This window comes from Bradyrhizobium sp. AUGA SZCCT0160 (assembly GCF_018130105.1).
GTDB lineage: Bacteria > Pseudomonadota > Alphaproteobacteria > Rhizobiales > Xanthobacteraceae > Bradyrhizobium.
This window is the reverse complement of record NZ_JAFCMD010000001.1, coordinates 56,333-114,003: the sequence shown is the minus strand read 5'-3', so window position 1 is coordinate 114,003 and position 57,671 is coordinate 56,333. Positions and strand designations below refer to the sequence as shown.

General features: G+C 58.8%; 44 protein-coding genes and 4 pseudogenes (2 of these 48 running past the window's edge). 25 read left to right on the top strand and 23 right to left on the bottom strand.

The features are described 5' to 3' along the window. On the top strand, positions 1-188 hold the 3' portion of the coding sequence (locus JQ558_RS00525; protein WP_212292517.1) for a putative quinol monooxygenase. Its footprint begins 118 nt before the window's first position; 188 of the gene's 306 nt are visible here — the last part of the coding sequence; its start codon lies off the left edge, out of view; it ends in the stop codon at positions 186-188. 5 nt (positions 189-193) lie between these two features. Here the strand turns inward: JQ558_RS00525 and JQ558_RS00520 are convergent, their stop codons facing one another. Both JQ558_RS00520 and JQ558_RS00515 read right to left on the bottom strand, forming a co-directional pair. Continuing rightward, positions 194-781: an ANTAR domain-containing response regulator gene (locus tag JQ558_RS00520; RefSeq protein ID WP_212292516.1), complete on the bottom strand. Its 588-nt coding sequence runs from the start codon at positions 779-781 to the stop codon at positions 194-196. Beyond that, the gene (locus JQ558_RS00515) at positions 778-1,953 is read right to left on the bottom strand and encodes a transporter substrate-binding domain-containing protein (RefSeq protein WP_212292515.1); all 1,176 of its coding nucleotides are present in this window, start codon (positions 1,951-1,953) and stop codon (positions 778-780) included. The genes JQ558_RS00520 and JQ558_RS00515 overlap by 4 nt, the downstream gene beginning before the upstream one ends. Before the next feature lie 421 nt (positions 1,954-2,374). On the opposite strand from JQ558_RS00515, the gene JQ558_RS00510 reads away from it, so the two are divergent. From JQ558_RS00510 to JQ558_RS00465, 10 genes and pseudogenes are all read left to right on the top strand, one after another. Next, positions 2,375-3,775 carry an amidase gene (locus JQ558_RS00510; protein WP_212292514.1) on the top strand — a complete coding sequence of 467 codons (1,401 nt, stop codon included), beginning with the start codon at positions 2,375-2,377 and terminating at the stop codon, positions 3,773-3,775. 17 nt (positions 3,776-3,792) lie between these two features. Further along, positions 3,793-4,791: an acetamidase/formamidase family protein gene (locus JQ558_RS00505; protein WP_212292513.1), complete on the top strand. Its 999-nt coding sequence runs from the start codon at positions 3,793-3,795 to the stop codon at positions 4,789-4,791. Between the two features lie 33 nt (positions 4,792-4,824). Continuing rightward, positions 4,825-6,063, top strand: a complete 1,239-nt coding sequence (locus tag JQ558_RS00500; protein ID WP_212292512.1) for an urea ABC transporter substrate-binding protein — start codon at positions 4,825-4,827, stop codon at positions 6,061-6,063. A 110-nt stretch (positions 6,064-6,173) separates the two neighbouring features. Continuing rightward, the gene (locus JQ558_RS00495) at positions 6,174-7,040 is read left to right on the top strand and encodes an ABC transporter permease subunit (protein WP_212292511.1); all 867 of its coding nucleotides are present in this window, start codon (positions 6,174-6,176) and stop codon (positions 7,038-7,040) included. 12 nt (positions 7,041-7,052) lie between these two features. Continuing rightward, the gene (locus JQ558_RS00490; RefSeq protein WP_212292510.1) at positions 7,053-8,126 is read left to right on the top strand and encodes a branched-chain amino acid ABC transporter permease; all 1,074 of its coding nucleotides are present in this window, start codon (positions 7,053-7,055) and stop codon (positions 8,124-8,126) included. A 2-nt stretch (positions 8,127-8,128) separates the two neighbouring features. Next, entirely contained in the window at positions 8,129-8,848 is a 720-nt protein-coding gene (locus JQ558_RS00485) for an ABC transporter ATP-binding protein (RefSeq protein ID WP_212292862.1), read from the top strand. Beyond that, positions 8,838-9,548, top strand: a complete 711-nt coding sequence (locus JQ558_RS00480) for an ABC transporter ATP-binding protein (protein WP_212292509.1) — start codon at positions 8,838-8,840, stop codon at positions 9,546-9,548. Before JQ558_RS00485 ends, JQ558_RS00480 begins: the two co-directional genes overlap by 11 nt. Before the next feature lie 75 nt (positions 9,549-9,623). Continuing rightward, complete coding sequence (locus tag JQ558_RS00475; protein ID WP_212292508.1) at positions 9,624-10,385, top strand: SDR family NAD(P)-dependent oxidoreductase; 762 nt, start codon at positions 9,624-9,626, stop codon at positions 10,383-10,385. Positions 10,386-10,402: 17 nt separating this feature from the next. Then, positions 10,403-11,806, top strand: a complete 1,404-nt coding sequence (locus tag JQ558_RS00470) for an amidase (protein ID WP_212292507.1) — start codon at positions 10,403-10,405, stop codon at positions 11,804-11,806. A gap of 1,022 nt (positions 11,807-12,828) precedes the next feature. Continuing rightward, a pseudogene (locus JQ558_RS00465) lies at positions 12,829-14,012 on the top strand (cytochrome P450). A 1,021-nt stretch (positions 14,013-15,033) separates the two neighbouring features. On the opposite strand, the gene JQ558_RS00460 reads toward JQ558_RS00465, so the two are convergent. The 6 genes and pseudogenes from JQ558_RS00460 to JQ558_RS00435 all read right to left on the bottom strand — a co-directional run bounded on the left by JQ558_RS00460 (position 15,034) and on the right by JQ558_RS00435 (position 21,060). Then, positions 15,034-15,288, bottom strand: coding sequence for a hypothetical protein (locus JQ558_RS00460; RefSeq protein WP_212292506.1), 255 nt, complete (start codon positions 15,286-15,288; stop codon positions 15,034-15,036). A 2,596-nt stretch (positions 15,289-17,884) separates the two neighbouring features. Beyond that, entirely contained in the window at positions 17,885-18,103 is a 219-nt protein-coding gene (locus tag JQ558_RS00455) for a hypothetical protein (protein WP_212292505.1), read from the bottom strand. A 307-nt stretch (positions 18,104-18,410) separates the two neighbouring features. Then, positions 18,411-19,174, bottom strand: a pseudogene (locus tag JQ558_RS00450) (DNA ligase); the annotation flags it as partial. A 1,203-nt stretch (positions 19,175-20,377) separates the two neighbouring features. Beyond that, positions 20,378-20,619: pseudogene (locus JQ558_RS00445) on the bottom strand (kinase/pyrophosphorylase); the annotation flags it as partial. A gap of 61 nt (positions 20,620-20,680) precedes the next feature. Then, positions 20,681-20,866, bottom strand: coding sequence for a hypothetical protein (locus JQ558_RS00440; protein WP_212209480.1), 186 nt, complete (start codon positions 20,864-20,866; stop codon positions 20,681-20,683). A gap of 23 nt (positions 20,867-20,889) precedes the next feature. Further along, positions 20,890-21,060, bottom strand: coding sequence for a hypothetical protein (locus JQ558_RS00435; RefSeq protein ID WP_212209481.1), 171 nt, complete (start codon positions 21,058-21,060; stop codon positions 20,890-20,892). A gap of 384 nt (positions 21,061-21,444) precedes the next feature. Here JQ558_RS00435 and JQ558_RS38245 point away from each other — a divergent pair, with 384 nt between their 5' ends. Next, on the top strand, positions 21,445-21,603 hold the full coding sequence (locus JQ558_RS38245) for a DUF3606 domain-containing protein (protein WP_409363410.1): 159 nt from the start codon (positions 21,445-21,447) through the stop codon (positions 21,601-21,603). 276 nt (positions 21,604-21,879) lie between these two features. Here the strand turns inward: JQ558_RS38245 and JQ558_RS00425 are convergent, their stop codons facing one another. Continuing rightward, complete coding sequence (locus tag JQ558_RS00425) at positions 21,880-22,356, bottom strand: Phasin protein (protein WP_212209483.1); 477 nt, start codon at positions 22,354-22,356, stop codon at positions 21,880-21,882. A gap of 1,538 nt (positions 22,357-23,894) precedes the next feature. Here JQ558_RS00425 and JQ558_RS00420 point away from each other — a divergent pair. The 3 genes from JQ558_RS00420 (at position 23,895) to JQ558_RS00410 (ending at position 26,756) form a co-directional block, all read left to right on the top strand. Further along, positions 23,895-24,074, top strand: coding sequence for a hypothetical protein (locus JQ558_RS00420; protein ID WP_212292504.1), 180 nt, complete (start codon positions 23,895-23,897; stop codon positions 24,072-24,074). Positions 24,075-24,433: 359 nt separating this feature from the next. Then, a complete protein-coding gene (locus JQ558_RS00415; protein WP_212292503.1) occupies positions 24,434-24,658 on the top strand; it encodes a hypothetical protein in 225 nt (74 codons plus the stop codon). Between the two features lie 1,855 nt (positions 24,659-26,513). Continuing rightward, entirely contained in the window at positions 26,514-26,756 is a 243-nt protein-coding gene (locus JQ558_RS00410; RefSeq protein WP_212035540.1) for a hypothetical protein, read from the top strand. 1,685 nt (positions 26,757-28,441) lie between these two features. Here JQ558_RS00410 and JQ558_RS00405 read toward each other — a convergent pair. The 3 genes from JQ558_RS00405 to JQ558_RS00395 form a co-directional block, all read right to left on the bottom strand. Further along, positions 28,442-29,563, bottom strand: a complete 1,122-nt coding sequence (locus JQ558_RS00405) for a glycosyltransferase family 4 protein (protein ID WP_212292502.1) — start codon at positions 29,561-29,563, stop codon at positions 28,442-28,444. A gap of 23 nt (positions 29,564-29,586) precedes the next feature. Further along, complete coding sequence (locus JQ558_RS00400; RefSeq protein ID WP_212275292.1) at positions 29,587-29,745, bottom strand: hypothetical protein; 159 nt, start codon at positions 29,743-29,745, stop codon at positions 29,587-29,589. Between the two features lie 1,014 nt (positions 29,746-30,759). Then, complete coding sequence (locus JQ558_RS00395) at positions 30,760-31,212, bottom strand: hypothetical protein (protein ID WP_212292501.1); 453 nt, start codon at positions 31,210-31,212, stop codon at positions 30,760-30,762. A 490-nt stretch (positions 31,213-31,702) separates the two neighbouring features. On the opposite strand from JQ558_RS00395, the gene JQ558_RS00390 reads away from it, so the two are divergent. Then, entirely contained in the window at positions 31,703-32,044 is a 342-nt protein-coding gene (locus JQ558_RS00390; RefSeq protein WP_212275288.1) for a DUF1236 domain-containing protein, read from the top strand. A gap of 1,944 nt (positions 32,045-33,988) precedes the next feature. Here the strand turns inward: JQ558_RS00390 and JQ558_RS00385 are convergent. The 7 genes from JQ558_RS00385 to JQ558_RS00355 all read right to left on the bottom strand — a co-directional run bounded on the left by JQ558_RS00385 (position 33,989) and on the right by JQ558_RS00355 (position 39,138). Next, a complete protein-coding gene (locus JQ558_RS00385; RefSeq protein ID WP_212292500.1) occupies positions 33,989-34,348 on the bottom strand; it encodes a hypothetical protein in 360 nt (119 codons plus the stop codon). Positions 34,349-34,479: 131 nt separating this feature from the next. Beyond that, on the bottom strand, positions 34,480-34,671 hold the full coding sequence (locus JQ558_RS00380) for a CsbD family protein (protein WP_212275285.1): 192 nt from the start codon (positions 34,669-34,671) through the stop codon (positions 34,480-34,482). A gap of 1,201 nt (positions 34,672-35,872) precedes the next feature. Further along, positions 35,873-36,118: a hypothetical protein gene (locus tag JQ558_RS00375; protein ID WP_212275283.1), complete on the bottom strand. Its 246-nt coding sequence runs from the start codon at positions 36,116-36,118 to the stop codon at positions 35,873-35,875. A 314-nt stretch (positions 36,119-36,432) separates the two neighbouring features. Further along, complete coding sequence (locus tag JQ558_RS00370; protein WP_249128358.1) at positions 36,433-36,633, bottom strand: hypothetical protein; 201 nt, start codon at positions 36,631-36,633, stop codon at positions 36,433-36,435. 61 nt (positions 36,634-36,694) lie between these two features. Further along, entirely contained in the window at positions 36,695-36,946 is a 252-nt protein-coding gene (locus JQ558_RS00365; protein WP_212275281.1) for a chemotaxis protein, read from the bottom strand. 363 nt (positions 36,947-37,309) lie between these two features. Further along, entirely contained in the window at positions 37,310-38,464 is a 1,155-nt protein-coding gene (xerC, locus tag JQ558_RS00360) for a tyrosine recombinase XerC (RefSeq protein ID WP_212292499.1), read from the bottom strand. Continuing rightward, a complete protein-coding gene (locus JQ558_RS00355) occupies positions 38,461-39,138 on the bottom strand; it encodes a hypothetical protein (RefSeq protein WP_212292498.1) in 678 nt (225 codons plus the stop codon). Before JQ558_RS00355 ends, xerC begins: the two co-directional genes overlap by 4 nt. Positions 39,139-39,263: 125 nt before the next feature. Between JQ558_RS00355 and JQ558_RS00350 the strand changes: the two genes are divergently transcribed. From JQ558_RS00350 to JQ558_RS38235, 8 genes and pseudogenes are all read left to right on the top strand, one after another. Then, positions 39,264-39,494 (top strand): helix-turn-helix domain-containing protein, encoded by a 231-nt coding sequence (locus JQ558_RS00350; protein ID WP_212292497.1) that lies wholly within the window; start codon positions 39,264-39,266, stop codon positions 39,492-39,494. A gap of 28 nt (positions 39,495-39,522) precedes the next feature. Beyond that, positions 39,523-39,768, top strand: a complete 246-nt coding sequence (locus tag JQ558_RS00345; protein WP_212292496.1) for a hypothetical protein — start codon at positions 39,523-39,525, stop codon at positions 39,766-39,768. Then, a pseudogene (locus tag JQ558_RS38240) lies at positions 39,702-40,279 on the top strand (bifunctional DNA primase/polymerase); the annotation flags it as partial. The gene JQ558_RS00345 and the pseudogene JQ558_RS38240, both read left to right, overlap by 67 nt. Next, positions 40,253-41,398 (top strand): PriCT-2 domain-containing protein, encoded by a 1,146-nt coding sequence (locus tag JQ558_RS00340; protein ID WP_409410484.1) that lies wholly within the window; start codon positions 40,253-40,255, stop codon positions 41,396-41,398. The pseudogene JQ558_RS38240 and the gene JQ558_RS00340, both read left to right, overlap by 27 nt. After that, complete coding sequence (locus tag JQ558_RS00335) at positions 41,395-43,779, top strand: DEAD/DEAH box helicase family protein (protein ID WP_212292494.1); 2,385 nt, start codon at positions 41,395-41,397, stop codon at positions 43,777-43,779. Before JQ558_RS00340 ends, JQ558_RS00335 begins: the two co-directional genes overlap by 4 nt. 227 nt (positions 43,780-44,006) lie before the next feature. Continuing rightward, on the top strand, positions 44,007-44,537 hold the full coding sequence (locus JQ558_RS00330) for a hypothetical protein (RefSeq protein ID WP_212292493.1): 531 nt from the start codon (positions 44,007-44,009) through the stop codon (positions 44,535-44,537). A 192-nt stretch (positions 44,538-44,729) separates the two neighbouring features. After that, positions 44,730-45,263, top strand: coding sequence for a hypothetical protein (locus tag JQ558_RS00325; RefSeq protein ID WP_212292492.1), 534 nt, complete (start codon positions 44,730-44,732; stop codon positions 45,261-45,263). Positions 45,264-45,523: 260 nt separating this feature from the next. Continuing rightward, positions 45,524-45,967 carry a lipocalin-like domain-containing protein gene (locus tag JQ558_RS38235; protein ID WP_409410471.1) on the top strand — a complete coding sequence of 148 codons (444 nt, stop codon included), beginning with the start codon at positions 45,524-45,526 and terminating at the stop codon, positions 45,965-45,967. A gap of 1,636 nt (positions 45,968-47,603) precedes the next feature. Here JQ558_RS38235 and JQ558_RS00315 read toward each other — a convergent pair. From JQ558_RS00315 to JQ558_RS00300, 4 genes are all read right to left on the bottom strand, one after another. Further along, positions 47,604-48,902, bottom strand: a complete 1,299-nt coding sequence (locus JQ558_RS00315) for a hypothetical protein (RefSeq protein WP_212292490.1) — start codon at positions 48,900-48,902, stop codon at positions 47,604-47,606. 641 nt (positions 48,903-49,543) lie between these two features. Next, positions 49,544-50,236, bottom strand: coding sequence for a response regulator transcription factor (locus tag JQ558_RS00310; RefSeq protein ID WP_212292489.1), 693 nt, complete (start codon positions 50,234-50,236; stop codon positions 49,544-49,546). A gap of 192 nt (positions 50,237-50,428) precedes the next feature. Further along, positions 50,429-51,838, bottom strand: a complete 1,410-nt coding sequence (locus JQ558_RS00305) for a sensor histidine kinase (RefSeq protein ID WP_212292488.1) — start codon at positions 51,836-51,838, stop codon at positions 50,429-50,431. Positions 51,839-52,136: 298 nt separating this feature from the next. Then, the gene (locus JQ558_RS00300) at positions 52,137-52,412 is read right to left on the bottom strand and encodes a hypothetical protein (protein ID WP_212292487.1); all 276 of its coding nucleotides are present in this window, start codon (positions 52,410-52,412) and stop codon (positions 52,137-52,139) included. 16 nt (positions 52,413-52,428) lie between these two features. Here JQ558_RS00300 and JQ558_RS36975 point away from each other — a divergent pair, with 16 nt between their 5' ends. Then, positions 52,429-57,671, top strand: the 5' portion of a protein-coding gene (locus JQ558_RS36975; RefSeq protein ID WP_283814137.1) for a peroxidase family protein. It continues 3,130 nt past the right edge of the window; 5,243 of the gene's 8,373 nt are visible here — the first part of the coding sequence; the start codon lies at positions 52,429-52,431; the stop codon falls past the right edge of the window.

Genomic DNA, 57,671 nt, shown 5'->3' with positions numbered 1-57,671 from the left:
ACGTGTCGCAGGATGCGACGGACCCGTGCGTGTTCACGACCTACGAGCGCTATCTGGATCGACCGGCAATGGATCGGCACAACAATTCCGAGGCTGTCGCGCGCTTCTTCGGAATAGCCAAGCCCATGATCGACGGTGACGTCACGCTCGTGACGGGTATGGAACGTTCCGCGAAGTCCAACGACTGATGAACCTATCCGGTCGCGCGGGGCAAGCTGCCGTTTGCCGCGATCTCGGCGGACATCTGCTCGATTGTCTTGCGCTGCTCCATGGCGGCCCGCCGGATCAGCGCAAAAGCGGCGGGTTCGGCGACGGCGTGCGAATGCATCACCTGAAGCACGGCAGCAAGTACGACTCGACGCGAGCGAAGGCGCTCTTCCAACTTGACGACTTGTTGCTTCAGCTCGTTAGTGCGTTCGGCCCGCTCGAACGCCAGGACCAGCGCGGCATAGATGCCTGCGGACCGCAGCGGTTTGACGAGAAACGACGCCGGGTCGAGTTCCAGCACCAGTTTCAGCCGGCTTGGCGTCTCCGTGCCTAGCAGGGCGATGACGGGGCATTGTCCGGGCAAGGCCCGTTGCGCGGGCGAGGCGAGCGGCAGGAATTCATCGTCGATCAGCGCCACGTCCGGGCGGCATTCGAGGGCGTCACCCGTTTCCCATGTGAAGATGTCGATACCCAGGCGTTCGAACTGTCGCTTGACGATCGACAGGTCACGTTCGTCCTTGACGGCGACCAGCGCTCTGCGCCCGCGGAGGGAGAATGAAGAAGGCTTGCTCATTTCACCACCCGCAAATGAGACGCAATCGGCGAAGCTTCGGCCCTTGATGTTTCGCGAGCAGGTCCGGCGGCGACATCGAGCTGCGTCAAATAGGGATCCGGCTTGACCGGCGCGTCTGCTTCCCAGAAGAGATCAAATTGTCCTTGCGCGTTGGAGACGGCCAGTCGCGGCGTAAGGACGCAATGGTTGTTGTCACCGTCGATCCAGACCGGCCCTTGCGGTGAGTTATAACGATAGCCTGCGGCCGCACGCCGCACTTCACCGATGCTGGAGGTGCCAGCCCGACTGAGCGCGCGCGCCAGCAGGTAGACCGCGACATAGGCGGATTGCCCGTCGACGGAAGGGCTGCTGGCTTCACCATGGCGCGACTTCCAGCGCTCGACGAAAGCACGGTTCTCGGGCAGTTGGATGCTCTCGAAATAGGCTGATGAGGTGATGCATCCGGCAGATGCGGGTCCAACGATCTTGAGTTCCGGTTCGCAGAGGCTGCAGCTCAGCATCGGAATGTCGAGACCGGCTGCCGTGGTGGCGGCATGAAAAGCGCGGATGAAATCGTAGCTCGAACTTCCCACCAGCGTATTGAAGACGACCGGCGGCTTGCGGCGGATGATTTCGTCGACGATATGCCCCACCGCGCTCTCGCCCAGCTCGAGCAGCCGTTCAGCAAGGATGCATCCTTGCGCCGCCGTTACCAGTTCGCGTGTGACGCGATTGGTTTCCCATGTCCAGACATAGTTGGACCCGACGCAGAAAACCTGACGCGATATATTGTCGAGCATATACCGCACGAGCGGCAGGACGTTGTGGTTGGGTGACGCGCCGACATAGATGACATTGTCGGAACATTCGAACCCTTCGTAACGCGCCGGATACCAGAGCAGGCGATCGGTGCGTTCAACGATCGGCAGCACTTGCTTGCGCGATGCCGAGGTGTAGCAGCCGATGATGTGCTCGACGCCCGCATTGCGAATGAGATCGTCACAAACCGTGTGATATTCCGAAATGACGCCGTGGGGGTCGCGAACATGCGCCGTGAGTGAGAAGTCGAAATCAGGATGACTGTTGATCTCGTCGACTGCCATCAAGGCGCTCTTGAGAATCTCACGCCCCATGGCGTGATAGGGCCCGGACTGCGAACATATGATGCCAACTGGAACCGATGGCTTTGTCATTGATGCCTTTCGACAGCGCGACGCCTTGGGAGTTCATCATGGCCGATGCCAGTGCAGGAAGTCTTGCACAATTGCTGCGCATGAGGCCTGCGAAATTTGTGCATCCTCTCTCGTTGACAATGTGTAGGGCAGGAACTTAGACTTTCTCCCACAGGGCTTCCTGTCGAACCTTGCTTGCTTCGATCGGGCCGATGACGTCCCGATCCCTGCTTTCGATGCTCCGTTCGATCCAGGGTCCATGCGATAGATCATAGCTGCGGCATCAGAGCCATTCGTCACCTCATTCTGAGGGGCGGGTGGCTTTTTTCTTTTGCCGCAACAGAAGGTTGGCGATGCAAGCGTGTCGCCAAGCCGGTGGTGCTTGCGCGGTGACAGAGCCGCGGACGCACTTGGGAACACGACGGCGGGGGGACGACAGGCCATGGCAGCGACAGATATTTCTTACCTCGGATTAGTCGAGGTCGGGCAGCAGATACACGCGAAGAAGCTGTCACCGGTTGAGGTGACGAAGGCGATGCTCGACCGGATCGAACGGCTCGATGGCAAGCTCAAGAGCTACGCCCATGTCATGGCGGATTCCGCGCTTGCGGAGGCGGCCGTTGCCGAAAAGGAAATTGCGGCCGGGAAGGTCAGGGGGTCACTGCACGGCGTGCCGGTAGCGATCAAGGATCTGTGTTGGGTCAAGGGTGCGCCGGCCGCGCATGGCATGACCATCCATCGCGGCTTCCGCCCCGACGAGGATGCTACGGTCGTCGCGCGTCTGAAGGATGCCGGCGCGGTTATCCTCGGCAAGCTGCAGCAGACCGAAGGCGCCTATGCTGATCACCACCCGAAAATCGATCCGCCGAAGAATCCGTGGAACGCGGAATTGTGGACGGGCGCATCCTCGAGCGGCTCTGGTTCCGCGACAGCGGCCGGCCTTTGTTTCGGATCTCTTGGAACCGACACCGGTGGATCGATCAGGTTTCCTTCGGCGGCCAACGGCGTCACAGGGCTGAAGCCGACCTGGGGGCGGGTCAGCCGCTACGGCGCATTCGAACTCGCGGCTACGCTGGATCACATAGGACCGATGGCGCGCAATGCAGTCGATTGCGGTGCGATGCTGGGTGTGATCGCAGGCCAGGATGCCAAGGATACCACGGCGGTGCCGTTGCCCGTGCCGGATTATCTCGCGGGCCTGCCGGGCAATCTGCGGGGCGTTACGATCGGCGTCGATCGGCGTTGGACCAGCGAAGGAACCGATGAGGCCGCAAGCAAGGTTCTGAGCGAGGGTCTGCGGGCCGCGGCAGAATTAGGCGCGAAGATCAGCGAGATCAATTTCCCGGACGCCAAGGCGGTTGTCGATGACTGGTTTCCGCTTTGCGGCGTCGAGGCGGCGGTGGCGCACGAGGCGACCTATCCGTCGCGCAAGGACGAATATGGCCCCGGACTTGCGGGACTGCTCGACCTTGGCCTTGCGCAATCCGGCGCCGATTATCAGAAGATCGTGCTGCGGCGCGAAGCGTTTCGCGGCGCGGTGCGGCTGCTCTTTGAATCGGTCGATCTCATCGCCGTACCGGCCCAGGCCTTCGCCGCGCCCACGCTCGCCAAGATGGCCGCGCTCGGCGAAGACGCGTCGCTGATTGCCGGGTTGCTGCGCTTTACCTGCCCGTTCGACATGACCGGAAGTCCGACCGTTACGCTTCCGGGCGGCTTCGCCCAAAGCGGCGGGCCTGTCGCCTTCCAGTTCGTCGGCCGCCACTTCGATGAAGCGGGTCTCGTTCGTGCCGGCGACGCGTTCCAGCGCGTCACCGATTGGCACACACGCCATCCTGCTCTCTGATCAAAGGAATCGTTCGCATGACAGTTGAAGATTGGTTGACGAGTTCCATCATGGCGAAGCGAGCCGTCGCCAAGGGTGTGGCTGGCGCACGGCATAGCCTGACGATCGAGGAGCAGGGAGGCTTTCACTACGTCTACGGGCCCTATGCAAAGCCGACCTTGTCGATCGATCCCGGGGGCGTCGTCGTGGTCGAAACCGAGGATGCGTTCGGCGGTGCGCTCACGAGCGAGAGCGACAGCCCGACCGCGAAGTTGAACTTTCCATACCTCAATCCGCAATGCGGTCCGATTGCGGTCAAGGGCGCCAAAAAGGGCGATTGCCTCGCGGTTTATATCCGCGACGTCGAGACGCGCGGCGAGCAACCGGCCGGAACAACCTGCATCATCCCCGAGTTCGGCGGGCTGGTCGGGACCAGTTCCACGGCGATGCTGAATCCACCGCTGCCCGAACGTGTACGCAAGCTGCATGTCGACAGGAACGGCGTGCGATGGAGCGACAAGATCACGCTGCCCTACGAGCCGTTCATCGGCACGATTGGGGTGTCGCCCGAGATCGAGGCGATCTCCTCCCTGCAGCCGGACTATCACGGCGGCAACATGGACCTGCCCGACGTCGGCCCCGGAGCCGTTCTTTATCTGCCCGTGCATACCGAGGGCGGGCTTCTCTACGTCGGTGACTGCCATGCAACACAGGGGGACGGCGAACTCTCCGGTGTGGCGCTTGAGCAGCGTGCGACGGTCACACTCCAGGTCGATCTGATCAAGAACTGGAGCTTCGCCTGGCCGCGTCTGGAGACCCGCGACTTCATCATGACGATCGGCAGCGCACGCCCGCTCGAGGATGCGGCGCGCATCGCCTATCGCGAACTCACGCGATGGATGAGCGCGGACTACGGCTTCGACGAGATCGGCGCGTACATGTTGCTCAGCCAGGCCGGGCGAATGCGGCTCGGCAACATGGTCGACCCGAAATACACGATGGGTGCGTCGATCCTGAAAAATTATCTCAAGGCGTGACCTCCACCAGCTTTCAACGAAGGGGATACTTTTATGAAGTCAGGACACCTGCTCAGATCTGCGCTTCTTGGTGCCATACTCGGGGTAGCGACATGCGGTGCCGCCCAAGCAGCCGAACCTCCCTTGAAGGTCGGCCTGCTCGAAGACGTCTCCGGCGATCTTGCATTCATGGGAATGCCGAAACTCCGCGGTTCGCAGCTTGCCGTCGAAGAAATCAACAAGAAGGGCGGCATTCTCGGACGACAGATCGAGCTCATCCATCTCGATCCGCAGGGCGACAACGCCCGCTATCAGGAATTTGCGCGGCGTCTTCTCAGCCGCGACAAGGTCGACGTTCTGATCGGAGGCATCACGTCTGCTTCTCGCGAGGCCATCCGGCCGATCATCGACCGAACGACCACGCCGTACTTCTATACCAACCAGTATGAAGGCGGCGTGTGCGACGCCAGCATGATCAGCATGGGGGCGGTGCCCGAGCAGCAGTTCTCGACGCTGATCCCCTGGATGGTCGAAAAGTTCGGCAAGAAGGTCTACGTCATCGCCGCCGACTACAATTTCGGTCAGATCTCGGCGGAGTGGAACCGGAAGATCATGAAGGACCTCGGCGGCGAGGTCGCCGGAGAAGAATTCATTCCGCTTGGCGTTTCACAGTTCGCGCAGACGATCCAGAACATACAGAAGGCAAAGCCGGACTGGATCCTGACGATCAATGTCGGCGCAGCCCAGGACTCGTTCTTCGAGCAGGCCGCCGCAGCCAAGCTCAACCTGCCGATGGGGTCGTCGATCAAGGTCATGCTCGGCTTCGAGCACAAGCGGTTCAAGCCGCCGGCGCTCAACAATATGCATGCGACCGCGAACTGGTTCGAGGAGATCGATACGCCTGAAGCCAACGATTTCAAAAAGCGCTGGCGCGCGAAATTCGCCGATGAACTCTACATCAACGACATGGGCTACAACGCCTACAACACCCTCTATATGTACAAGATGCTGGTCGAGAAGGCGAAGTCGATCAAGCTGGAGGATATGCGCAAGGTGATCGCCACGGGCGAAGCCTGCATCGAAGCGCCCGAAGGCCAGGTTTGCATCGACCCGAAGAGCCAGCATACGTCTCACCGCATGCGTTTGATCTCGGTTGGGCCCCAGCATGAGGTCAAGGTCGAGAAGGACTACGGAACGATCAAGCCGTATTGGCTCGGTGAGATCGGCTGCGACCTCACCAAGAAGAATGACAAGGATCAGTACACGCCGAGTCATCTTCCCAAGAAGTCGTGACACGTTGATGGGCACGAATCTTGCTCCTGCAATCGTGCCCATTCGCGTCATGATGTGGAACTACATGGGCGCCGCAACGATGCGGCGCCATGAAGGGGCAGGAGGACAGGATGTCGGCTGAACTATTCTCGGTATTCTATCAGTTCGCTGACGTCTTTGCGTTTCTGATCCTGTCTGCGGCGGGCCTTGCCATCGTGTTCGGCATGATGGGCGTCATCAACATGGCGCATGGCGAATTCATCATGTGCGGCGCCTATGTAACGGTCGGACTGGTGAAGCTCGGCGTGCCGCTCCCGATCGCGCAAGCGCTTGCCGCGTTGACGGCGGGGTTGATCGGCGTTGCCGTCGAATACCTCGTGGTGCGGCGCTTCTACAAAAGGCCGCTGGATTCCCTGCTCGCGACCTGGGGCCTCAGCTTGATCGTCACGCAATCGATGCTGCTGATCGTGGGATCGTCGATCACCGGCATCGGCACGCCGGAGGGCAGCTTTGCGATCGGCGGCTATACCTTCTCGACGTATCGCCTTGTGCTGTTTGCCTGCGCGATCGCCGTGCTGGTCGGTCTCTACGTGACCTTCATGAAGACGCGTTTTGGGGTGATGGCCCGGGCGACGATGCAGAACGCCGCAATGGCAAGGGCGCTTGGTGCGCGCACGGGACGTATCTATGCGATTAGTTTCGGCATCGGCGCGGGGCTCGCGGGTCTTTGTGGCGCGCTTTACGCACCGACCATGACGTTGATCCCGACGATGGGTGCTACGTTTGTGGTGGAGAGCTTCGTCACTGTCGTCGTCGGCGGGGCAAATGTCCTGCTCGGAACGGCGCCGGCCGCCGTGTTCCTGGCGATCATTCGAATGGCGCTGAATGCAACCTATGGGCAGATCATCGGCCAGATCGGCATGCTGTTTGCCGTCATCCTGATCATTCGCGTCCTGCCCGAAGGCATTTCCAGTGTGTTGGTCCGTCGTGGCCGCTAATCGGGAGAATTGATGTTCAAGTTGCTTGATGGTTCGCAGACCCTGGGAAGGGGACCGACGTTCTGGTCCTGTTTCCTCGTCGTGCTGGCAGCCGCGCTGATCTATCCGGTCTTTGCGGACGCCTATGATGTCGGCAACTTCTCCTATTTCTTCATCTGGATCTTCATGGCGCTCGGTCTCTGCCTGATGTGGGGATATGGCGGCATGCTGTCGTTCGGCCAGACGCTCTTCTTCGGCATCTCAGGTTACGCCTATGGCGTGCTGGCCATCAATATGGGAGGTGGATCGACGACGATCGTTGCGCTCGTCCTGTCGATAGTCATTGCGATGATCGCGGCAGGTATACTCGGCTACTTCATGATCTGGGGCGGCATCAGCGGAATCTTCTTTGGTATCGTGACCCTGTCGGCGACGCTGGTGCTGGCGTTCTTCCTTGGGCAGACGGCCGGGCCGGAATGGCGTATCGGCTCCGCACGGCTGAACGGCTTCAACGGCATGAAGGGCATGGATCCGCTCGCCATCGGCGATTTCTACATCGAGGGGGTTGCGCTTTACTACGTGATGGTGGCGCTGATCGTGATCGTTTACCTCGCGCTGCGTATGCTGGTCAATTCGCGTATCGGCAACGTGATCGTCGCCACGCGTGAGAATCCGCAGCGCGCTGAAATGCTCGGTTACGATGTCCGCAAATATCAATTGCTCACATTCATAATTGGAAGCGGGCTCGCGGGCCTGAGCGGTGCCCTCTATACGGCTTGGGGTCAGTTCATTACCCCATCGAGCATCGGGTTGCCGGCAGCGGCCATGCCGATCGTGTGGGTCGCATTTTCCGGACGCAGCGATCTGACCGCGACGCTGGTGGGCTCGTTCCTGCTGCTGTTCGGCTTCCAGACCATCACGGTTTATAGCCAGCAGGCCGCGCTGGTGCTGATGGGAGGCCTTCTGCTCGCCACCGTGATGCTGGCGCCGCAGGGCTTTGTGCTCGGTGTCGGCAAGTTTGTCGCGGATCGATGGAGCGCGCGCCGGCGGCGCGGCTCAAAACTCGTCCTGGCGGACACCAGCCGCCTGCAACCGGAAGAGAGCTGATCATGGCGCTGGTTGATGTGAAAGGGGTGACAAAGCGCTTCGGTGGATTGACCGCCGTTTCCGATGTCGATCTGACCGTGAATGTCGGCGAGGTACACTGTCTGATCGGTCCCAACGGGGCCGGGAAGAGCACATTGTTCAAGCTGATTGTTGGTCTTTATCCGCCAACCAGGGGCACGATCCTGTTCGACTCCATCGATATCACCGAAGAGCGCCCCTTTGCGCGGGTGCAGCGGGGCATGAGCATCAAGATGCAAGGGCCGAGCGTCTTCAAGGAGTTGCCGGTCCGGCAGAATATCCAGATCGCGCTTCAGAAGCGCTTTTCAGGCGCCAAGCGCGTCGTTGAGGAAGACCGGCTGCTCGAGCTTCTCAATCTGGCGCCGGACAGCAGCAAGCTCGCCGGAGCTCTCTCGCACGGCCAGCAGCAATGGCTCGAGATCGGGATGGCGCTGGCATTGCAGCCGCAGCTTCTGCTTCTGGACGAGCCGACCGCCGGCATGTCGCCGGAGGAAACGTTCAGGACCGGCGAACTGATCAAATCGCTCAATGCCGAAGGCATGACGGTTCTGGTCGTCGAGCACGATATGGCGTTTGTACGCCAGATTGCCCAACGCGTAACTGTGTTGCATCTCGGCAAGATCTTCGCGCGTGGAAGTCTGGAGGCGATCATTCAGGACGAGAAGGTGGCCGAAATTTACCTTGGTAAGACACATGTCCACTGAACGAATTCTCGAACTGTCGGAGCTCTGGGCGGGTTACGGCGCTACGCCGATCCTCCAGGGCGTGAGCATGACGATCTCCCGCGGCGAAATCGTTGGCGTGATCGGCCGCAACGGCGTGGGCAAGTCGACGTTGATGCGGTGCTTGATCGGGCTCCTTGAAACGTGGCGAGGTACGATCACGTTCATGGACCAGGATGTCACGCAGCTGCCGGCCGACGCCCGCGCCCGCGCCGGCTTCGGCTATATCCCGCAGGGACGGGACGTGTTTCCGCAGATGAGCGTCGAGGAAAATTTGCACGTTGGAGAGTTGATCGGCGGGCCGAAGGGCAAGAAGCTGCCGGAATTGGTCTACGAATACTTTCCGCGGTTGAAGGAGCGCCGGCGGCAGATCGCGGGCACCATGTCGGGGGGCGAGCAACAGCAACTTGCCATCGGGCGCGCGCTGATCGGAAACCCGAGCCTGATGATTCTCGACGAACCGTCGGAGGGCGTGCAGCCATCGATCGTGCAGCACATTTGCGAAGCGCTGAAATCGTTCCGCACCGAACTTGGGACGACGATCGTTTTTGTCGAGCAGAATCTCGACACGATCATGGCGATCGCCGAGAGATGCTACATCATGGAAAAAGGCAAGATCACGCGATCGCTGACCGGCGAGGACGTGACCGCGGACAATGTCCGTGCGCAACTATTGTTGTGATGCAAGTAGCGTTTGGCGGCAACTTGCTCGAAAGCAAGAGCGGCTCGAAATCCGATAAACAGGGAGGAATCGAACATGGATCTGGGACTCAAGGGAGCCAAGGTTCTCGTCACGGGCAGTACCAGGGGGATTGGCAGGGCGATCGCCGAAACGTTCGTCGCGGAGGGCGCCAATGTCGGCATCTGCTCGCGCAATCAGGCGGACGTGGACAGCGCCGTCGCGGCGCTCAAGGCAAAAGGCGCTGCGGCCTTTGGCGGCGCGCTCGATGTGTCCGATGGTGTGGGTCTCAAGGCCTGGGTGAACGACATGGCATCGAAGCTCGGTGGCGTCGATGTCGTCGTCGCCAATGTCAGCGCGCTTTCCATCGGCCAGGACGAGGAGAGCTGGGAGAAGGAATTCTCCACGGACATGATGGGAACGGTGCGCCTGGTGAATGCCGCGATGCCGTATCTTGAGAAAAGTGCCGCGGGGGCAATCGTGACGATCTCCAGCGTCTCGGGCCGGGAGGTGGATTTCGCGAGCGGCCCGTACGGCACTTTCAAGGCCGCGATCATCCATTACACGCAAGGTCTGGCCAACCAGTTGGCGGGCAAGGGCATACGGGCCAATTCCGTGTCTCCGGGCAACACGTATTTCGAAGGTGGGGTCTGGAACATGATCAAGGACAACAACCCCGAACTGTACAAGACCGCGCTGGCGCTCAATCCGACCGGCCGGATGGGCACGCCGCAGGAGATGGCGAACGGCGTCGTGTTTCTTGCGAGTCGCGCCGCGAGTTTCATCACGGGAACGAACCTTGTCGTGGACGGTGCCTTGACGCGCGGTGTCCAGTTCTAGGGTGGCGGGGTGTCAATATGTCTGCGGATGAGCTGCACTACAAATCTATATCTGAACTCTCCAGGCTGTTTCGTCGGAGGGAGCTATTGCCATCAGAGGTTACCGAAGCGGTGTTGAGCCGTATAGGCAAACTCGATGGAAGGTTGCACGGATATGCCGTTGTCCTGGCGGAGCGGGCGATGGCGCAGGCCAGGAAGCACGACTGCGAGATCGCCAAGGGAATCTGGCGCGGCCCCCTTCATGGCGTTCCGATCGGGTTGAAAGACCTGTGCTACACGACATTTGCGCCGACCGCGGGCGGGACGAAGATTCATTCGCAATTCGTGCCGTCGTTCAATGCGACGATCGTTGACCGGCTCGAGCGCGCCGGCGCGGTCACCCTCGGAAAGCTCAAGATGACCGAAGGTGCCTACACCAGCCATCATCCGGACGAGCAGGCCCCGCTCAATCCCTGGAACGCCAATTACTGGGTCGGCTCGTCTTCGAGCGGATCTGGTGTCGCGACCTCTGCCGGGCTTTGCTACGGTTCGATCGGCAGCGACACCGGCGGGTCGATAAGATTCCCGTCGGCGACCTGCGGGCTGACCGGAATCAAGCCGACATGGGGCCGGGTCAGTCGGCATGGCGTTTTCCCATTGGCGGACTCGCTCGATCATGTCGGACCGATGTGCCGAAGTGCTGCGGATGCCGCCGCAATGCTGGGCGTCATTGCGGGCGCGGATGTAAACGACCCAACGGCTTTGCCGGCTCCCGTGCCGAATTATCTGGCTCGGATCGGGGATGGCGTGCGCGGTCTCAGTATTGGCGTGGACCGAAACTACACCCAGGAAGGAGTAGACCCGCAGGTCGTGGCGGCCCTGCTCGAAGCCGAGCGCACGCTCGCGGATCTCGGCGCAGAAATCCGTGAGGTTCGATTTCCATCCTACGAGAAACTTGTCAGTCTATGGATACCGATGTGCTCGGTGGAGACAGCCGAAGCCCACCTGGAGACTTATCCGTCGCGCAGGTCGGAGTACGGTCCGGACCTGGCTCAGTTGATCGAACAAGGCAGATCGGTAAGCGGTGTTGAGGTCGCGGCCATTCATCACGAGCGACTGAAATTCTCCGGCAGCCTGGCGGCGCTGTTCGAGGAAATCGACCTGTTGCTCGTCCCCACGATGCCGATGCCGATCCCGACGCTTGCAAAGATGAGTGAATATGGCGCCGATCCAGGCGTGTTGTTGAGCATCTTGCGGTTCACAGCCGTGTTCGACTTCAGCGGCAGCCCCACGATTACGCTGCCGGCGGGAATCACTTCGGATCAGATGCCGCTGAGCATGCAACTGGTCGGTCGCCATCTTTCCGAAGAGGTGCTTGCACGCGCCGCACACGCCTTTCAGTCAACGACGGACTGGCATACGCGGCGGCCTCCCATCGGATGATGTGTTGGCTGTGGACACACCGTGCACGGCCTATTATTTCTCAGGAGTAGTGCAGCCAACCGTTATCGATGTCGTGTTTAATCGCGCCCCCAAATATGACGACGGCTTCCGAAGCTCGTTCCGAAGCGAAATTGCGAAGGGAGTAATCTCGATTTCAAGCCCGCCGACTGCGATTTTGCAGCTAAGCCAGCCGATGCCTCTACGCGCCACCCAAAATGACGCCGCGGATTGCGGGGCACCGTTTGTGCACCGAGACGCCAAAACGGGTATTGATGTACTCACCTCTTTCAAATAGCCAGTTGGCGAGCAATTTCGGGTTGCCACTTTCGTTTGGTTGCTGCCGCGTAGCGCAGCGTATTGCGCCAATCTAAGCAACTGATCTCTTCAAACGAGTGGGCCGCTCTATGGTCTTAGGAGCCAATCGAGTGGCTGCTCATGGCGCAAAGCTGCCGTTCACGGGCATGTCCGCTCCTGGGGGTGAAACGGAAGTGGAATTCTGGGACGTTCGGGTCCGTTGATGACCCACAGCGGGCTTCGTTTCCTAGGAAGGGCGCTCCGAGCCCAATTCGCCAAATGAGCGGTTATGGAATGACCGCGTATGGCACGAAGCCAACATGCGGCAGCAACCTGACAATGTCCGCTTCTGAGGGTAGACCGGACTTGCCGTTTAAGTGGGGCCACTTCCGGGTTTAACCCACAACGGACTCTGGCCGCCTGCTGGAACACGCGCTCGCGCGGATAGCGAAAAGGTGACGCCCTCTTCCTCAAATCCGCTAGGGAGCAGGCTTGTCGTCGCTCGCATGCATTACCTTCAACGGCGCGATTCGTCCCTGTCGATGCCGGTTTTTCTCCCGGTATAATCAGGCTTGGTCCTGAATTCTTCTCTCATTCGGTTCCGGCGCGGCGGAGGAGCGTGCCGGCTTCGCGCCTGCCGGTGCGGCGGACGCCGGATTGCGCTGTTTCTCGCCTGCTAATATGCTCCGCCTCGGCACATGCTGGCCAACAACCAACAGGATCACCCCATGCCGACCGCGTGCCTGGCCCCCCTGGACGAGACCATCACGATCGAAGAGCTCTCGCGCGATCCCTATCCGATCTACCGGCGCCTGAGACGCGAAACGCCCGTATTGCGGGTCAAATCCGTAGGCCGCACCTTCCTCACCAAGGCCGCCGACACCAAATACGTGAAGGACAACGCGGCGTTGTTCAGCTCCGACGACCCGAACACGCCCATGAAGCGCGCCTTTCTCGCGCATACGCTGATGCGCAAGGACCACGACGAGCACCGGACCGAACGCATGGCGATGATGCCGGCCCTGATGCCGAAGACGATCGAATCCGTCTGGTCGCCGCTGTATGCGAAACTGGCCGCGGCGTATCTTGACCGGCTGCCGCGCGGTGAGGTGGTCGATCTCTTTCCCGGTCTCGCAGGACCGCTTGCCGCACGGATTCTGGCACATGCGATGGGCGTTCCGGACGCGAACGATAAGGACATGCAGCGATGGTCGCAGACGCTGATCGACGGCGCCGGCAATTTCGGCTGGACGCCGGGGCCTTTCGATGCGACCGACATCGCCAATGCGGAAATGGACAAATGTATTCGCGCCAACGCCGAACGCGTGCGGGCCGAACCGGATTCCTCAGCGCTCTCCTTCATGGTAAACGCGAAGAATCCGATTCCGGAAAGCCAGATGATCGCCAATGTGAAGATCGCGATCGGCGGCGGCATCAACGAGCCGCGCGACGCCCTGCTGACGATCCTCTACGGCCTGCTCACCAATCCGGATCAGCTTGACGCCGTGCGCGCAGGCGACAAATGGCGCTCCGCCTTTGAGGAAGGGGTGCGGTGGGTGGCGCCGATCCAGGCGAGTTCGCGGCTCGTTATGGAGGACACGGAGATCCGCGGCTGCTTCATCCCGAAAGGCGACACCGTTATGCGATCCAGGCGTCGGCCAATCGAGATGAGGACGTCTTCGACGATGGCGAAAACTATTGCGGGTTGCGTGAGCCCAATCCTCACCAGGCCTTTGGCAACGGCCCGCATCACTGCGCGGGCGCGCACCTGTCGCGGCGAACCGTTGGCGGGATCCTGTTGCCCATGCTGTTCGAGCGCTTCCCCAACATGTCCTTGCCTGATCCCGCGGGCGTGCGCTGGCACGGATTCGGTTTCCGCGGCCCGCTCAATCTGCCGATTCTCCTGCAATAGGAGCGGCGCGAGGAGGAGGCGTTTTGTTTTTGCCTCATCCGCTGCCGCAGATCGTCCGCAATTCCCCGCAAGCAGCTTGCCGGCGAGTTGCGCGGCAGGTTCTTCGCATAGATCAGCTCTCGCCGGGGCCTGGCTGCGCAAGTCTGGCGAGGTGATTGAATAACATCGAGATGTCGCATGTTGGCACTCTTCGGACCTAGCTCGATGTCCGAGTTGAGTCCGTAATGCGCAGCAAGGCCGGTCGTCCGCCGGTCACGCCCTAGATGTCCGCGCTGTTGAAGCAAGAGCGGACTCTTCAGTTGCCGCCTGATTACCGCGATTTAATCTTCGCACTCATCCTTCATTCACAGAGGAACCTCTACGCTTCCTGCGGAGACTATACTCAACGGGAGGAAGCTGATGAAACTTAGATTTGCACTTCTCGCACTGGCCACGTTAGGTGGCGCAGCGTTCTCGACCGGAACCGCTTCAGCAATGCCGCTGGCCCCCCTTGGACAGTTCCAGTCTTCGAACGTCGAGAGCGTTGCATTGGTCTGCGGTCCGCGCGGTTGCGTCCGCACAAGGCCCGTGTATCGGCGCGGGGCCTACGTCGTCCGCCGCCCCTATGTACGTTACGGCTACGGATACCATCGGGGCTATCGTCGGTACTAATCTTGAAAGAGGGCTTCGGCCCTCTTTTTCTTCTTCCTGCTACGTTTGGTCCAAAGTCGGCCTATCCATCGAGATCCACAAGATACACGATGCTAGTGTCACTTGATGGCTCGGTCGATTGCGTTGCTTGCCGATAAAGAAACTGCTTCTTCAGCAGTAGCCAACCTGACCTTCATCGTGCACTGGCATCGCACAACGGGGTGCCATGAGACGTGATTGTACTCAACTTTGTGCGTAACCGGCCGTGTTCGCAAAGACGTTCCGCGTCCTCGTGCCTCTTAGCTTGCAGCGCAAGCGTTGGCCTGCCGTTGATCTCAATCGTGAATATCGAGAATGTGAAGCGGTGGTCCATTTGATCTCCGCCTTCCTTTTATGGACCTACAGATCCATCCGTCAGCAGATCATAGTCCCGGCGCAAAATAGTTTGGACGTGAACCGCCGCGCGCGCGGCGGTATTGGCATCTGCCGCGCCCGCTGCGAGCACACAGAGCGACCAGTTATTTTCAGCATGCGTTGCAACACGATTGATCGCTATTTCCTGGACGTTATGACAGCCCGGCTGCTTTCTCACTTCTAACAACGCTCGACGCTGCAATTCCGGCATTGAAACGCGGATCTTGGGCATAGGGTTGGCTCTGCAATTTTACGGTGCGCCGGCCTTGAATGGTTGGGAGGCCGCGCGGCCTATACCTAACAGAGCAAGAGCAATTCGAGTTCCACTTGCGAGAGGCGCGACCTTCGATTTAGGCTGGGCATTCGCACGGCGTCCCAATCGCCGCGGCTGTTCAACGCGCGGAACACCCCGTAGCTCAAGCCATCCTTTCACGGACGATCAACCGGTCGCATGGCCACTCTTGGGAGAGCTTGCCACGGAAGCTAAGATCGATGAGATTGGTGCAGGCATAAATCGCCTCTCCATCTTCGTGCCGGATGCCGCTCCCCCCGCCGGATTTACGTTCAACCATTTGGCGTCATGTTCGAGGAAACGACAGCAACCTGAATGGTTTGGTCAGTGTGTTTTCGCGGGATCATGATGTCGGCTTTTGGGCGTTTTTCGGAAGTGGCGGCCTTGATGCGTGATGCCCGCTGTTTGGGGAAGAGCGGACGTTAGGTTCAAGACCACGACCGCATCCGTTCCAGAATTAACCCGCAGCGAGCGTATCAAGCTTAATACGCGAGTTTCGTTGCCGCGTGCGAACGTAGGCCTACCATTCCGGGTAGTCGTTCGGATTTGAGAGGTGTCCAGATCACCAATCAAGCATACCGCTCGACTAGGGCGCCGCTGTAGGCGGCGTCCCGCCCAAAATGATCCTGCACGCTTCACGGGACTGCCATGTCGACTGTCGAGCAAGTGCCAAAGTCCGCAGGTCGAGATCGTCGCGCGATCGGCCGGACGCGCATCAATCGGAGCGCAACGTTATTCTTTCGTGGTGGAGCCGGTGTCTTTCCTTGCTGCGTTCGCGACGTGACGAATTCTGGAGCCGGCGTTCGTTTGGAGCAGCTAAACGTGTTGCCGGTGGAATTCGATCTGTCGTTCGATAATTTTCGGACGGTTCGGGAATGTCGCTTGGTCTGGCGAGATGCTGACTTCATCGGCGTCGCGTTCGGGACCTGACCTTTGGGATCCAAAAGCATGACGAAACGCGAACGCGGCGATCTAATCTATGGGGTCGCCGCGAGTGCGCTCGTATTTGTATTCATGATCATCATGATTTTCTCGCAATGATGGTTTCGCTTGTCGGAGGCTACGCAGCGGCGCACCGGCGCATGGCGCCGCATGCCTAGTCGCGGAATAGCGAATACTGACCCAACGTAACCCCATCGCCCCGCGAGGTCTTGGAACCGAGACCACCGGCTAAACGTTGTCATAGCTAGAATTCCAAGCTGCGCAATTATGCAGCAGGCGGAGTAAGACGCATGGATACCACCACACTTCTCATCATTGTACTTCTTGTTCTGCTGCTTGGCGGCGGCGGCTGGTACGGCCGAGGACGCTGGTACTAAAATGTTAGCTCGATCTGTTGTCGATCTCTCAGCGTGACCAAGACGACTACATGATCCCCGATGGGGTGAAGGATCGCTGCATCGATGAGCGACGGCTTCGAGCGCCAAAAGTTCAAGTCGACGCTTAATCCTTTAATCCTGAGAGCTGTGTCGCATAGGCGGAGCAAGACCCGCCGGCGAGCGGGAACGCGTCGGTTCCGGTTGCAGTCTGCTAAAGGCCGAAAAGCTAGATTAGCTCAATTCGTCAACTTCTTGTTCACCAATAATTGCCACCCTGATCGTCGCCTTACCGGGCTTGTAATTGCGTAATCGAAAAGCCGCCCCCGATCGTCCCGGAGGCGGCTTTTTGTTTTTATCCGGGGCGCGGAGGGGGGCTGTTGAGGTTCCTACCAGAGGCCCCGGTACCCTCAGCCACGCGCGCATTTACGTCGCAGCAGAAACGAGCGCTAACGGCACCGCGTTATCAGATCGGGCCGCCAACCCCGAACGGCCTGGCACGGTTACGTCCCAACCCTAGCCCACTACCCGAGACGGGACCGTGCACGCAGCGGCGCCCACCGATCTGACCCTCAAACGCCAAACGAGTGCCTGATTTGTCGCAGCATCGACATGGTGCCGTCGGTGTACTTGCCATTACAGAAGTACTGATCTAGCTGCGATGCACCAAATATAAGCAAGACTGCGAACACGAAGCCCTTAAACATAGTGGGCCTCCTATGGAGACCGCCAACCGGGCCGGTCGGATTAAAGCTCTTTCGGGAATTTGCTATCGCTCGTCGCGACCTATCTGCAATGGCGCTAGGCTGACATCAATTCGTAGCAAAACCTTAAAGGGCGAGACGGCCCTTTGTGTCATAGAACCTGACATATTCCATGGCCCCCGTGTCGTTTGAAGGACTACATCCGCCCTTCATCGATATGACTTCATGCCGCCGATCGAAACACGCGAGATGGTTGGTCGCCGCTAAATCGATCGTGGCGCCACAGAAACAGCGAGCCCGTCCTCTAGTCGATTGCGTCGGCAACGGCGGCCGGCTTGATGGATGGCGTATTTCCAAGCCGTCCAGGCGCGCTGGCGCCGGTACTCGATGAAGTCGGCTTCGGTGCATCGCGGGAGATAATCCTTCCACGCCCCTTCGAAGCCAGCCCGCGTTTGTTCGAGACTAGGTGGCGGCGGATTCGCCGGCGGCTGTTAGCGGGTTTGCAGCAGCCGGCAACTATGCCACCGCGGGCCAGGTCGCCTGTTGTCGCCGACGGGCCGCGACGAACACCCTTAAACCAGTCGCTGTAAGGCCGTGCTCGCTAATCAGACCGCGGGTCTGGAGCTCGCCAACGATGCCAAGCGGCTCGTTGCGAAGAGAGCCGCCGCCGAAAAGCTTGATCAACAGCCGTTGCTCCGGTCGCGTCAACTCGTCCCAGATCCCCAAATCGTTCATGCCTTCCCCGCGGCTCACCGCTCTCGAAAGCAAAGTCTGATTCGCCGGTCGTAAATGAGGCGACCAATGGCTGTTTGAACAGTTCAGAGTCCTGACACGGAGGAGGTTGCCTTTTTGGCTTGTCTCTCTGCGCGGAGCTCCAGCTGACCCACCGACGGAGAGTGCGGCGGTTGATCACCTAGGTACGGCCAGAGCCGCGGGTAGGCTATTTTTCAATGGTGCCTTGGCATCATCTGCACTGAAGCGGCCCCCGGCGCTCACGCCCGTTTGGCGCCGTTTCTTTTTTTGCTGAGTCCTGCTTATCGGCCTAGAGATCGTCTCTGATGCCCTTGAAAAACGGATGCCTTACCTTGCCCTCGGCGGACTTGGCCCGGTACTCGATTTCGGCGAGCAATTCGGGCTCGACCCAGACGCCCTTGTGGGCGATGCGCTTGGCATAAGGTTGCGTTTTGCGGATCGGCGGCGTCAGACGTCGGCGCAGTTCGGCAGCAGACGTTTTGTCGAAGCCATATCGGACTTTGCCGGCATAGAACAAATCGTTGCCCTTACGCCGACCTAGATAGATGCCGTCCCAGTTGTTGCCGTCGAGAGCGAAGCCGGCGATCGTCAACGTCTCTCGCTGTGCACAGGTTTTCTTGACCCAGTCGTTACAACGACCGGAGGAATAGAAACTGTTCCGGACTTTAGACACGACACCCTCGAGCCCGACCTTGCAAGCGTGCTTGTAGACTTCGCGGCCGTCGGTCTCGAAACTTTCGCTGAACTGGATTTCGGTTACGGCGATCAGCTTTTTGAGATGCGCTTTGCGCTCGATCAGCGGCAGCTTTCGCAGGTCGTAACCGTTGAGATAGAGCAGGTCGAAGGCAACCAGCACAATGCGCGTCGACTCGCCCTTCAGTTCGTTTTGCAGGACCGAAAAATCCGTGGTCCCGTCGGCAGCGGGAACGACGACTTCGCCGTCGATGATCGCGGATCGTCGTCGGCGATCTTCCTGAAGCGGTTGGTCCAGTCATTGCCGCGCCGGGTGTAGACCTTGATCGCTTCGTTAGCGAGGTGGATCTGAACGCGGTAAACTGCTGAAGACGCATTCGAAGTCTAAGACTCCGGTGGAGCGTATCGCAAAGCTTATGAAGCGATCGGGTGCGACGTCGAACGGCGAGGGCAATGGGTCTGCCGCTGGGCCACCGTCGATAAATTGAAACCGGGCGGCCCGTCTGCATGGTGTCAGGTGAACCGCCCGGCCAGAGGACCGTCTGTGGCTAAACGAGACGGCTGGCCCGAGAATACACAAGCGCGGTTTGAGTTCCTATTTTTTTAAATGGGAGACCAGGCGCAGTAGCGAGGTTTGATTACAGTCGCGCCTAACCCACAGAATGCTTGTTTGCCGGAAGCCCCAGAATAGGAACGGTGAAGTATTTACGAAGTTTCTAACGCAGCAAGAGTGGTGAGGACCCATGTACGCTGCGCACTTTCCCATTACCGAAAACAACCCCGACCTGTGCCAAGCTATGACGATCGCCATGGGCTACGTGCACGCGACCGGGCTCGTTGATAAGTTCCTCAATCCTGAATTGTTGGTTGCCACGGCGATCTCAAATGCCTGGAAGGGTGGGATGAGGCACCCGATACGCCTCGCTAACGAAGGCATCGTTTGTGCGGAGCGAACGGCCCAGCTCGGAACCCTGCCATCTGTGTTTGCGAGACTCATATAAGGCCGGATCCGCACTCCGCACTCTGCCTTGGAGTGCTGCATAAGTCGTGCATTATTCTGCCGCGTGGCAGATGGAATTGCCCTCGCAACCGCTCTTTTCGTTGTTCGCTTTCGTGTGCGGATACAGAAGCGCAGCTATTCATTTGTCCTCATGTTATTGCAGCTGGAGCGCTCGAGCACTCTGCATCCCCCTAGGCCAAATTATTGAAACAGCCACCGTAAATCGTCGTAATGAGCTTGCTAAGTAAGTAGAGCCAACCTGCCATTGCGAGTCCAACAGGAACAAAGAAGGCGACTCCGACGATCACTTGCTCCCGCCTCTGGCCGCTGGGGGTACCGGCACTTCGAAGGCCGTTTTTTCGCTGGAACTCATTGCGCTCTCCGCGTCGGGAAAAAGCGGCAACTCTTGCCCGGTTCATAAGTTGCAAGGCGACGTCGCGCTTTCGCCACACCCTTTGGTCCGCCGGTGACCAGCCCAGCGCGCCTAAATGCTGGCTTGAAACGAGCCCAACGACCAGTCTGTTAAATTCTTGCGTGCAATCACGCCGTGAAACACCATACGGACACCTCCCGCCAAGAGAACGGATCAACCTGGGACCAATTAGCAGCATGATGCCCGGCGCCTCCTGGATTTCGTCGTGCACACGATCGAGCTTTCTTACTGCGCACCAGGGGATGGACATGTTCGACCGCGGTTACGTTGGCGTATTGCGAGGCCACCGCCGCGCACGGTGATCAGCGTCTCACCGGTCGAATCGGAGACCAGATGTCTTAAAAGGTGCCAACAGGCGACATGGGACCGCATCGACAAATGAAAGAGGCCGCCAACTGAGGCGGCCTCTCAATCCCGGTTTGCAGAACCGGCATTATCTCATGTGCAGGCTCATCGATGGCTTCGACGTTACCGGCTGGTGCACGGCGTCCATCAAACGGCCGCCTAAACCTTGCAAGTACTTTTCAGCGGCATCGATTGCCATGTTGAGCATACTACCACCGCTGACGACATCGAGTTCGCCGATGCTCAGCTCACGCGCTTCATGGATGTTGGTCATGTCTCGCTCCTGCATTCCGTCCCTTATTTATGAACGGGGTCAGTCGGGCGGTCGGTCGAACGGCGAAGATCGCCGGGCCCTCCAAAGAGGCCACGGAGCCAGCTAATAATGCCCCCAGCGCTGATCGCCTCGAGTTCGGCATCCGTCAACGCGTCGATTTCCGGGTACGAAATTTCGTCTTTTGAATTGATCATTGCAGTTCTCCTGCTTGCTCGGGAGGGCCATCCCTCAATCCGTGGCCGAAGGAGTACCCCGGCTGCGTTCTCCCGGCTGTGCTGCACATCACACAGGCGTCACACTTCTATATAGGCACTGCCATTTTTCAACTAGGCCACTAGGGGGCGAAACAGGCCAGTACCCAGTTTTGGCAACGCGGCACTCGCCCGCTTTGTCGTGGTAGCCCACGAAGTGAACTCACCGGCCCTTAGCCGGGCCGCTTGAACATCGTTCCTGAAGAAGCGAGAGATTGCGTAAATTTCATATGGGGCGCCGCAACCTCAGTGTCGTGACTTCCGTTGTACTAACGAAAGCGCCATGACCTTCAAGGAAACCACGCAGTGCAGATTCGTAAGCCCCCTATGTTTCGCAACGCAATCGATTTACGGGACAAAGTCCAAGTAAAGGTTCTGCGAAGGCGTCTTAAGCTCTCTGCCCCGGAGTTGGGTGACATTATCCGCAAGACCGGTAACTCGCTTGCTGCGATCACCAACGAAGCAGCCGCCACCCGGCCTCGTTAGAACGCTTCTTGCATCATCCAGCCCTGCTAGGCATGATCCATGTTCAAACATCAGTGCCAGGTGGAGCTGAACGATTTAGCGACCTGCAGCGCACCCGCTTCATCGGTTTCAATCGCAATTTTCTGCGCGAGCGTCACGTCGTCGGCGACCAGTGGCCCAATGGGCGCAAAAACACTCCGTCTGTCGGATGCCCATACTGGTCAAGTTCATGGATATTTGTTTGTGTGCCATAACTTATGCGGTATCGCTTGCCGTTACGCGATGGCCTTTGGGACTTCATCGCTTAATACTTAGTTGAACCATTTCATTCGAGAACTTGCGGAACGTTGCGATCCGCTCTTTTGTGAGCTCTTCAATCACGCGGATTAACTGAAAGGGCGACCTAATCGACGCAAGCCTCGGTCCGAATTCAAGCGCAAATTGCATGTTGGCTTGTGCCATTTCCAACAGCTTTGCTTGATAAGCCTGCGCTATTGCCGTGGCTGAAGAAAAATCAAAACCTTTCTTTAGTTCCGTTTCGCTCATGATCTGTTTGACGGAGTCCTGCAGTGCCATCGCCGGACTCTCAAGAATGGCAGCCTTTTGTTCCGGGGCATGACCCTTGGGGGACAATCTAATCGGGTCGGCTGCAACGGAGCGCACGCGGCTGGGTTTAGAGCTTCTAATAACGGCCGAATTGGCCCGTTGGGCCTTCGCGGTGACTTTAGAACTGCGGGTGGGCTTTGACGCCGTTGGCGCTTTACGTTTGGTCATTTCAGCACTCCAAACATTATTATTGACCAAAACGGTCATAATTGAAGAGTCAACATGCTGAGCAGTTCAACGTTCCATCGAGTAACAGTGCGACGCGGACTAATGCCCACCACGTTGAGCTGTTTTGACCAGCCGTTCGGATATGCAGATTGTCCAGTGCATCGCGGCAGGTGATCCTTCCACGCTACTTCGAAGCTGGGGACTTAGGATCAGATGGCCCCATGCGTCTCCGGGTGAAGATGCATTAAAGCCAGTTGGCAGGTCGCCATCCTATCAGCCCTGTCAAATCTGCGATGCTTATCGCCGGTGCGTGCCTTCGAGAAGGCGGTCGCCGCGGCGGAGTAGGAAGCGCGGCAGTGCCGGACCGGGACACCGAGCAGTGACGCGCGGGGGTTGGAAGCCGCCCGCGCCACCGCCACAACACCTTCTCTCATATGCGGGGAAAGTCCGGCCACTGCGTCATCGTGAGAACGGGGTGATAAAATCCCTGTGCAGGCAAGTTGGTCTATTGCCACCATCGAACAACACGGTGACGCCCGTATTGCGATTGGAAATCTCGACAACGATCCCAGTCTTGCCGGCCAGCGAGCGGCATCGAGTGGCTCCGAGTTCACTCATCTTGAAGCAAGTGCCGACGACCAGTCTATTCAATTCTTGCACGTCACCCACATTTTTACTCCGTGAAAAAACACCACTTAGAAGGACATTTGAACTTCTGCCACGGCCCCAGGGTTCCATGGCTCGACAGGCCCTCACCCAAGCCCGCCGGCTCACACGGCGGGTCTGCCTTCGACCGCGGAGTTACCCCAAACTCGGAACAATCCAACCACGTTGCGTTAATTGTGATCGCCGTTGGCGCGTTTCGTTGCGGTGGTAATGAGCGCTGCCTACCGGCCCCCGCCGGCTTTTTCCGCGGCTCGCAAAAATGAAAGAGGCCGCCAACTGAGGCGGCCTTACTCGCGATTGGAGCCAGAGGATAACAGGAATTCGCTCATATCAAGTGCCGTTTCAATCTGGCGAAGCTTCTGGACTAATTCGTCGCGCTCGCTGCATGGCGCAAGCGTCTCCACATCTGACCGGACCCGTCGAGCCAAATCAATCAAGCGTTCTTCAAGTGTCGTGTTGGGGCTGACAAGGCGGCGCCGCACAGCCTCACTCCGGGGCTTTGAGGCCGCTGGATTGCCAGCCCGACTTATCTGACGTCGGATCTCGCGGGACGGTGCGCGTCATCGTGTGATTGCAATTGGCGCACTCAAAGGTACGGCTGTCATCGCTCTCTGAACTTGGACTGATCATGGTCAGCACAATTCGTTTAAAACATTGGGGCAGCGGGGCCGCTCAATTGGGATCAGCGACGGTTCTGGACGGGTATGTGGTTGGGGCATGTGATGCATCCATTTTGATCAGGCGGGAGCTCAACACTCTCAGTCACCGATGAAAGCCGAAGGCGGAGCGGTGATCGGGATAATCTGGCATGTCCGGCAGCTGACGTTGTGGTCAAAATTGCTCACACCGCAAAAGTTAATGGAGGAGGAAATATGGTCAGTACCGCTGGGTACTGGCCGAATGGCCGAGCTTTTCTGAAGTCGATCGAGGCGCCGGCCCCCGAGCCGGTGCCCACCTGCGACTTTTCCAGGACCCGTCATTTCAGTTCCGCCAGAAATGTGGTCCAGCTGGTCGACCATCAGGGCAAGCGCCGCGGGCGCGCCGCAGCCTAAACTGCCCGGGTCGCGCAGGCCTTCGCGGGGATCGCGATTTTCTCTGCCGTCTCTTATAGGCTGCACTTATCCCGAATACTTTTGTTGAACCAATGCATCAGGCAATCGTTACCGGTGGCGACTAACCGGAGGAGAATTTATGCGCGCTTTTGTCCTAGCCAGCATTTTCCTAGCCTCATCGGGATTGTCCTCATTCGGCCAAGACGAACGAAAGCCTCTAGTTTCGCCTCCGCAAGGCGTGCCTGCTCAAGCCGCCCCCACGCCTGACCAGAGCCCCAAACCGGGAAGTCAACCAGCCGACCAGAGCCAATCCAAGGGCGAGGAGCGAAAGGTGGGTCGCGACTGGCGGATACGCCCGGATGAAGGCGACCGCATGGACCGCGATGACCGCGACGTGGGTCGCGATGTGCGACGCGGCGACCGCGACGGATATCGTGATCGCGACGAGGATCGGGGTCGTCGATACGGAGATCGAGATGACCGCGCCCATCGAGGTTGGGACCGCCCGGGCGGAAGCCGCGACTATCGAAGCTACGATGATGACCGAAGAAGCTACGACGATGATCGCCCTCGGCGGCGCGTGAAGATCTGCATCGAATACGACAACGGCGACGAGTACTGCCGTCGGCAAGGACACTGAGGCGGTTCGGGCGCACGCGTTCAAGATCCGAGAGGAGGCGGCTGCGCAGGTGGAAGAGTGGCTCACCTCGCCTGGTCTCGAGCCCCCAAAGAAAAACGATATCCATGGACCAAACTAGTGAGAGAGACAGCCAGGACGGCCCTGCCGCAAAAAAGGGGCGGATAGCTGGAGCAATATGCCCAGGGCGTACGCTGAGGCCTAAAGCGGGGGTAGGTCCCCAGGTCATCCGCGACTTCGAGTGTCAGAACTGTAGCATCTAATGTTCGAGACAACGGAAACGGCCAGCTAGCGGCCCGGACGGGGGCCCCCTTCCCCTCTGCGGGAGTCACCCCCATTTCCTAAACCGGAGGTGGCGTCACATAACTGTGTCACAGCACTGGCTACGCTTGGGGGGCCGGGATTGCGCCCGACCACGGAAATACAGCGCCGTCCAAGCGCCCATATTCCGCTTGGACGGCGTTGGCTTACGAGGTGTCTAATTGGCAGCAATGTCCTAATTAGGACAGCACGGGCAAAGCCACCGCCCGGAGGCCAAGCCTGCTGGCGAGCGTCCGCACGGGCGCAGGGCAGGATGAGAGCCTGTCATGCTGTTCGAGCGACGCCCTGGTCTATTGCCGCCCGGCGTCGCGTGAGTCGATTTCGAGGACCATCGAGCAAGGCTGAGGCGTCCAAGCTGAACGACGAGATGCCCGAGAAGGCGAACTTATGAGGCAGACGTGCCGGACAATTCGGGCGAGTTGCACGCCTGAAGGCGCGCAGCACCTCATCGACGATTTGAAGAAACAATTGGCCGAACGAAAGTAAAAGAACCGCTGGAATTCCAGCGGTTCTCTTGTGTCGGTTATCGAGTGGTCGTGGGGGCAGCCGGGGCCGCGGGTGACGGAGCAGTGGTCGGGGCCGTCGGCGCCGACGGGCGCGTGGTGCTCGATCCGATCGTAGTTCCGGGTGCTGAGTTGTCAGCCGTTCGGTTGTGGTTCCAAGGTGCCCACATAAACAGAACGGCGAGAATGGCGAGACCAGCATGAGGGCGATCATTCCGCGGCCTATTCCGGCCCGGCGGTTCTCGCCCCCGGTCAAATGTCGCGATTTAAATTATTGTCTGTCATTTCACTTCTCCACAACTGCCCACGCTCCCTACCGATGCGATACACAATGGTTCCTCAGGTTAGAATGAAGACTGGCAGCTCTTCCCTTACGTGAGGGGCGTATTCGCTGGCAATCCGTGCGCACATTCTGCCAGCGCGAATTTCACTACGTACCCGCGATGCCGACTGCAAATATTAACAAACTCATCTCCGCAAAGCTCGGCTTCCTTTTTATACGATGGGCAGATAGCGAACGGGTTCCGTGGTAACCCCTGCGATCGTTTCATTGACGAGACGACGGCGGCATGAGGAGCAACCTTTAAAGCACCCGCCCGTTGCCCCGCATGACAGACACTACACAAGACAAGCGAGCATCGAGCTCTTCCCCGGAAGCCGGTCACAAGGCCGATACAGGCAAGCCGATAGAAACCACCGAGCAGCTGAGGATCGCAATCGACCAAGGCAACGGAAAGGTCGATGCGACTGACCCCGCCGCCGCTCCGCTTGGAACCGACGACGAAGCGGGCGGAACTCCTAACAGCTATGCACAGGTCCGCTTGGCCGCTGCGCACGAGATCCGGCCCCATAAGAAGCGACAACGGACTTCCGGTCTTGGGGCCGCATGGTGGGTCATCGGGGGAAGCGTATTCATGGCAGTGTCAATCGTCGCTTCCGCTCTTTGGATAATACCGTGATTGTGCAAAGGAGAAAGCAATGACTGATTACGTAGACAAGCGCGGCGGAGCCTACGACCCAGTTACCCCGGCCGGAAACCCGCAGCCGCAGCAGGTGAAAGACAAGCAAACACCAAGCCAGAAGGACCAATGGGGTGCGGACGTTCGGCCCGAACCCCTACCTGGTCCTGACCAAGGAAATTACCCGCTGCCTGAAGGCTTGCGGAAAGAGCGCATGGGTCCACTCAACAAAGATACGGGCCGGCGCCCGAAGCAGACTTAGTACGGAAGCTTCCAGAGCGCGCCGCACGATTTCTGCTTAGCTCTCGGGAGAACGTTGGGCCGTTATGCTGCTTGGGGCAATTGGGGCTGACAGAGCTCATGAAATCCGAATTGCCACTTGTTCCCGATGCAAATCGCCCTCATTGTGGTGACACCGGAGAGCAAATGACCCCCCGCGAGCGAAAAGACATGCCTTGGCTTATGGCGGCGTTTGCGGTGGTTATCCTGGTAATCGTCGGCGGGGTGTTTTTCCGCTGGCACTAAACAGTCGCGTTTTTTGAATCTGCGGGTTGCCTATTCGGAGTGCCAAAGAACGGCCCCAGCGCAGGGGAGACTGTGGCCGTCGTTCCAGCACGCCCCTAGATATCGGGGCGAGCTCGAATGGCCTAGTGTGAAAATTGCCGTTTTGCCTTTCATTAACTTTCCTAGTGGTCAAATTGACCAGTATGTCGGCCCACCGGACATGCCAGATTGTCCCGATCACCGCCCGCCCGTGGCTTTCATCGGTGATGAGAACGCCAGTTGCTAGGCGAGGCCTCAGTTCAACCATCGCGGCCGGGCTTCCTTTTCGAACGCTTCCGCCAGTGTCGTCCAGTCGGACGCAAGCTCTAGCCATGCGTCTGTGGCTAGCAAGGTCACAGACGCGGCAGCATTAGTACGGCACTGGTCCGCGGCCTTGCGGCAGTAAGCTGCATCGTCTTCGCGCATGTCCGTCAGCTTCTAAGTTGCGCTAATGGGACGGTCCGGAGATGGTTTGTCTCGAATTAGTTCCGGCGGGATCGCGCCAGCACCTACCAACGGGGCCGATCTAGCTAATAGCCGGTAACACGCGGCGATGTCAGCGAACCGCTTTTGCGTACACTCGTTCGATGATGTTGCCGCAAACGCCTCGAACTCGACTGCCTTCTCGAGGTACTGTTCAACGGTGCGCATAGCCTCACTCCGACGCTTGCAGGCCGGGCGATGAAAGCCACTCATCAACGTGTGTCGCAGTCTCCGCTTGGCGTGCCTTGCGGAGAATCTGTTCCCGCTCCGGGCCGTGCGGCAAGTTTTCCGCTCTGGCGCGTAGCCGCCGGGCTTCCTGTTCGAGCCGTTCGGAGAGGGAGAGCAATTGCTTGAATCGACGCCGCTGTACCATAGGGCGCTCCTTTCCATTGAGGAAGGCGGGAGCGCTACCAGGCGTTCTCATCACCGATAAAAGCCACTGACCGGGCGGTGATAAGACGATCTAATAGGAAGCTAACGCGTCTGTCTGAGCAATGCGAAATAGTTAAATGGGCCGGTGGAGCCCTAAATCATCGCAAGCGCGATGCCGAAACAGGCAATGAGCGTCCCGGTGCACAACGTCACCGCGACCAGAGCCTCATTCTTGCGTCTGTCTAACTCTTCCATGAAGGGCCTAACGATACGTCCTATGCCTTGTTCCCGACACTAGAACGAAATTAGGACCCCCCCGGATTCATAGGACACAGGGGCTTAAATACGGACAGTACCGGCGGGCGTAGTATGCGCTCTACTGCCCCACGGCTAACTTGACTGGCGCCGTGTGCGGGCTCGTCGCCCAGACTCCACGGCAATCGGCAAGCGCCGGCGAGAATGGTCGCCCTTGCCGGCTTCTCTGGTTTCGGGCGGCAACTGTCAGTGACTCGAACACAGCCAATGCCGAGCTCGATCAGGAATTCGGTGTCACGCTCCCGTCGATCCTGCGTCGGGAGCATGAAGGTCAAAACCCGTTGCGTCTATGAGTGAATGTTCCTGCAAAGCGTCTTTACCGGCCGATTTCACAGTGTTCCGTTTCGGTGCCAACGCCGTATAATGCTTGAGATACTCTTCAGCCATTCGTCGTGAGGTAAATCGACTTTCAAACTGGGCCCGGATGCGACGCCGGTCGAGTTCGCCGAGACGCCCAATAGCCTCAATTGCTTCTTCTTCGTTGGACACGACAAAGCCCGTTATACCGTGGTCAACGACTTCCGGTACGGATCCTGACCTGAAGGCAATAACGGGCGTGCCACAGGCCATCGCCTCGATCATCACCAAGCCGAACGGTTCAGGCCAGTCTATCGGAAACAGAAGCGCAGCGGCCCCGGCAAGAAACCCTTGCTTGGCCTGGTCGTTGACTTCTCCGATCAGGCGGATCTGCTTTCCGTCAACCTCTGGCTCAATAGACTCTTTGAAGTAGGTCGTTTCGCCCCGCGGTATCTTTGCAGCAATGTGAAGAGGCATGCCTACGGCTCTCGCGATGCGTATCGCAGGCTCTGGCCCCTTTTCGGCTGTCAACCTGCCAAGGAATGCCAGATAGGAGCCAGGTTTAAAGGAGGGTCGAAATAGATCCTTCGGGAGGCCATGATAAACGGTGCCGATCCAATTTGCTTGCGGAAGCGGGATACGTTGATTTTCAGAGATCGACACAAAAGCTGCTTTAGGAAAACGGCGGATTACGTCCGGGAAAAGCGGCAAATCCAAGCGCCCGTGGCAGGTCGTTAGAAAAGGGACGCCAAGTCTGCTTAGCAACGGCAAATGCAGCCAATCGATATGTGCATGGATCAAATCGTAATCATTTGCCCTACAGGCGACCTCCTCGATAAGCGCTGCCATGGGATCGGTTCGGGGGCGACCGAGGCGAAGGGCCCGCGGGCAAACGGCGTTGAGTTTAGCGCTGGTCACGGAATCCCCGCTAGCAAACAGGGTTACTTCATGGCCCGCATTAACGAATTCCTCGACCAACCATGCGACGACCCGCTCAGTGCCTCCGTAAAGCTTGGGAGGTACACTTTCCGCTAGAGGAGCTATCTGCGCAATTCTCATCGGCTCTCCCAGCCGAAGCCGGGTCATAGCCAGCTGGCGATTGTGTTAGTAGTTATTTTGCTTGAGCCTTTGACGAACTGCTTCGCAGATTGGGTTTCCATGAAGAGGTGCGAGGCGACCAGCAAAACAGCCGCAAAGGCCACCGCCAAACCAGCGGTCGCTAATTCTGCACCTTCATTCATGTCGCCACCCTCCTGTCATTTGCGAAACGCTCGATGAAAGGCAGAGTTCCATATGGGCGGGAAAAAGTGGCAACTGGCGCTCAGGTTAGGAAACTTTGCTCGACCAACACGTTGATTACGTAGCAAATGCAGCATCGGTGGAAACGTGCGGGAGCCGTCGATGACACGCCAGAGAATGCTAATAGTGATGGCGTTAGTCACTGCGACAGTCTGTGGACTGTTTGGTATGAGCGAAAAGTTAGGGATTCAAGCCAAGAATGAGCCGGTTTCAACAATCGGCAAATCCGGAGACTTTAAGTCACCGGGTGGGACTTCTGAGGCAAGTGATCGGCGTCGCATCTAGATTGCTTCTCGGGGTAATCGCCTTCAGCGGTCGTACCGTTTCGTGACTACGGCTTTCCTCGACTGGAAGGCCAAGCCGGCGAGCCAACCCGACCGTTCAGCGTCAGCTATCCCACACCGACCCGTTGTGGCATGTCTGATCCTCAAGTTTCGAGCCCAGTAAGCGGCCACCAAGTTGCGCCCCGTGAGAGCCGATCGGCGACGTGCGCGGTTCAATGGCAGCGGGCGCGCCGTCAATCAAAGCGTCAATTCTTTTCCGCAGATGACCAATCAGCCGTTCAGCGCCGATCGTCAGGCAGCCATGATGTCCCCATGGCACCTCGACCACGTCGAGTTGAGAACTACAGATGCCGCCACGCTCGGCCGTCGTGTTCGGCCGCGTAAAAAGTCACAGGGACCTCGAGCGGCGCCGAAAGATATTGCGCCATTGCGGCTGAATAAGCGCGCCACAACGCCGGCGGAATCTCGAGCTCATCGGTCGTAACCGGCGCGCTCGTCGATGCCTTGGCATCTCGCTCTAGCTGCGCCATTCGTTCAAACGTCCAGCTCAGGAGGTAAGCCGGAACCAGAGGCTTCATTGCCTTAGTGGTGGCTGCTCAAAACCCTTCTCACCATAACTTAGGTTAAAATGGTGTTCATGGGGTCGGGTGGTTTGGTAAGCGGAACAGCCCTTCATTTCTGCGATATTTCATCCGAATGGGCGGTCATATATGAGGTTGCTATGGTAAGCAGGTGCACAGCCGCGGTCCCTAGCTTCTGCATCTCCTCATCAACCGTATAGGCGGCGGAGGCACGGCCGTATGCAATGGCTACCGTTGCGTAAGCGTCAGTGATCAACTCCGCTAAGTGATCGTTGTCATCGAATGCTTGATGTTCACGCACCCTAACGACGTTGAGGCCTACTTCGGCAGAGGCTTGAGCGAGCCGCACGCCCTCCAACTCCGGGTCAGAAATATCAGGTTGGCAGCCTGCAGCTGCCCCAGCGATCAGCTCGTATACTGCTGCTTTCGACGGGCCATCCGCAGACAGGTAATTTTTCAACAGGCGACGAGCCCTGGCTTCAAGGTGCTTGCGATCCTTCCGGATGTTCTCTCGCTGCCTATTTGGCTGGAACCAACTAAACACCGTTGTCTCTATTGCACGGTTCGAGGGCGCTCGAGAATGACGACGCTCCTAGTTATGCAAAGTTCCGTTACATCGTGCCCGGTAATTAAGCGCCCGCTTTTGCTCTGCATAACCCTTTTCGGCACGACGTTCCTCCTGCGATATGGATGCGGCCGCCATGGATCGCCTCGATGGTGTTACGATCCCGCAGCTCGCGGGCAGCGGCTTCGGATAGGCATAGGGGCGGGCGGTGGCATTTCAGCGGGCGAGCCGTGGAGCACTTTGAGCGATCGCGGCACTTGCGCCTGCAACGCTTCAAAAGGACGCCGCGTCGCTGATACCGTCGGCCGACAGATCCCGAAAGAAATGCCTTTGCGATATGATCGTTTTGGCGCGGCAAAGACAGTATGAAGCGCACTTAGTTTTGCCCGCAGAAGTCGGGAAAAAGTCGAACGTTATCTTTGCGCTAGCGTTAGGCAGGTCCGCACTCAAGCGGACTGGAGATTCACCGATGAAAAAAGTTTTAGCGATTGCGGCTACCATGTCGCTTTTGGCCACCGCTGCCATTGCTCAGACGACTGTTACAACCACCACCGGCACCGGCCACGCTGCCATTCAGATCGAGCCGCAATATCGCACCAAGATTAAGACTTACGTTACCGAGAAGAAGGTTCGGCCCATCACGACGCAAGAACGACTCGTCGTCGGCGCCAAAATTCCGACCAGCGTCGAGCTGGAAGCAGTGCCCGCGGACTGGGGGCCGTCCGTCAGCAAATACCGGTACGTTTACTCCAACGACCGCGTGATGCTCGTCGACCCCGGCACGCGTACTGTCGTCCACGAAATCGACTAACGTGCTCAATGATGCGGTTATCCAAGCATCATTTTTAATACAGCGAAAAGCCCGCGGCCTGTTCGGCCGCGGGCTTTTTTTTAGCTAGCGCTGGTGGACAGCGTAACCAACTCCGCGACAATCACCGATTGCCACTTATTCCCGCCTGGTTCCCAGTTCACCAATGATGGCGGTAGCCGCGATGCCAACGATGGTACCGAGGCGCGCTGTAATAGGCGTAGGCGGGGCGAACGACGCGCCGATACCTCGGACCGTAATAAACGGGCGCGTAGCTCGTCGCGTAACCTCCGTAATATCCGGGGGCATACCCGTAGGATACAGGCGCGTAGCCATATCCGTAGCCGGGATAGCCGCCATAGTAACCATAGCCGGGTCCGTAGGCGTAGGCGCTAGAGGCTATGCCCCCGATCACTGCTGCCCCAATCAACCCGGCTGCTATACCGGGACCCCATCCTCCTCCTCGCCACCGCGCTTCGGCTGGTGAGGAGGCAGCCAAGGAACCAATGCCGATGGTGGCAGCAGTCGCTAATGCCAAAATCTTTTTCATTTCCGCGTCCTTTCCGATTTTTCCCGAAAGATAACCTGCAAGTCGTTCCGGAGTTGCTCTGGCCGGCAAAATGCCGCCCCGCGAAGGGGGCCGTTTGATCATAGCAATTGAGGGACCGGACAATTGCCAGTTTGTCCCGAAGGAGCCAGGCGTTCAGAAACCGCCAGCCCTCGAAAGCGCACTCAGCCGCTGATATACAGCGCTGTCTCCCGAAGCTGGGCCGTTTCTTTGGAACTCCGGCGCGCCCAAAGAGTCGATGCAAGGCTCCCGGTCTCCAAGCCCCCGTATGCCCCTACCGGGAGAAAACCCCAACTGGGTTGGCGGCCTTGGTGCGGCGTAGCTTTTCCGCCCCGGGGCCGTTTCATGGCTCGCTGACGTGGGCCCGGCTTAATGGCCGAGCAACCAGCTTGCTGAGTATCTCCTAGATTAATAATGCTCGCCGTCCCGCCACGCGTAAATATTACAATGATCGACTATCCGGGAATAAGTGCAATGATCGATCCATTGAGGGATAACCCGGCACGACGCGAAATGCGCTCAAAGCATCTGTAACTCGACGAGGAGAGTCTGATAGCGCTGGTCTCTTTCCGGCGGCCTTGTGCCAGGCCCGCGGACACCTCATTCTCATACAACAGCGTTGGTCTAACGGGTCAGGGAACTTGCTTATCTTTGTGCTGTTATACTCGGTGTCTTGGAAAGATTTGCCATGGTTCGTCTGCTGTCGATTGTCGCCTTTAGTGCGCTCTGCATCCTTTCGGATCAAGCATCTGCTGCTGCGCTAAAGCCGCATGAAAGTTCTGCGTCCGACTTCACCTCGCGTCAGCGGTGCGTGTGCAGCACCTCGCGCCTCTCCACCCGGGTCTTTCGCCATCGACACTATCGCATTAAAACTGCGTACTTGATCGGTTATGATCCGCTGCCATATCGCTTCGGCTCGACATTCGTATGGGAGCGGCCGTATCGGTATTATCGGCAGTAGCACAGAAAGCGATGACCTGACCGCCGATGCGCAGCGAAACTCCTTGGTTGGATCAAGGTTGCTTAGCTGATGTCCGACGATGAGTTATTCCACGTTTTTACATGAACATCATTGCCATTCATGACCGCCAGCCTTTCCGTCGCTATTTGAGGAAGCTTCGCAACCTCGCCGCGGGATACATCGGGGCCTTTTGATCGTTTTATTCAGTTACCGAAGCTCCGGGGGCCTTAGTGCAACGCGCCCGTTTATCGGTGTTTAAAGCGTCCCTGAGGGTCTCGGCGGCGGAGAACGCCAGCCTCACCAATTCTTCATCCTTTAAAAGGGCAGGTCGCTTCAACACACGGTCCCAGACCATCCACTTTGTTCCGCTACCATCCTGTCTGACCAGGAATCGGGGCGGCCGAAGCTCGACCATGGGTCACACCAGACGTATCGGCAGCGGCAGCTGCACGTCGCGGTAGCGTTCGAGGCGGTCGGTGAAGTCTTGGAGGAAAAACGGGATGTCGCGCCCTTGCAGATCGCAGCGCCGACGCAGCTCGTAGGCGACGTCATCGGAAACGTCTTCCGACCAGCGCTCGGCGGTGTTGAAGGCGATAACGCGGATCGGGTTGCTGTATTGCCCAATGAGCAGGTCCTGGATCACGGTCTCGAGGTCGGTGGTCTCATAGTCGGTCTCGCGCCAGGCGCGGCCGATTTTGCCGAAATCATCGGCGACCAGATAGACCGTTTCGTCGTTGCCATTGGGCACGATCGACGGCGTCCAAATGGAATTACGCATCAAAGCAACTCCGCGCAACAGAACCCGAATCAAAGGCATCCCAAGAGCATTTGTTCCTGGCAAATACGGTCGCGAGTATGTGATTAAAGAAAAGCCGCCCGAAGGCGGCGAGTTTTGGTTTTTCCTTCGGTCTATTTTTTTATGGCGTCAACAGCGTCTCGCGCTGCATCCTTCAAGTCGCCTGCAACATTGTGGGCGGAACCCTTGGCCTTATCGATCTTGCCTTCAGTTTCCATTTCCTTGTCACCGGTGAGCTTGCCGGCACCTTCTTTGATGGCACCTTTCGCTTTGTCGGCAGCGCCCTTAACGTGTTCGCGATCCATGATCGTGCTCCTTGCTGTTGGGATAAGGGACAACGGCAAAGCTGCACAGCCGTTCCTCGGAAGGGCCGGATGCCTGCGCTAGTGCGGGGTCTTGGCGCTTACGTTGATGACGAAGAGGGGTGGCAAACTCGTCCGTGACCTGCGTCCGCCAGTCACGACCCGGCTGCAACTTGCCGGCGGTAAGGGGCTGGCTGCCTGGACTAAGCTGTACTCAATGCCTTTGTGTTCCATAGTGAACAAACCGATGGCTGGACGTATGTAGTGCCTAATGAGCCAAACGGGCAAGCGCTCAGGCGAATAGCTCCGCGCCGGCGGGGTGAACTTTACATAAACCCAAGCTCCCGAAGTCCTCCGGGACGGCTACTTCTTATTTGGACCGGCCGATCCGCACGCGGTTTGAACCGCTCCGGAGAAGTGACATGCAGAATTATCAGAAGTACGCCAACGCAATTGCAGCGGTTTCCGTTCTCGCATGGATAGGAATTTGTCTCCACATGGGCTGGTACTAGCTCATCCACCGCCGCGCGCCCTCCCAGCGTAGCTGCGGCCGGGCCGTACACGGCCGGGCTGCCGCCGAACGTGAACAGGAACGGCCCGTTGATTTTCTCGATGTGTATAACTCCAGACGCAGGGGTGCCGTTCCAAACGGGGCAAGCGCTTGAAGTCCCGGGTCTGCGCAATTCCCGGCCCCATATCGTAGAAACGGCCCCAGCCTCAGGAGGAGAGCCGCTAGGCCATTTCTTCATCCGTCCGGCGGGGCTATTTTGGGGAGTGTGTGCTGCACTGGGCCGACGCGGGCAATGATAAGTTCTACACTTTTGACCATCACAGCCCGGTACGTGGTTTTTATCTGTGATGAGAACGCCTGGCAGCCTTTCTCTGACGGAAAGGAGCGCGCCATGATCCCTCGACGTCGTTTCAAACAACTTTTATCCCTGAACGAGCGCCCTTGAGCAGGAAGCCGCGCGGCTGCGTGCCCAAGCCGAAAAATTGGTCCGAACTGCTCCGGAAGGCCCGCCAAGCGGAAACTGGAACACATGTCGATGAGTGGCTGTCTTCACCGGGACTGCGGGCTCCGCGGTGATTATTGATACAAGCGACCCCCGATTACCTCTGCCGACGGTTCCTCGCCTTGAGAGGCTAACCAGGCCGACGCGCCGACCCTCGGCCAACGGACCTGGCCTCGCTCTTACATAATGTTCTACTTCTTGGTCGAGGTGCTGGAGCCCGTGGTGGTCTGATGTCCCCGCGCGCCCTTGGACTTATTGGCATCATCCTGCAGCTGGTGCCCCGGCGCGTCCGATGCGCCCAGAGTTCTCGATTTAGTGGTATCCTGCATCTGGTTGCCTAGCGTGCCATCCGAGCCGCCGGGTGATTTGCTTCCTTGCGCAAATGCGGACGAAGCTAACGCGAGGGACGCCGCAACGATAAAGGTCTTCTTGAACATCGTGATCTCCTTTTGGCTGTCCGGACTAACTACGTGTCGCGGGTGCACGTTCCACTTTCCGTCGGATGGCAGGGTGGCCGGACAAGCAATAAGGCATCGGTTGGCGGGCTTCTGCACTACGAAAAAGCCCCGCCGGTGAGGCGGGGCTAAGTTACGGGTAAGGTAACATTGCTCTGGCCCGCGTGAGGGCCCATGCCAGCGTATCAGGCCCGTAGGGCGGTAAACCCCGCTGCGCCGACGTCAGATCAGCGGCGCAGTTGATCAGGAAAGCAGCGAGACACCGTCGACGCCGAGCAGTAGGGCCTCGCCGTCGATCACGACCTTGCGGCCTCCACGATGCGCGGATACCGATCGCTCCAGTCATGGCCGTTGCGGGCGAACAGCCGCACTTTGTTGCCGTCGCGCTGGACGATCATCCGATAGCCGTCATGCTTGATCTCGTGGATCCAGCTTTTGGAGGTCGGGACCTTGGTGGCGCGGGTCGGGATGCAGGGTTCGAAGGCACAGGTACGCATGACGGCTAGATAGGGCAGGTGCCAAGGAATGCGAGTCCAGAAGAGCCCGCCGGTTTACCGGTTACGAGGGTATTCGCCGGACGGTTTGTTCCCCAACGCGCTCGGCGGCCTTCTGCAACATGCCGCCGAGATCGCTTGCCTGCGCTGGCGTCAGGATCAGTTGCAGCGCGCCGGAAGGCGAATCCTCGCTGTCGCCATCATGTTCGAGCCGGAGGCCGATCGCGGTTTCCGCGGCGATAAGGATCGAGAACCCCAACAGGGGCAGCATCCTGATGTCTCCAGCCTCATCCTTCTCCCAGCGGTCGATTTCCATGTCGAACTCCTGGTCTTCATGCGGCTGAGATAGGAGAGGGCCGTGAAAATGCGAGTCCGAAACCTTCCAAGGTGACAGCGGTCTTTTGCTGATATGGACAGACGCTTTTCTTGGGACCAATGCTGGGGCCAAATCCCAGCTAACTGCGGCTCACTGGTCGGACTACGATGGTATCGAGGTGCGAAAACTCCTCGGAAAACCCGACGAAATACTACCAGTAAGTACGGGGCAATATACGCCCTTTAGTATTTCAAGACCGGTGCCTTAAACCACTCGGCCACCCTTCCAACCTATTGAAACGATTAAAAAATCCGAGAGACATCGAAGCTGAAAAACCTCTTTGCTAACCGGTTTGCTAACATTTCATTTCGGCTGCTTGCTTATAGCCGCTCGCAGTTCATTGTCCATCGTCTGAATAGCATCGGCCTGCATGTTCGGCATCACGTGCGAATACAGGTCGAGCGTGATCGCGATGCTGCTATGGCCCAGCCGCTCCTGTGCAATCTTCGGATGGATACCGCTGCCCAGCATGGCCGTCGCGTGGGTGTGCCGCAGATCGTGCAGGCGGATTTTTGGCAGCTTGTATCTGGCGACCAGCCGCACCCAGTCGTTGGTGATGCTGCCGGGCTTGATCGGGCTACCGTCAACTTGGGCGAACACAAAGCTGTCGCCGGTCAATTTGATTCCGAGCCGGAGAAGTTCTTCGGCCTGCCTCGCGCGGTGTGCCCGAAGTTCATCGACCATGGTTGACGACAGTGCTACCGGGCGGCCCTTGTCGTTCTTGACTGGCTTGTAGCTGACCACGGTCTTGATCTGCCGGGCGGTCTGCACGATCTTCAACACACCAGTATCCAAATCGACATTTTTCCAGCGCAGCGCGGCGATCTCGCCCCGGCGCAATCCGCAAAGCGCCGCGAGCAGATACGCTATCAGGAAGCGCGTCTTGCGCATTTCGCTCAACGCGTCGGCTGTCTGCGCCGTGTCGAAGGTTTTCATCTCCTTCTTTTCGACCCGGGGCGGATCGACCGCATCGCAGGGATTGCGCTTCAGTACTCCCCACGTCACCGCCTGACCGAGGGCCTGCTTCAAAATCCGGTGCATGTGATGCACCGTGCGTGACGACAAGCCGCCCTTGCCATCGCGACGGCCGCGACCGAGTGCTTGCGCGTAGGCTTGCGAAATCTGTTCAGGCCGCAATTTGGTGAGCAATGTGCTGCCGAGCAGAGGGGTGATGTTCTTGCGAGCCTTCTCGGCGTAACCGATGTGGGTGCGCTCATCGACCTGCGAAGTCATGTGGGTCAGCCAGCGCTCGAAAAACTGTGCGAGCGTGATCTTGCTGGGTTCCTGAAAGGTGTCGTCGTCCACCTCCGTGATCAAGCGGGCGAGTTCTTTCTGCGCTTCACGCTTAGTGCCTTTGAACGTGATCCATTTCTGTTTGCGCTTGTCGCCGCGCTGTCGAGGCAGATCGACGATCAGGGAATAGGAACCTTCGGAGCGTTGCTTGATGGTGCCCTTCATTTTTTGCCCCGTTGCGGAAACATGATCTGTTCCATCGCGATCTGCTCCTCATTTGTAGGTGGATCGTCCTCCAGTCGCGGCTCGCTCTCGGACTTGTTTGCTCGTTCGCCAGCGCGTTCAACGATCTCAGGAATTGTGTTCTTAGTTTTCCGCGCGAGCCATTGATAGAACGTCAGATCGTTGGTCAACGGCAACGTTGGGTCCGAGTTGGCAATGTCGCGCCACACTTCGCGAGCGACCCTACTCGGGTTCACCGTGCCCTCGAGCCCGTAAGCAAGAAACGGATCTGTCGCTTCCTTGGGTCGGACCAAGTAAAGCGTTTGGTGGATGGCATCCACCGCAAACGCAAAAGCGTAGGGATCATGAAGCCAGTCCGCCTCCGGGTTCTCGGGGTTCCGAATCATGTTCAGGGTGAGGGCGATTGTCTGAAAAACGCGAGCAGCGTCCGCGGTGCCAAATTGTTTTGCGAGGTCGTCTTCTTCACGGAAGGTTCGGCGAAGTCGGGTTTCGATTTCTTGCGACAATGACCGACCGCTCTTTCTCGCCGCCTTTTCGAGCCAACCGCGCAAATCTGGCGTGACCCGCGTGTTGATAGTCTTGGCCTTCCCCGCGTAATCGCCTTGGGGGGCGGGGCCTCGGCGCTTTTTTGCTGGCTGTTTTTTCCGTGTTTCCATGGGTCCCCCGCCGGAATTAATTGTCTTAACAATCTCACGCAGACATAAACAATCCCGTTGCTCCGGTCAAGGCGATCTAGGTACTGTCTTGTATAAGTTAAGACAGAAATATCAGGAGGATTCCCTTGAAAAACGACCAGCCGCCCGCGGCCAAACCACTTACCTACACCGTTCCGGAAGCCGGCCGCATGGCGGGCCTGAGCCGCAACAGCGCCTATGCGGCGGCTGGACGCGGCGAAATCCCAGTTGTGAACTTCGGCCGCCTGAAGCGTGTGCCTGCCGCCGCATGGGATCGCATTTTGCAGGAGGGCCGGTCGCCGTCGGAAGCGCTGCCCCGCATCCCGCCGCGCCTTTAGTTATTGCAGCAGCCTTATGGAGTCGTTCGTGATTGATCTCGCCAAGCATGTTCCGGTCATTTTGCGCTGGATCAAGTTCACAGCGCGACACGCGGTCCACGGCACGCGTTGTGAGGACGTACAGTCCATTGCGGCTATGCGCGAGATTGCGGCCGAGCTGCGCCGTTCAGCAAAAGCGATCGAGACTGAGGCCAAGCGCCGCGAGGAATGTGCCTGCGCTCGCTTGGAACGCAACGCGATCTTGATGCGCGAGCGCGAGAAGATTCGGTCGTAAACATGCATTCATCCGTCAAGTCTCAAGTCGGTTGGCGCGGGGTGTTGCAGCGTCCTCAGAGCGCGCGTTGCAACGCTGCGCTGAAATATGCCGCCATGGGTTGGGAGGTGTTCCCCGCACCTCCCGGCCAGAAGAAGTCCCACAAGTCGCAGGAACACAGCGGTGCCAAGTGGGGCAAGACCCGCGATCCGGAAGAGATTGCGGCGGACTTCCGCAAATGGCCCAATGCCATGTCGCCATCGTCACTGGCCGGGCGTCCGGCATCTTTGTGGTCGAGGCCGGCACTGTCGAGGGCCATGACGTGGATGGCCTTGCCTCGATCAAGGCGCTCGAGGCCAAGCACGGGCCGTTCCCTGAGACCCGGATGGCGGTGAGCCCCAGCGGGTCGATCCATCGCTATTTCCGGCATCCCGGCGCAGATACGTACATCAAGAATAGCACCAGCGAGCTCGCGCCCGGTGTGGACGTGCGCGGTGATGGCGGCATGGTGATTGCGCCGCCGAGCATCAAGCCTGGCGTTGGTGAGTACCGCTGGCTGAACGACCTGCCGGTTGCTGAGCCGCCGGCTTGGCTGATTGAGGCCACCAGCAAGAAGGAGGTGACGAAATCTCCGTCCCGTGCGTCCGGAGAGGCGCCGGCGGAGGCGAAACGCAAGTTCGAGCCCCACCATGACGGTAAGGCCATTGGCGATCTTGAAGAGATCGAAGCGGCCTTGATGGCAATTCCGAACAATGCCGGCGTGAACTGGACCGAATGGAACCGGATCGGGATGGCTGTGTTCGCCGCGACTGGCGGATGCGCCGCCGGCTTTGCGATGTTCGATCGGTGGTCGCAGAAATATCCTGGCTATGACTATGAGGCCACGGAGGCTAAGTGGGTGGCGCTCGAAAATTACCCGCCGACCGCAATCGGCGCCGGCACGCTTTACTATCTCGCAGATCAGGCATCGCCGAACTGGCGCTCCGACCACCGACTGGCATCCATCCGTTCTCATGCTGGTTGGATCGATACGGACGCCGGCGACGTCGATCTGATCGAACAGGCCATTGTGCTGTTTGATACGGCACAGCCGTTGCGTGGTTCGCTTGCCGAGAAATACTTCGCAGGACTCGGTCTCGCGGTCCCGGAAGCGGCGCATGAGGTGCTTGGCTTTCACCCTTCTTGCCGGTTTGGCGACCGCCATCTGCCTTGCCTCGTCGCCTACGTGCAGGACATTCTGACGAACGAACCAGTGGCGGTTCATCTCACCGCTCTCAGCGCCGATGCAGCTGCGATCGAGCGCAAGACGATCGGTCCGATCCATTCCTGCAGCGTCATCAAGCTCGGCGGCGAGCGAATTGTCCCCGGCGAACTGACGATTGCGACAACCATCGAAGCGGCGCTGGCTGCAATGATGAGCGGCTTCGAGCTGGCATGGTCGGTGCTCTCGGCTGACGGCATCGCCGGTTTCCCGAAGCCGCGTTATCACAACTTCAAGCAGTTGACGGTGATCGTCGATTGCGAAGACGAAATCATGGCCGCGGAAAAATGCAGGCAGTCGTGGGGCGCGCTGGTCCGCGTTGCCGTGTCGGCGCGTAAGTCCGCCGATCTGTTCCCGTTCGATGGCACGCTGCCGCTGGTGAAGCGATGAACGATATGTTTGTCGCGCTTGATCGAGAGGAAAAGCACTGGGGCGCCGTGCTGGTGGATATCGCGCGCAAGCAGATGCGCGCGATTATCGATCTGTTCATTGAACAGGCAGTGCGGTTTCACGAGACACCGGCTCCTCCGGCGGGCGTGATCGATCCCGACTATGAGCCGGCGCTGCATGCTGCGCTCAAACTGACTACCGGAGGCGGAAAGTCTGAACAAATGCGGCAGGGCGTCGCAAAGTTTGTGCAGGAGCAGAAGCGCCGGGGTCACCGGTTGTATCGCGTGATTTTCCTGGTGCCGACGCACCGACTGGCCGAAGAAGCCAGCAACAAGCTGCTGGCCGTGTTCGGCGCGCTCGGCATCTCAACGACGATCTATCAGTCGCGCGAGGCCAAGGATTTGAACACCGGCGAACCGCTGTGCCGGAATCTTGAAGCGGTCAAGGCGGCCCAGAGCATCGGCGCTGACGTGCACAAGACCTGTTGCGAGGACGGTAAAAGCAAATGCCGATTTTTTGACGGCTGTGCATTTCAATTGCAGCGCGCGAAGGCGAACATGGCCGATGTGGTCTTTGCCGCGCATGAGCTGCTGTTCACCACCCTCAACCGGTTCGGCAAGGACACGTTCGGTCTTGTGATTATCGACGAGGGGTTCTCGTTGAAAGGAATCATTCAGGATCCGCGCCAGACCCGCATGAAAATCGGCGAGATCTGCGACGCGAGTCTGGCTACTCATCCCGTGCGTCAGAAAGGCGAGGCAGTTTCCAACGAGGAAACCAGACAGCTGCGCGACCTCAGCAGCAAGCTGCAATCCGCTTTGATGCAGATGCCCGACGGTCGAGTGACGCGACAGGCGCTCATCGACGTGGGTAACTTGAACATCAGCTATTCCGAAGCGGCCAAGCTTGAATTCAAGCGCATGGTCAAGGTCGCATTGCGCCCAGATACCAGCGCTGAGGAGCGCTACCGTTTAATCGAGCAGTATAAGTACATGCGACCAATCCGGCGTCGCGCCCGCATGTGGAAAGCCCTGGAGGAATTTCGCAACGGCGATCAGGAGATTGCGGGGCGGTTGATTATCGAGACCGTAATCGAAGCCGGTGTCGCGAACCGCTATCTTCGCGTGCTCGGCAAGAAGGATATTCACGAGACATTCACTGCGTTGCCGCTGCTGCATGGCGACGCCACCATGGAGATTGACATGGTCCGGCATCACTTGCCGTACCTCACGATGCTGCAGGAAATCAATGTGCTTGCGCCGCACGAGCGCATCACTCAGATCGTTGGTCTCTCGGTCGGCAAGAAAATTCTCGCGTTGCCGGATAAGGCAACGCATCTGGATGCTTTCGTAAAACAACAGGGGCGCCGCGATCGGCTGCGTGCGTTAGTCATCCACCTTGCGCGCGGCCGTCGCACGCTGGTGATCTCTCAAAAGCATGTGGAGGACGTGTTTCAGAACATCCCGAATGTCGATACCGCTCATTTCGGAGCGATCGAGGGATTGGACAAGTACGGCACAGTCGAAGTGCTGATCACGATTGGTCGGCCGATGCCGAGCCCGTCGGCGATCGAGATCTCGGGATCGGCGCTGACGGGCAACGCGGTCACGGTCGGGAAGCGGGTGAAGCAACACCGGGTCATCCAGTTCAAGGATGGCACGGAGCGGCTGCTGCCGTGCAATGGGTACGAGAACGAGGCAGCCAACCTGATTAGCCGCGCTATTGCTGAAGGCGGCGTCTTGCAGGCGCTTGGCCGGTCGCGCGCGGTGAACCGGACGCCGGAGACTCCCGTCGAGGCGTTCGTGATCCTTGATGACCTGACGCTGCCGATTCCGATCGATGCGCTCGTGCACGTCGCCGATGTGGAGCCGAATGAAATCGACGAGATGATGTCCCGCGGGCTGGTTCCGGAATGGCCGGCGGATGCGGCGCGGCTGTATCCGGATCTGTTCAAGGACCGGAAAGCCGCTGACTACAGGTATCGCCGTGACGGCCGGGTTTCGGAGATGTTCGCCGCCGCGTCTTATAGCGCAATTGGGCTCACTTCGTCGGCCGGCTCTTATAGCGCCATTGGGCTCACTTCGGCCCGAGGTGAGCCTAATCACGCTATAGATTTATATTCTTATAGTGGTTTTGGGCTCACTTCAAATTTATGCCGTTTCAAACCTAACGGCCGCGGTCAACGCGCGCGACGGGCGCTGCTGTCTGCGGAAGTAGCGCCGGGCGTGCGGGCGCGGATCGAGGGCGCGCTGGGCGAACTCGCAGCGTTTGAGCTGATGCCGGGCGAGGGCGAACAGCCATCCGAGTCGCGACGACTGTTCTCGTCACCGGTTGATGTTCTCGCCGCACGGCAGGGCAACAGATCAGACGGTGGCGCATGATTGGGATAGCAGTGGGCAGCATTACCCGTCGCCTTCCAGACTCATCATGAGCCGATAGGCAAGCCTGCTCTTTTGAAATTTGCACAAGTGTAGACGGTCACTGGCGTCAGCGTCAGCGGCGGCGAGCCCTTGCGCAATAGCGGCGGAGTGACCGCCGCGCCAGCGATGATGAACGGACGCATCATCACCGGGTCAGATCAGTCCGAGTTACTTGAGAGGAAAATATCTTGACAACTAATTTCCGATACTACGACCCAGTGCGAAACTGGAAACGAATTCAGCCGCATCTGAAACGCTTTGAGCCAATTCTGGTGCGCGACTTCAACCGATTCACTTATGGGAGATGGGGTCAATCATTTGAAGCCGGCATGGTCCCCCGACAATTCGAGTCCTGTGATTGGGACATCGATCATCGCGGCCGGGAGCCCCGCTACTGGCAGTATGTCAAGCACGCAGCCTGCCATTGGCTGGTCAATCACAGTCTCGAATTGGCCCAGGCTGTTATGCCGGCTTCCGAATGGCGGATATTGAGTTCAGAGCTGCATTCGACCGTATATGACGGTCACGGAATGCTGTTTGATTTCAATTTTTGCGCGTTGGGAATCGAACCAGAAGAAGCCTATCTCATGTCGCGCAACGAGGGAAAGGGCAGAATTTTGAAGCCAGGAAAGCATCTCCGTTGCTACTATGCGGGACATTGGAGCAATGACGCTGAAAAGCGCAAACGTTTGAGCCAAGGAGAGCATCTCAAGGTCTAATTCGCAGAACATTGCGCCAAACCTGATCGTATCATAGCGCCGCATGTCGAAAGCGAAGTACCGGCATGCGAAGCTACGCGGCTTCCTAGCCAGGCTCCCGCTCGGGTCCTTCCCGACCGGGGGCCGATGCGGCAAGCACTTGCGCCCAACCTATTTGTACCGTATGGTACAAAATAAGGAGTCAGAAGGAAAATGGCTACAATCGCACAGGCGGCAGCTCACATTTGTTGCTCGCGTTCTCAGTTCGATCAATATCTCGCGGAAGGCGTGATTACGCGCCAGCCGTCCGGCCAATACGATCTCGACGAGGTACGCCGCGAAGTTCTGGCGCACCTGCGCTCGGTTGCCGCTGGTCGCGGGGGCGCCGCAGGTAGCAAGCTCACCGATGAACGCACGCGCCTTGTGGCTGCGAAGCGTCGTCGCGAGGAGCGTCAAGATGCATTGGAAGCGGGCAAATTGGTGCCGATCGAGCCGATCGAGCGGATGGTGGCGAGCAGCCTGCGTGTCATCCGCGACCGGCTTCTGAATGTACCAGGGGAGGTGGCCTACCTGCTGGCGCACCGCCCGCAGGAGGAAGTCTACGAGACTCTCGACGGCGCGATTCGCGAAACGCTTGAAGAAATCGCATCGCCAGACTTCCCCGCACGCGTCGCTGCGGCGGGTCTCGCGGCTGCTACTAATGGACCACACCATGAAGAAGATGCAGATGTCGAAGCAGAAGAGTGACCAACCAGCCGGTTTTCGGGTCCACCCGAACGGCGAGATCGAAGTGCTTTCCGCACGCGAGACTCGGAATATCATCGTGCGCGCTCTCAACGGGGCGGTCGCTCGCGCGCTCGGCGGTCGTCGCACAGTGCATTGAGCGTGACCGAACGCGCAACAGCGCCTGAGCGCGTGCGCGCCGAGGAGACCACCGCTGGTGACCGCCAGTGATTCCTTGAAGGCAGACTTAAGCTGCGCGGGAATCGTTAGGTCGCTTCCTCGGCGTGGCCGCGTATGGCTCCCGCGCCAAGACAGGGCAGGGAACCTTTACTCTGTTGCGATCTTCCTGTGTGTTTGGAAAATCCGAGGTAAATAAACCGGATGATGGAACGGGGCGTGATGGGAGCCTATGCTCACGCCGCTGGTGTCGCGCATCTCACATCCAGCGAGCCTTGGCCTCGGCCTTGCAGCCTCCGAGCGGGGATTTTCCTTCTACGTACAGCGGCCCGCCCTCCGTGGTACAGGGAAGTATTGCCACCTTCGGCACATACACGGTCGATGAAACGAAGAAAACGTATACGCTGAAATTTGAGGGCAGTTCGTTCCCTAATCGGGCAGAAACCGAACAGACGCGAGCATTCGAAATTGCTGTTGACGAATTGAAGGTCGCCAATCCATCAACATCGATGGGCGGGTCTTCTGAGCTCGTCTACAGGCGCGCCAAGTAGGTCCGAAAGATCTGTTTGAGCGGATAGCCAATGAGGGCGCGTGTCGCGATTCACTTGGGCAACGTAATCAGCGCACCGGGTTGACGACCGGGCTGGTGGTGAAATCCGAACGAATGTCGGTTCACCGAGTATGTCCCTCTGCCCGGTGTTGCAGACATCAACCTGTTACGCGGAGTTGCTAAGCCAACGCGCGCATCGACCACAATAAAATCCGATTGGCGAATGGCAGTGAATGCAAACAGATTGAAACCTACGATGCGCAAGCGGGCGCCAAATTCACAGCCCTTAACAGATCCCCAAAAGGACCAGGCCGGCTGCAAGGCTTGACCGGGTCAGGTGGTTTGGATCGATCCATAGCTTGATTTCGTTTGCGGTCGACGTTCTTTCTCGTCTTCCTGAATTCGCTCCGCCGCGAATCTTGGAGCGAAGGTGAAGAGGCATGAGGATCGCGCCAGTGTCGGCTTATGATCTTAGTTTCCACCGACGGGCTAGGCGGAATTACGACAGGTGCGGTTGGCTCGATTGGCTGCAAGACAGCTTGGGGCGGGGTTTCCTGACGCACGTAGTTAATCTCAAGTCGATCGGCCTTGCTGAGCGCGTGGTCAGCGTCAGCAATGCCGACGGTCGACCCGTCTGCTGACATCTCCGCGGCTGGGATGCCGGCAGGCGTTCTGAGCACCTGGCCGACAGCCAAGGCGCTGAGCAGCGCTAGACATACGATCGCAAGCCAGACCGTCTTAATCATCTTCTGCCCTAGACAGGTATCAGCGGGTAGCCTCAGTATGGATTCAGGCGGTTAAAGGGCGGGAGGAACTCAATTGTGAGTATTGTATGGCTGGCGCGCCCGTTTGCGGCTGCTCGAGCTTCGGTTGCATGCTCAATTCTTGCACGCCAAGCATCGAGCGTAGCCCGCAAAGTTGAGGAACACTCAGTTTAGATAGTTGCGAACCGTTTTGGATTTCGCTCCGCTATATTTTGTTTAGATGTTTTTCGTTGCTATGCTTCAAAGCAGTGTAGCCGCAATTTGCGAAATGTTTTTCGTCTTCTGTGCCCAACTTCGATAAACCTGCGCAGCAAGTTTCTATCGCATTTGATTACGAGTGACGGTTGTGAGGGGACATCGTGTGCGTCGCTACGCCGCTACAATGCTTCTATTGCCAGAGGCCGAGTGCTGAAATCTCGGCAACTTGATCCTAGCAAGTGGTATTCAAAAGCCGTGGACTAGCCGACCTCGAACCCCGTTCGGGGGCAGTCTGACGGGCGATGGCGGTGAATCAGCAGCGGAGCGCCTGTGACAGCAGTATGGTCGTCGGAGGCCGCCAGCCTGCACCAGAGGCTCACTCAACGTGTTCGTGGGTCGTTTTGAGGTAGTCCCGGTGAAATGTGGAGGCTGTCTTATTGCCGTCGATTCCGACGCTGAAGCTATTAGCATAGATGCTCCGTCCAACGATCGTTCCGAGTTTTCCCGATAGTCGAGGACAACGCGAAGCGCCGAGTGAGCTTATGTTTACACGATCGCCGACAAAAAGACCGTGCTTCACGGCAACACCTCCATAATGAAATCGAATTGCCAGTCAGTCGTTTAGCAACTATCGCCATCGGGGCGCGCTTCCTCGCGTCCTGGAGAGTCATCCTATCACTGACGCAGCGCATTGAACCGATCTCTCGCCTCCTGAATGCCACCGGCGCGCGCCTTCGCATAAAACTCGCGCGCCTTCGTCACTTCGCCGCGCGTTCCGTACGTGCCCCATCCGGATAGGATAACGGGATCATATGTCTCCGCGAGCATGAAGCTCGCCTGCGCGCTCCCTGTTTCGGCAGCGCGCTCGAGCACGACACGGGCAGCACCGATGTCGCCCTTACCGAGCAACGCCTTGGCGAGCGCGATCAACCTGATCGCATCCGGACTACCGTGCGCTTGCACCTCTACGGCCGCCGGCCGTGCTATTGGTGCTATCTCCTCCGCTTGCGCGGCTTTGAGCGTCTGGCCGTTCGCCGCAGGCTCAGGCTTAGCGCGCACATCGCTCGTACGCCGCGCGGACTCCAGATCCCGTGCCATTGCCGCCGCTCTTTCGCGTTCTTGCTGCAGAGATTGTCGCAGTTCCGCCATTGTGTGCTCCGCCGTCCGTTTGACCTGCGCCGCTTCGTCGCCCGCCTTGCGCAATTGCGCCGCCTGGCTCTCAATTTCCCGCTGCGCCGTCGCTAGTTCACTCGCGAATGCGGCACCGCGCGCGCGTTCTTCATCGAGCGTTTGACGATAGTCCACCGAGCTTGCGGTTAGCTCCCGTCGTACGGTGTCGACGTCCTGCGCGAGGGCGGTCGCTTTCCCGCGCTCCTCTCCGAGCGATCGAGCGGAATTCGCTATCTCCGCCCGCAACTGCAGAGTGAGCCGATCGACAGTGCGGCGGGTCTCAGCAAGCTCATTAGCCACGCTGTCAGTAGGTCGTTCCAGCTCCAGAGATTGTCGCGCTTCTGGTACGAACGCCATCCCAGCCCGCATGGCCGGCGCGCCTGCAGGGGGTCTGGCCTGATCGGCTTCCGCCTGTTGCTGAACCGCCAACAAATCGGCCGGCGGCTTGGTGTCTCGCTCGACGTGCAGGCGACCGATGTCAAAGGCATCCTGGCGACTGGCGTATTGGGCAACACCGACGACTTCGGCGCGGAAATAAACGCCGATAATCGCCAGTGAGATAAGAGCCGCTGTGATCGACCAAGCCGCAAATCGCTTCGGCGGTCTGTCATCTTCTCGTAGCAGATATTTGTCGCGGGGCCTTGGATACCAATGCGTCGGTGTAAGCTTGCTCGGTTCGCCGTTTTCACCGACCCATTGATACGTCTTGCGCGACCAGCGCGCGGTGTCATAGGTGCCGCTCGCGTCATCCTCGAGAATGATGAGTTTTCCGTCTCTTGGTGCGGTCTCGATCGCATGGCGCATGCAAATACACTTTCTCTGCGCTATCGAACTCGGAGATCAATGCGATTGCTAACACAATGGGACGCCAACTTGTGCCTCACGCTGCATCGGGCCTGCTTGACGGCATCATATGAAAGTTTTCAGAAGGGGCGTCCGTAAGAGTACAAGGTCCTGAAAACGATGTGACCAAGGTCCTGAGACTCGCCAGCCGTGCAAGTTCCGTAAGTTTAGGGAGACTCCTTATGTCCAATATTGTACATTGAGGAACGAATGTCCGGTCTTTGCATCAGGCCACCGGACCGGTAGTTTGTGGGGACGACCACCGTGATCGGCAGAGACTATTTCGCGTGTCAGGTGGAGACGCTTCTTCAGCTCGCCAGGTCGGCTACTGACCCTCAGATTGCGGCCTACCTGATTGAGCAGGCCGCCGAACTTCACACGTTGGTTCAAGAGTTGGGCGCGGCACCAGATCCGGCGCTTCAGCCGCCATATGTCGAACGACGGTAAGACCGCTTCGCCAACGCAATATCCGGTCTTAGTCGATCTCCTAACTGAGTTGAACGAGTTGATTGGCTCGAGAAACGAGCAACCGCGTACTGCAACCGCGCGTTCAACGTCGAGGGGGGCGATTTAGCAATCCGCACTAATCCGGTGGTGTTTTCTCAACAGAGTTGGCGCGGTTGCGAACTTGCATTTCCGAATGCGCCGTCAGCGTCACGATCGCTCAGCGCTTGTGCGGCAATAACAACTTCGAGGCGGTTACGGGCGTTGAGTTTTTGCATCAGGATCGTCATGTAATTTTTGACGGTCTTCTCGCTGATCTTTAGCGAGGCGGCGATCGCTTTATTAGTGAAACCGCGTAGCAAAAGCCGAACGATCTGTTCCTCGCGGATGCTGAATCTGACGGCTTCGGCCGCCAGCCGTCGCACCGACGCGTTTCGTAATCCTGCGATGACCTGGCTCGCAAAGCTTTGGGTAATGTACGTTTCGCCATGCCGAACCGCTTCAACAGCCTGAATGAGCTCCTTCGCGCTGCTGCCTTTCAGGACATATCCAGTTGCACCAGCATCCAGTGCGCGGATCGCGGAGTCCACGCCAGTCGCAGCAGTGAACGCGACTACCTTTGTATTTGGTGAGACCTTGATAGACGTCGCGATTGCCTCGTAGACGTCGCCGGCCATGCTCAAATCGACGATGATGACGTCTGGATGGAACCGCAAGGAAATGTCGATGATGTCTCTTGCCGTCGAACCCGTCGACAAAATTTCGAGCCCCTGAGCGCGCGACAACAGCGCAACGATGCCTTCAATCATCAATGGGTGGTCGTCTACCAACCCAATAGAAACCGTATTCATAATGGCTCCGGCATTTCACGCTAAAGAACTTCACGTTCGGATTGAGTGGTTGAAAATGTAACGCAATCAAGAGGCGAATGTCGATGTTCATACACATTTACTTAAGGGTTACCCCGAATGATCCGGTCCTCGTAGTTTGTGCGTTAGAGGGAACCGATGCGCCAGCAAGGCTGCGTGCCAGTCATCGCAGTTCTAATTTTCTATTCGTGCGACGGGCAGCTTTGCTCGAATTTGTGTCCCAATGCCGCGCTGCGATATCACCTCAAACGTGCCCTTAAGGGCCTCGACACGGTTGCGCAAACCCGCGATGCCAAGGCCAATCCTGCTGCGCCGGTTCGCATGATTGTTGTCGACCAGCCCTGGGCCGCTATCGCTCACCGCAACGACGATCGATTGCGTATCCGCCCAAACCTCGACTCGCTGTTCCTTTGCTTTCCCGTGATGAAACGCGTTGTTCAATCCTTCCTGTACGATCCTGTACAGGCATATTGTCACCGGAAGCGTGAGATCTTCGGGCAAGTTTCCAATTTGACGGTCGACCTTCGTTCCCGTCGCATCCTCGTGGTTCTGTACGGCGAGCCTGAGTATCTCATTGGGCGTCAGGCCCTCCAATTGGGGGAGCACAAGTCCGGTCGAGATGTCGCGGAGTTCGCTAAGTATCCGTGCAGTCAGAGCTTCGGTGCCGGCATTGTCGGGGCCGCTACAGCCGACCTCGGCTCTCTTCTTGCCGCTCGGTTCGGTCAGCTTGAGCATCAAGAGGCTCACGAGTTGGATCGGCCCGTCATGCAGATCCTGTCCAATCCGCGCAAGAAGATTCTCGTTGGAGTTCGCGGCCTCCAGGCGGGCATTATCCGCCGCTCGACGCAGCTTGTGGTTCTGCGCGGCGAGCTTCTTCGCCTCCACCACATTCTTCAGCAGAGTTGCCTGGTAGTCGGTGACCAGGTTTGCAGCGCGGCGAAGCATCAGGAACAGTATGAGCATCATCGGAGCGCTGACCGCACCAACGATCCCCATTGATATGAGACGGATCGAAGCAAGATCATCCGCAAGTCGTCTGCCATCAGCATAGACCTCGCCGACGGCGATGATCGTCTTGGTCCCTTTGCGGAATAGCGGAGCATAGATTTCGACGAGCGGAACATGCAGGCTGCTCCGCGTGGCATTCTCGACGGCGTCCAGATAATCGAACTCACTGTTCACCTTGCCTGCGGCGGCTGCGGCGATGTGAGGCGAAGGAAATCGCTCCCCGACTGCCTCCTTGTTGGTAGAGTACACAAGCGTGGCATCCGGCAACCATATCTTGATCAGTTTTATGCGCTCGCCCAGTTTTCCTGCAAGCAAGTCGTCGAGTTTTTTTACACTTTCGGGAGACAGGCTGCGGGAAGCAGCTAGGTCTTGCGCTGATGGACCGAGGAAGAGTTCGGTGAAGAGGGCGCCTTCTTCGGCAGCTGTTTGCATCATGCTTTTTTCGATGCGGTGCGAGATCGCCAGCGCAAGCAGAATCATCGAGACGGCTATCGTAATCCCGGCAGCCACGAAAAATTGCTGAGCAAGTCCGAATGAAAAGCGTTTGAAGCCGGTCTTTCTCGACGGCCAATTCATTGTCGTGTGTCCTTGCGCAAAGCGAGGAGCTACGTCTGAAAATCCCGCGCCACCTGACGAGCGCCCCGAGTCCCCATCCATCGTTGAGTAATTTGAACCCATGTCTAGCACGTCCAGCGGCCTGAAACACGTCCGACTGACCTGAAGCGCCGCTAACTCTAACGAGTCCGATCGTAATCGATCAAAGAAGGCATAACGGCCGGACGATGTCTCGGGACCTTAGTCCCGAGTTTTTGCGGGACCTTGTTCCCCGTTCAACGGGGACCTCGTGCCTCGTACGTCTCGGGACCTTGTCCCCTTATCCGCGCGCTCCGAAAAATCTCAGATGGCATCGTAGAGCGGGCATCGATGCAGCGTGAGCCACGGTCGGCATCACAATGGCGGCGAAGCGCGATTGAGTTGGGGAAGTTGTCATGACCGCGCGAGCATTGACGAGGGTGATCTTGAGTTCGTCCTGCTGGCCAAGGCCGCTACGTTCTCCCCGCAGCGGCGTCGACGCGGACCCGCCGATCAATTCCAATTTTGTGATCGACATCAGCTTTAACAATTCGGCCGCCGTTGCGGTCTGGTTCAACAGGTGAGGGTGTGCCATGGTTGTCTACATCAAAAGCGATCTCGAATTCATCCTGAAGCAGATCAAGATCGCGGAGAAGCACGCTGCCTACGCAGCCAATCCGCTCGATCCGGACGCGGCGCCGCTTTTCGGGACAGGCGAGGGCGGGCAGGCGGGTTCGCTTCCCACCTATAATTTGGCCTGGGGCCTGCGCACCGTCGATGGCAGCAACAACCATGTGCTGCCCGGCCAGGAGAAGTGGGGCGCGGCCGATCAGGAATTCCTTGAGCTGCTAAGCCCGGAGTTCCGCACCATCACGGTAGATCCTGATGGGCCGGGCGGGATGGGTCCCATCGAGATTCCCTACACTCCCGGCAATGACGTCGACGGGCCAGGGACGTTTGCCGATCCGGGCGACGTGATCGACCCCGAGGTTCGGACGATCTCGAATCTGCTTGTCGATCAAACACTGGCCAATCCTGCCGCAATTCTGACGGCGCTGCAGCGCGCGGGAATCGATGATCCGGGATTGCTCATCACCCAGCAGATCTCGGCCGCTTACACGCCCCTCGCCGGCGACTTCAAGGCTGTCGCGGAAGCCCAGCGTGTCGAGGCCGCCGCTGCCGCTGCAGCTGCTGCCAGCCCGGGCAATGAAGCGCTGCAACAGGCGGCACTTGATGCAGCCAATGCTCTCGCCGCCGCGCAGGCCACCCTGGATGCCGCTGCTGGCGTCCCCGGTGGGCTTTACGAATTGCTCGCTGCCAACAGCATCGAGCTCGACGGCGCCAACGTTCACCTCCCTAACATCGCGCCGGACGAGGGGCTGTCTGCTCCGTTCAACTCCTGGTTCACGCTGTTCGGCCAGTTCTTCGATCACGGCCTCGACCTCGTCAACAAGGGCGGCAATGGCGCGGTGATGATCCCGCTGCAGCCGGACGATCCGCTATACAGCACGGCGCCGGGCGCATTGAATTTCATGGTGCTGACGCGCGCCACGACGTCCGCAGGAGCGGATGGCGTCCTCGGCGACAACCCGTTCACGCCGGGAGACGAGAGCGCCGACGACGGCCGTCCCGTCAATACCACGACCTCCTATGTCGACCAGAACCAGACCTATACGTCGCATTCTTCGCATCAGGTGTTCATCCGGCAATACGATCTCAACGGTGAAGGTAAGCCCGTAGCCACCGGAAAGCTGATCGAGGGCGGCAATGGCGGTATGGCGACCTGGGCCGACGTCAAGGCGCAGGCCCAAGCCATGCTCGGTATTAAGTTGACGGACGCCGACGTGGGCAAAGTTCCGCTGCTCAGGACCGATCAATACGGCAACTTCATCCCGGATCCGACCACCGGTTTTGCACAGGTGATCACCGGAATCGGGCTCGACGGTATTCCTAATACGGCGGACGACGTCGTCGTCTCCGGTACGCCAGACGCGCCGGTCGATCTGACGGCCGTCCTGGCGATCCGTACCAACCATGCGTTCCTTGCGGACATCGCGCATAACGCGGTTCCGACCGGCTTGGAGGACGGCGACATCACGATTGGGCTCGGCAACCCCGAGAACGGTCCGGCCGAAGATGGGTCATACGACAACGAACTGCTCGACGCGCATTTCATCGCCGGCGACGGCCGCGTCAACGAGAACATTGGCCTGACGGCGGTCCACCACGTGTTCCATGCCGAGCACAATCGGCTCGTTCAGCATACCAAGGACGTCGTGTTGGCGACCGGCGACGTTGCCTTCATCAACGAGTGGCTCGCAGAGGACGTGGCCGCGCTTCCTGCCGACCTCAACACGTTGGTCTGGGAAGGTGAACGTCTGTTCCAGGCAGCAAAATTCGGCACCGAGATGCAGTATCAGCATCTGGTGTTCGAAGAATTCGCGCGCAAGATTCAGCCCACCATCAACACCTTCCTGGTACCGGATGGTTTCGACACCACTCTGAATCCGTCGATCGTGGCCGAGTTCGCCCACGTGGTATATCGCTTCGGTCACTCGATGCTGACTGAGTCGATCGACCAATTCGACCCCAACTTCGCCCCCAACCACATCAGTCTGATCCAGGGATTCCTCAACCCGACCGCTTTCAATGGGCCCAATGGCACCATTGAGGATGAAGTCGCCGCCGGCGCGATCATCCGTGGCATGACCCGTCAGGTCGGCAACCAGATCGACGAATTCGTGACCTCGGCGCTGCGCAACAACCTGCTCGGCCTTCCGCTCGACCTTGCGACCATCAACTTGGCGCGCGGCCGTGATACCGGCGTGCCCTCGCTGAATACTGCCCGCGCGGAATTCTACGAGGCGAGCAATCAGAACATCCTGCTCAAGCCGTATACGAGCTGGGTGGATTTCGCTAGCCATCTCAAGAATGAAGCCTCGATTATCAACTTCATCGCGGCCTATGGCACGCATGAGCTGATCACCAGTCAGACCACGATCGCGGGCAAGCGTGACGCTGCGTTGACCCTGATCACGGGCAGCTCGTTCGGCGGCCTTGAAGTACCGGCCGACGCGGTCGACTTCCTCAATGCGACGGGCGCATATGGGGGTGAGGGCAGCTCGCTGGGCGGCCTCAACAATGTCGACCTCTGGATCGGCGGTCTTGCCGAAGAAACCATGCCGTTCGGCGGCATGCTCGGCTCGACCTTCAATTTCGTGTTCGAAGTGCAGATGGAAATGCTGCAGAGCGGCGACCGATTCTACTACCTGCAGCGGCTCGACGGCCTGCACCTGTTCGGCGAAATGGAAAACAATTCCTTCGCTGCCATGATCATGCGCAACACGGACGCGACGCATCTGCCGTCGGACGTGTTCTCGACACCGGGCCTGATTTTGGAAGTCGACCAGGACAGGCAGTTCAACGACCTGGATGGCGATGGCATCCTCGAGAACGACGATCCGGCCGGGGGCGGTCTGTTGACGCAACTCGTCAACCGCAACGATCCGTCCACTGCAGGCACGGATACGAACTATTTGCGTTACACCGGCGGCGACCACGTCGTGCTTGGCGGCACCGATCTTGCCGACACGTTGATCGCCGGCATCGGCGATGACACGCTCTTCGGCGATGCTGGCAACGACAAGCTCGAAGGTGGCTTTGGCAACGATATCCTCAACGGCGGCGACGGCGACGACATCATCGTCGACTCCGGCGGAGACGACAACATCAAGGCCGGCAGCGGCAATGACGTCGTCCATGCCGGGCCGGGTCTCGACCTAGTTATGGGCGGGGCGGGGCAGGATTTTATCTTCCTCGGTACTGACGAGGGCTCGGAAGTCTTTGCCGGCGAAGGCAATGACTTCATCTTCGGCAACAGGAACGCCGAACGCATTCTCGGCAACGAAGGCAACGACTGGATCGAAACCGGCACCTTCGACGGCGCCCCGGGCGACAACTTCGACGAAATATTCGCCCAGGACGGCATCAAAGGACACGACGTCTTCCTCGGAGACGGCGGGTTCGACGAGTTCATCGGCGAGGGCGGCGACGACATCATGGTCGGCAGCTCCGGCCGCGGCAAGATGGTCGGCATGTCCGGCTTCGATTGGGCGACGTACAAAGACAATGTGATGGCGGTGAATGCCGACCTGTCCATCCCGATCATCTTCGACGAAGCTCCGGTACTGCCGGCGAACGCCGCGCTCGACGAATACGAATCGATGGAAGGCTTGTCGGGCAGCAAGTTCGGCGACATCCTGACCGGCACGGACGACGTGGCGGCAGATCGTGCCTCGCTCGCTGATGGCGGTACGACAGGCTTCCTGGGAAGCGTGCTGGACGCGGAAGGCATCGCCCTGGTGAGCGGTCTCCAGGCGGTGCTCGGAGCGGGCGTTACATCCTTCGGGGCCGGCGACATCATCCTCGGCGGTGACGGCGGCGACACGATCATGGGGAAGGGCGGCGACGACATCATCGACGGCGACAAGTGGCTGGACGTGCAGATTGGCGTGTTTGCGGCCGGGGATGTCAATCACACCGGTGCGCCGATCGCCGTGCACAACAGTATGACCACGCTGGCAAGCAGCATGTTTTCGGGTGCGATAAACCCTGCTCAGCTCGGCATCATACGCACGATCAGGACGGACACGACCGCAGGCGACATCGATATCGCCAGGTATCAGGGCAATATTACCGAATATACCTTCGGCAACGACGTCAACGGCATGGTGACGGTTACCCATACGATCGAGGACTCCCTCGACGGTTCGGACAAGCTCCGGAACATTGAGCGACTTCAGTTCCTCGACACGACGGTTGGCCTGGTCATCGGAACGCCCGGCAACGATACGGGCGCCACCGCGCTCAATGGTACTGCCGGCAATGACCTGATCCTCGGACTCGCCGGCAATGACACGTTGAACGGGCTTGGCGGCAACGATATCCTGGTCGGTGGCCTCGGCACCGACACGATGAATGGCGGCCTCGGCGACGACACTTATATGGTCGGACTCGGCGATGCCGCCGGCACCGGCGACGTAATCAACGAACCCGTCAACGCCACGAGCGGCGGAACGGCGGACCGTCTCGTGATCCAGGCGGCCGGCACAGCGCTGACAGGGCTCAACGCCTCCGACAACAACACCGGCACGAACAATGGCAGTCTTGTGGTCAACTTCAATGGCCAGACGGTGACGGTTAACGGCCATTTCACCAGCACGATCGCCGGCACCGGTATCGAACGCATCAACTTCGACAACGGCACCTTCGGCGGCTACCAGCTGGGCACCGAGGACTATCTCGTTAGCCGGCTGGATCCGAACAACCGCGATGACGGCGGCGTCAACCTATCTGCTTCCATCGCAAATAACTTCGTGATTGGCGAGAATGGCGTCAACGACGTCATGATCGGAGGCAGCGGTAACGACCTGATCTTCGGCGGGACCGGAGACAACGAACTCTCCGGTGGCGCCGGCGACGATCTGCTGGTCGGCGGCTCCGGGACCGGCGACAACGACTTGCTCGACGGCGGCCTCGACGCTGACACCATGGTTGGCCTCGGGGGCAACGACGTCTACATCGTTGACGACATCGCCGACGTCGTGGTGGAAGCTGCGGCAAGCGGCACCGACCGTGTCGAAACGGAGATGGCCGAGCTTTCGATCGAGCTCATGGCCAATGTCGAGAACCTCGAGTATACCGGCGTCGATGCCGACCCATTCGTAGGAACCGGCAACAGCCTCAACAACGTCATCTCCGGCGGCGATCTGAACGACACGCTGAATGGCCTCGGCGGAAACGACACCCTCGAGGGCGGCCTGGGCAACGACATCCT

Bases quoted from the DNA above. Each gene is read 5' to 3' on its own strand.
- JQ558_RS00520 (WP_212292516.1), bottom strand. From the start codon at position 781: ATGAGCAAGCCTTCTTCATTCTCCCTCCGCGGGCGCAGAGCGCTGGTC.
- JQ558_RS00515 (WP_212292515.1), bottom strand. From the start codon at position 1,953: ATGACAAAGCCATCGGTTCCAGTTGGCATCATATGTTCGCAGTCCGGG.
- JQ558_RS00510 (WP_212292514.1), top strand. From the start codon at position 2,375: ATGGCAGCGACAGATATTTCTTACCTCGGATTAGTCGAGGTCGGGCAG.
- JQ558_RS00505 (WP_212292513.1), top strand. From the start codon at position 3,793: ATGACAGTTGAAGATTGGTTGACGAGTTCCATCATGGCGAAGCGAGCC.
- JQ558_RS00500 (WP_212292512.1), top strand. From the start codon at position 4,825: ATGAAGTCAGGACACCTGCTCAGATCTGCGCTTCTTGGTGCCATACTC.
- JQ558_RS00495 (WP_212292511.1), top strand. From the start codon at position 6,174: ATGTCGGCTGAACTATTCTCGGTATTCTATCAGTTCGCTGACGTCTTT.
- JQ558_RS00490 (WP_212292510.1), top strand. From the start codon at position 7,053: ATGTTCAAGTTGCTTGATGGTTCGCAGACCCTGGGAAGGGGACCGACG.
- JQ558_RS00485 (WP_212292862.1), top strand. From the start codon at position 8,129: ATGGCGCTGGTTGATGTGAAAGGGGTGACAAAGCGCTTCGGTGGATTG.
- JQ558_RS00480 (WP_212292509.1), top strand. From the start codon at position 8,838: ATGTCCACTGAACGAATTCTCGAACTGTCGGAGCTCTGGGCGGGTTAC.
- JQ558_RS00475 (WP_212292508.1), top strand. From the start codon at position 9,624: ATGGATCTGGGACTCAAGGGAGCCAAGGTTCTCGTCACGGGCAGTACC.
- JQ558_RS00470 (WP_212292507.1), top strand. From the start codon at position 10,403: ATGTCTGCGGATGAGCTGCACTACAAATCTATATCTGAACTCTCCAGG.
- JQ558_RS00460 (WP_212292506.1), bottom strand. From the start codon at position 15,288: ATGCCCAAGATCCGCGTTTCAATGCCGGAATTGCAGCGTCGAGCGTTG.
- JQ558_RS00455 (WP_212292505.1), bottom strand. From the start codon at position 18,103: ATGAACGATTTGGGGATCTGGGACGAGTTGACGCGACCGGAGCAACGG.
- JQ558_RS00440 (WP_212209480.1), bottom strand. From the start codon at position 20,866: ATGACCAACATCCATGAAGCGCGTGAGCTGAGCATCGGCGAACTCGAT.
- JQ558_RS00435 (WP_212209481.1), bottom strand. From the start codon at position 21,060: ATGATCAATTCAAAAGACGAAATTTCGTACCCGGAAATCGACGCGTTG.
- JQ558_RS38245 (WP_409363410.1), top strand. From the start codon at position 21,445: ATGTTTCGCAACGCAATCGATTTACGGGACAAAGTCCAAGTAAAGGTT.
- JQ558_RS00425 (WP_212209483.1), bottom strand. From the start codon at position 22,356: ATGACCAAACGTAAAGCGCCAACGGCGTCAAAGCCCACCCGCAGTTCT.
- JQ558_RS00420 (WP_212292504.1), top strand. From the start codon at position 23,895: ATGGTCAGTACCGCTGGGTACTGGCCGAATGGCCGAGCTTTTCTGAAG.
- JQ558_RS00415 (WP_212292503.1), top strand. From the start codon at position 24,434: ATGAAGGCGACCGCATGGACCGCGATGACCGCGACGTGGGTCGCGATG.
- JQ558_RS00410 (WP_212035540.1), top strand. From the start codon at position 26,514: ATGACTGATTACGTAGACAAGCGCGGCGGAGCCTACGACCCAGTTACC.
- JQ558_RS00405 (WP_212292502.1), bottom strand. From the start codon at position 29,563: ATGAGAATTGCGCAGATAGCTCCTCTAGCGGAAAGTGTACCTCCCAAG.
- JQ558_RS00400 (WP_212275292.1), bottom strand. From the start codon at position 29,745: ATGAATGAAGGTGCAGAATTAGCGACCGCTGGTTTGGCGGTGGCCTTT.
- JQ558_RS00390 (WP_212275288.1), top strand. From the start codon at position 31,703: ATGAAAAAAGTTTTAGCGATTGCGGCTACCATGTCGCTTTTGGCCACC.
- JQ558_RS00385 (WP_212292500.1), bottom strand. From the start codon at position 34,348: ATGCGTAATTCCATTTGGACGCCGTCGATCGTGCCCAATGGCAACGAC.
- JQ558_RS00380 (WP_212275285.1), bottom strand. From the start codon at position 34,671: ATGGATCGCGAACACGTTAAGGGCGCTGCCGACAAAGCGAAAGGTGCC.
- JQ558_RS00375 (WP_212275283.1), bottom strand. From the start codon at position 36,118: ATGTTCAAGAAGACCTTTATCGTTGCGGCGTCCCTCGCGTTAGCTTCG.
- JQ558_RS00370 (WP_249128358.1), bottom strand. From the start codon at position 36,633: ATGCGTACCTGTGCCTTCGAACCCTGCATCCCGACCCGCGCCACCAAG.
- JQ558_RS00365 (WP_212275281.1), bottom strand. From the start codon at position 36,946: ATGGAAATCGACCGCTGGGAGAAGGATGAGGCTGGAGACATCAGGATG.
- xerC (WP_212292499.1), bottom strand. From the start codon at position 38,464: ATGAAGGGCACCATCAAGCAACGCTCCGAAGGTTCCTATTCCCTGATC.
- JQ558_RS00355 (WP_212292498.1), bottom strand. From the start codon at position 39,138: ATGGAAACACGGAAAAAACAGCCAGCAAAAAAGCGCCGAGGCCCCGCC.
- JQ558_RS00340 (WP_409410484.1), top strand. From the start codon at position 40,253: ATGGTGATTGCGCCGCCGAGCATCAAGCCTGGCGTTGGTGAGTACCGC.
- JQ558_RS00335 (WP_212292494.1), top strand. From the start codon at position 41,395: ATGAACGATATGTTTGTCGCGCTTGATCGAGAGGAAAAGCACTGGGGC.
- JQ558_RS00325 (WP_212292492.1), top strand. From the start codon at position 44,730: ATGGCTACAATCGCACAGGCGGCAGCTCACATTTGTTGCTCGCGTTCT.
- JQ558_RS00315 (WP_212292490.1), bottom strand. From the start codon at position 48,902: ATGCGCCATGCGATCGAGACCGCACCAAGAGACGGAAAACTCATCATT.
- JQ558_RS00310 (WP_212292489.1), bottom strand. From the start codon at position 50,236: ATGAATACGGTTTCTATTGGGTTGGTAGACGACCACCCATTGATGATT.
- JQ558_RS00305 (WP_212292488.1), bottom strand. From the start codon at position 51,838: ATGAATTGGCCGTCGAGAAAGACCGGCTTCAAACGCTTTTCATTCGGA.